General features: G+C 43.9%; 60 protein-coding genes (2 of these 60 only partly in view). 41 read left to right on the top strand and 19 right to left on the bottom strand.

The window, feature by feature from the left end; genetic code table 11:
- On the bottom strand, positions 1-919 hold the 5' portion of the coding sequence (locus tag JSY36_RS15610) for a spore germination protein (RefSeq protein ID WP_236785003.1). It extends 596 nt beyond the left edge of the window; 919 of the gene's 1,515 nt are visible here — the first part of the coding sequence; it begins with the start codon at positions 917-919; its stop codon lies beyond the left edge, outside the window.
- A gap of 150 nt (positions 920-1,069) precedes the next feature.
- Here JSY36_RS15610 and JSY36_RS15605 point away from each other — a divergent pair, with 150 nt between their 5' ends.
- Both JSY36_RS15605 and JSY36_RS15600 read left to right on the top strand, forming a co-directional pair.
- Positions 1,070-2,059 (top strand): lipoate--protein ligase, encoded by a 990-nt coding sequence (locus tag JSY36_RS15605; RefSeq protein ID WP_205167057.1) that lies wholly within the window; start codon positions 1,070-1,072, stop codon positions 2,057-2,059.
- A 210-nt stretch (positions 2,060-2,269) separates the two neighbouring features.
- Positions 2,270-3,253, top strand: coding sequence for a nuclease-related domain-containing protein (locus tag JSY36_RS15600; RefSeq protein WP_205167056.1), 984 nt, complete (start codon positions 2,270-2,272; stop codon positions 3,251-3,253).
- A gap of 250 nt (positions 3,254-3,503) precedes the next feature.
- Here JSY36_RS15600 and deoD read toward each other — a convergent pair whose 3' ends face one another.
- Positions 3,504-4,214, bottom strand: coding sequence for a purine-nucleoside phosphorylase (gene deoD / locus JSY36_RS15595; RefSeq protein ID WP_122896344.1), 711 nt, complete (start codon positions 4,212-4,214; stop codon positions 3,504-3,506).
- Positions 4,215-4,427: 213 nt separating this feature from the next.
- Between deoD and JSY36_RS20505 the strand changes: the two genes are divergently transcribed.
- Positions 4,428-5,516 (top strand): HD domain-containing phosphohydrolase, encoded by a 1,089-nt coding sequence (locus JSY36_RS20505; protein WP_205167055.1) that lies wholly within the window; start codon positions 4,428-4,430, stop codon positions 5,514-5,516.
- 113 nt (positions 5,517-5,629) lie between these two features.
- Here JSY36_RS20505 and JSY36_RS15585 read toward each other — a convergent pair whose 3' ends face one another.
- The 4 genes from JSY36_RS15585 to pssA form a co-directional block, all read right to left on the bottom strand.
- Positions 5,630-6,079, bottom strand: coding sequence for a redoxin domain-containing protein (locus JSY36_RS15585; RefSeq protein ID WP_122896346.1), 450 nt, complete (start codon positions 6,077-6,079; stop codon positions 5,630-5,632).
- Between the two features lie 154 nt (positions 6,080-6,233).
- A complete protein-coding gene (locus JSY36_RS15580) occupies positions 6,234-6,779 on the bottom strand; it encodes a peroxiredoxin (RefSeq protein ID WP_122896347.1) in 546 nt (181 codons plus the stop codon).
- Positions 6,780-6,999: 220 nt separating this feature from the next.
- The gene (locus JSY36_RS15575) at positions 7,000-9,588 is read right to left on the bottom strand and encodes a CBS domain-containing protein (protein ID WP_205167054.1); all 2,589 of its coding nucleotides are present in this window, start codon (positions 9,586-9,588) and stop codon (positions 7,000-7,002) included.
- A 245-nt stretch (positions 9,589-9,833) separates the two neighbouring features.
- Entirely contained in the window at positions 9,834-10,376 is a 543-nt protein-coding gene (gene pssA, locus JSY36_RS15570) for a CDP-diacylglycerol--serine O-phosphatidyltransferase (protein WP_122896349.1), read from the bottom strand.
- A 165-nt stretch (positions 10,377-10,541) separates the two neighbouring features.
- Here pssA and JSY36_RS15565 point away from each other — a divergent pair, with 165 nt between their 5' ends.
- A complete protein-coding gene (locus JSY36_RS15565) occupies positions 10,542-11,324 on the top strand; it encodes a phosphatidylserine decarboxylase (protein WP_205167053.1) in 783 nt (260 codons plus the stop codon).
- Between the two features lie 235 nt (positions 11,325-11,559).
- Here the strand turns inward: JSY36_RS15565 and mnhG are convergent, their stop codons facing one another.
- The 7 genes from mnhG to JSY36_RS15530 are packed head-to-tail and all read right to left on the bottom strand — an operon-like array spanning position 11,560 to position 17,314.
- Positions 11,560-11,919 (bottom strand): monovalent cation/H(+) antiporter subunit G, encoded by a 360-nt coding sequence (gene mnhG, locus JSY36_RS15560; RefSeq protein WP_205167052.1) that lies wholly within the window; start codon positions 11,917-11,919, stop codon positions 11,560-11,562.
- Positions 11,900-12,181, bottom strand: a complete 282-nt coding sequence (locus JSY36_RS15555; RefSeq protein WP_026689158.1) for a Na(+)/H(+) antiporter subunit F1 — start codon at positions 12,179-12,181, stop codon at positions 11,900-11,902. Before JSY36_RS15555 ends, mnhG begins: the two co-directional genes overlap by 20 nt.
- Positions 12,181-12,657, bottom strand: a complete 477-nt coding sequence (locus JSY36_RS15550) for a Na+/H+ antiporter subunit E (RefSeq protein WP_205167051.1) — start codon at positions 12,655-12,657, stop codon at positions 12,181-12,183. Before JSY36_RS15550 ends, JSY36_RS15555 begins: the two co-directional genes overlap by 1 nt.
- Positions 12,658-12,662: 5 nt before the next feature.
- Positions 12,663-14,144: a Na+/H+ antiporter subunit D gene (locus JSY36_RS15545; protein ID WP_122896353.1), complete on the bottom strand. Its 1,482-nt coding sequence runs from the start codon at positions 14,142-14,144 to the stop codon at positions 12,663-12,665.
- Positions 14,137-14,475, bottom strand: coding sequence for a Na(+)/H(+) antiporter subunit C (locus JSY36_RS15540; RefSeq protein ID WP_122896354.1), 339 nt, complete (start codon positions 14,473-14,475; stop codon positions 14,137-14,139). Before JSY36_RS15540 ends, JSY36_RS15545 begins: the two co-directional genes overlap by 8 nt.
- Positions 14,475-14,900: a Na(+)/H(+) antiporter subunit B gene (locus JSY36_RS15535; protein ID WP_122896355.1), complete on the bottom strand. Its 426-nt coding sequence runs from the start codon at positions 14,898-14,900 to the stop codon at positions 14,475-14,477. Before JSY36_RS15535 ends, JSY36_RS15540 begins: the two co-directional genes overlap by 1 nt.
- A complete protein-coding gene (locus JSY36_RS15530) occupies positions 14,897-17,314 on the bottom strand; it encodes a Na+/H+ antiporter subunit A (protein WP_205167050.1) in 2,418 nt (805 codons plus the stop codon). Before JSY36_RS15530 ends, JSY36_RS15535 begins: the two co-directional genes overlap by 4 nt.
- Positions 17,315-17,715: 401 nt before the next feature.
- Here JSY36_RS15530 and JSY36_RS15525 point away from each other — a divergent pair, with 401 nt between their 5' ends.
- A complete protein-coding gene (locus JSY36_RS15525) occupies positions 17,716-17,931 on the top strand; it encodes a hypothetical protein (protein WP_205167049.1) in 216 nt (71 codons plus the stop codon).
- 6 nt (positions 17,932-17,937) lie between these two features.
- Here the strand turns inward: JSY36_RS15525 and JSY36_RS15520 are convergent, their stop codons facing one another.
- On the bottom strand, positions 17,938-18,087 hold the full coding sequence (locus tag JSY36_RS15520) for a sporulation histidine kinase inhibitor Sda (RefSeq protein WP_122898458.1): 150 nt from the start codon (positions 18,085-18,087) through the stop codon (positions 17,938-17,940).
- 471 nt (positions 18,088-18,558) lie between these two features.
- Between JSY36_RS15520 and JSY36_RS15515 the strand changes: the two genes are divergently transcribed.
- The 8 genes from JSY36_RS15515 to JSY36_RS15480 are packed head-to-tail and all read left to right on the top strand — an operon-like array spanning position 18,559 to position 23,628.
- Positions 18,559-19,092 carry a YqeG family HAD IIIA-type phosphatase gene (locus JSY36_RS15515; protein WP_122896358.1) on the top strand — a complete coding sequence of 178 codons (534 nt, stop codon included), beginning with the start codon at positions 18,559-18,561 and terminating at the stop codon, positions 19,090-19,092.
- Positions 19,035-20,180, top strand: coding sequence for a ribosome biogenesis GTPase YqeH (gene yqeH, locus JSY36_RS15510; protein WP_205167048.1), 1,146 nt, complete (start codon positions 19,035-19,037; stop codon positions 20,178-20,180). Before JSY36_RS15515 ends, yqeH begins: the two co-directional genes overlap by 58 nt.
- 22 nt (positions 20,181-20,202) lie before the next feature.
- Entirely contained in the window at positions 20,203-21,051 is an 849-nt protein-coding gene (aroE, locus tag JSY36_RS15505; protein WP_122896360.1) for a shikimate dehydrogenase, read from the top strand.
- The gene (yhbY, locus tag JSY36_RS15500) at positions 21,048-21,344 is read left to right on the top strand and encodes a ribosome assembly RNA-binding protein YhbY (protein WP_122896361.1); all 297 of its coding nucleotides are present in this window, start codon (positions 21,048-21,050) and stop codon (positions 21,342-21,344) included. Before aroE ends, yhbY begins: the two co-directional genes overlap by 4 nt.
- A gap of 21 nt (positions 21,345-21,365) precedes the next feature.
- Positions 21,366-21,941, top strand: coding sequence for a nicotinate-nucleotide adenylyltransferase (locus JSY36_RS15495; protein ID WP_205167047.1), 576 nt, complete (start codon positions 21,366-21,368; stop codon positions 21,939-21,941).
- On the top strand, positions 21,934-22,515 hold the full coding sequence (gene yqeK, locus JSY36_RS15490; RefSeq protein ID WP_205167046.1) for a bis(5'-nucleosyl)-tetraphosphatase (symmetrical) YqeK: 582 nt from the start codon (positions 21,934-21,936) through the stop codon (positions 22,513-22,515). Before JSY36_RS15495 ends, yqeK begins: the two co-directional genes overlap by 8 nt.
- Positions 22,516-22,872, top strand: coding sequence for a ribosome silencing factor (gene rsfS / locus JSY36_RS15485; protein WP_205167045.1), 357 nt, complete (start codon positions 22,516-22,518; stop codon positions 22,870-22,872).
- An 18-nt stretch (positions 22,873-22,890) separates the two neighbouring features.
- Positions 22,891-23,628, top strand: a complete 738-nt coding sequence (locus JSY36_RS15480; RefSeq protein WP_205167044.1) for a class I SAM-dependent DNA methyltransferase — start codon at positions 22,891-22,893, stop codon at positions 23,626-23,628.
- Positions 23,629-23,662: 34 nt separating this feature from the next.
- On the opposite strand, the gene comER is transcribed toward JSY36_RS15480, so the two are convergent.
- Complete coding sequence (gene comER / locus JSY36_RS15475) at positions 23,663-24,535, bottom strand: late competence protein ComER (RefSeq protein WP_205167043.1); 873 nt, start codon at positions 24,533-24,535, stop codon at positions 23,663-23,665.
- A gap of 60 nt (positions 24,536-24,595) precedes the next feature.
- Here comER and JSY36_RS15470 point away from each other — a divergent pair, with 60 nt between their 5' ends.
- From JSY36_RS15470 to JSY36_RS15460, 3 genes are all read left to right on the top strand, one after another.
- Positions 24,596-25,195, top strand: a complete 600-nt coding sequence (locus JSY36_RS15470; protein ID WP_205167042.1) for a helix-hairpin-helix domain-containing protein — start codon at positions 24,596-24,598, stop codon at positions 25,193-25,195.
- A 125-nt stretch (positions 25,196-25,320) separates the two neighbouring features.
- Positions 25,321-25,890 carry a ComE operon protein 2 gene (locus tag JSY36_RS15465; RefSeq protein WP_205167041.1) on the top strand — a complete coding sequence of 190 codons (570 nt, stop codon included), beginning with the start codon at positions 25,321-25,323 and terminating at the stop codon, positions 25,888-25,890.
- Positions 25,891-25,966: 76 nt separating this feature from the next.
- Positions 25,967-28,252 carry a DNA internalization-related competence protein ComEC/Rec2 gene (locus JSY36_RS15460; protein ID WP_205167040.1) on the top strand — a complete coding sequence of 762 codons (2,286 nt, stop codon included), beginning with the start codon at positions 25,967-25,969 and terminating at the stop codon, positions 28,250-28,252.
- Positions 28,253-28,335: 83 nt separating this feature from the next.
- On the opposite strand, the gene JSY36_RS15455 is transcribed toward JSY36_RS15460, so the two are convergent.
- Positions 28,336-28,581 carry a hypothetical protein gene (locus JSY36_RS15455; protein WP_205167039.1) on the bottom strand — a complete coding sequence of 82 codons (246 nt, stop codon included), beginning with the start codon at positions 28,579-28,581 and terminating at the stop codon, positions 28,336-28,338.
- Positions 28,582-28,906: 325 nt separating this feature from the next.
- Positions 28,907-29,038, bottom strand: coding sequence for a YqzM family protein (locus tag JSY36_RS15450; RefSeq protein ID WP_026689178.1), 132 nt, complete (start codon positions 29,036-29,038; stop codon positions 28,907-28,909).
- Between the two features lie 275 nt (positions 29,039-29,313).
- Between JSY36_RS15450 and holA the strand changes: the two genes are divergently transcribed.
- Entirely contained in the window at positions 29,314-30,405 is a 1,092-nt protein-coding gene (gene holA / locus JSY36_RS15445) for a DNA polymerase III subunit delta (protein ID WP_236784990.1), read from the top strand.
- Positions 30,406-30,498: 93 nt separating this feature from the next.
- Here the strand turns inward: holA and rpsT are convergent, their stop codons facing one another.
- Positions 30,499-30,765: a 30S ribosomal protein S20 gene (gene rpsT, locus JSY36_RS15440; protein ID WP_026689180.1), complete on the bottom strand. Its 267-nt coding sequence runs from the start codon at positions 30,763-30,765 to the stop codon at positions 30,499-30,501.
- Positions 30,766-30,931: 166 nt separating this feature from the next.
- Here rpsT and gpr point away from each other — a divergent pair, with 166 nt between their 5' ends.
- The 13 genes from gpr to deoC all read left to right on the top strand — a co-directional run bounded on the left by gpr (position 30,932) and on the right by deoC (position 46,583).
- On the top strand, positions 30,932-32,059 hold the full coding sequence (gpr, locus tag JSY36_RS15435) for a GPR endopeptidase (RefSeq protein WP_122896370.1): 1,128 nt from the start codon (positions 30,932-30,934) through the stop codon (positions 32,057-32,059).
- A gap of 157 nt (positions 32,060-32,216) precedes the next feature.
- Positions 32,217-33,398, top strand: coding sequence for a stage II sporulation protein P (spoIIP, locus tag JSY36_RS15430; RefSeq protein WP_205167038.1), 1,182 nt, complete (start codon positions 32,217-32,219; stop codon positions 33,396-33,398).
- 35 nt (positions 33,399-33,433) lie between these two features.
- Positions 33,434-33,805, top strand: coding sequence for a hypothetical protein (locus JSY36_RS15425; protein WP_205167037.1), 372 nt, complete (start codon positions 33,434-33,436; stop codon positions 33,803-33,805).
- Between the two features lie 361 nt (positions 33,806-34,166).
- On the top strand, positions 34,167-35,999 hold the full coding sequence (gene lepA, locus JSY36_RS15420) for a translation elongation factor 4 (RefSeq protein ID WP_236784988.1): 1,833 nt from the start codon (positions 34,167-34,169) through the stop codon (positions 35,997-35,999).
- Between the two features lie 57 nt (positions 36,000-36,056).
- Entirely contained in the window at positions 36,057-37,205 is a 1,149-nt protein-coding gene (hemW, locus tag JSY36_RS15415; protein ID WP_205167035.1) for a radical SAM family heme chaperone HemW, read from the top strand.
- Between the two features lie 316 nt (positions 37,206-37,521).
- Positions 37,522-38,556: a heat-inducible transcriptional repressor HrcA gene (gene hrcA / locus JSY36_RS15410; RefSeq protein ID WP_122896375.1), complete on the top strand. Its 1,035-nt coding sequence runs from the start codon at positions 37,522-37,524 to the stop codon at positions 38,554-38,556.
- A gap of 135 nt (positions 38,557-38,691) precedes the next feature.
- Positions 38,692-39,276: a nucleotide exchange factor GrpE gene (gene grpE / locus JSY36_RS15405; RefSeq protein WP_205167034.1), complete on the top strand. Its 585-nt coding sequence runs from the start codon at positions 38,692-38,694 to the stop codon at positions 39,274-39,276.
- Between the two features lie 33 nt (positions 39,277-39,309).
- Positions 39,310-41,160 (top strand): molecular chaperone DnaK, encoded by a 1,851-nt coding sequence (gene dnaK, locus JSY36_RS15400; protein WP_205167033.1) that lies wholly within the window; start codon positions 39,310-39,312, stop codon positions 41,158-41,160.
- A gap of 154 nt (positions 41,161-41,314) precedes the next feature.
- The gene (dnaJ, locus tag JSY36_RS15395) at positions 41,315-42,439 is read left to right on the top strand and encodes a molecular chaperone DnaJ (protein ID WP_122896378.1); all 1,125 of its coding nucleotides are present in this window, start codon (positions 41,315-41,317) and stop codon (positions 42,437-42,439) included.
- Between the two features lie 27 nt (positions 42,440-42,466).
- Complete coding sequence (gene prmA, locus JSY36_RS15390; RefSeq protein WP_205167032.1) at positions 42,467-43,402, top strand: 50S ribosomal protein L11 methyltransferase; 936 nt, start codon at positions 42,467-42,469, stop codon at positions 43,400-43,402.
- Positions 43,403-43,419: 17 nt separating this feature from the next.
- Positions 43,420-44,172: a 16S rRNA (uracil(1498)-N(3))-methyltransferase gene (locus tag JSY36_RS15385; protein ID WP_205167093.1), complete on the top strand. Its 753-nt coding sequence runs from the start codon at positions 43,420-43,422 to the stop codon at positions 44,170-44,172.
- Positions 44,173-44,178: 6 nt separating this feature from the next.
- Positions 44,179-45,519, top strand: coding sequence for a tRNA (N(6)-L-threonylcarbamoyladenosine(37)-C(2))-methylthiotransferase MtaB (mtaB, locus tag JSY36_RS15380; RefSeq protein WP_205167031.1), 1,341 nt, complete (start codon positions 44,179-44,181; stop codon positions 45,517-45,519).
- 389 nt (positions 45,520-45,908) lie between these two features.
- The gene (gene deoC, locus JSY36_RS15375) at positions 45,909-46,583 is read left to right on the top strand and encodes a deoxyribose-phosphate aldolase (RefSeq protein ID WP_205167030.1); all 675 of its coding nucleotides are present in this window, start codon (positions 45,909-45,911) and stop codon (positions 46,581-46,583) included.
- A 236-nt stretch (positions 46,584-46,819) separates the two neighbouring features.
- Here the strand turns inward: deoC and JSY36_RS15370 are convergent, their stop codons facing one another.
- Positions 46,820-47,758: a Na/Pi symporter gene (locus JSY36_RS15370; protein ID WP_122896382.1), complete on the bottom strand. Its 939-nt coding sequence runs from the start codon at positions 47,756-47,758 to the stop codon at positions 46,820-46,822.
- A 158-nt stretch (positions 47,759-47,916) separates the two neighbouring features.
- Here JSY36_RS15370 and rpsU point away from each other — a divergent pair, with 158 nt between their 5' ends.
- The 11 genes from rpsU to JSY36_RS15315 all read left to right on the top strand — a co-directional run.
- A complete protein-coding gene (rpsU, locus tag JSY36_RS15365; protein ID WP_122896383.1) occupies positions 47,917-48,090 on the top strand; it encodes a 30S ribosomal protein S21 in 174 nt (57 codons plus the stop codon).
- Between the two features lie 18 nt (positions 48,091-48,108).
- A complete protein-coding gene (locus JSY36_RS15360; protein ID WP_205167029.1) occupies positions 48,109-48,552 on the top strand; it encodes a GatB/YqeY domain-containing protein in 444 nt (147 codons plus the stop codon).
- A gap of 302 nt (positions 48,553-48,854) precedes the next feature.
- Positions 48,855-50,186, top strand: a complete 1,332-nt coding sequence (locus tag JSY36_RS15355; RefSeq protein WP_205167092.1) for an NfeD family protein — start codon at positions 48,855-48,857, stop codon at positions 50,184-50,186.
- 43 nt (positions 50,187-50,229) lie between these two features.
- A complete protein-coding gene (gene floA, locus JSY36_RS15350) occupies positions 50,230-51,240 on the top strand; it encodes a flotillin-like protein FloA (protein ID WP_122896385.1) in 1,011 nt (336 codons plus the stop codon).
- Positions 51,241-51,278: 38 nt separating this feature from the next.
- Positions 51,279-51,872, top strand: a complete 594-nt coding sequence (locus tag JSY36_RS15345; protein ID WP_205167028.1) for a hypothetical protein — start codon at positions 51,279-51,281, stop codon at positions 51,870-51,872.
- Positions 51,873-52,299: 427 nt separating this feature from the next.
- Positions 52,300-52,584, top strand: coding sequence for a sporulation protein YqfC (yqfC, locus tag JSY36_RS15340; RefSeq protein ID WP_183163680.1), 285 nt, complete (start codon positions 52,300-52,302; stop codon positions 52,582-52,584).
- Positions 52,585-52,604: 20 nt separating this feature from the next.
- Positions 52,605-53,792 (top strand): sporulation protein YqfD, encoded by a 1,188-nt coding sequence (gene yqfD, locus JSY36_RS15335; protein ID WP_205167027.1) that lies wholly within the window; start codon positions 52,605-52,607, stop codon positions 53,790-53,792.
- Positions 53,793-53,797: 5 nt separating this feature from the next.
- The gene (locus JSY36_RS15330) at positions 53,798-54,769 is read left to right on the top strand and encodes a PhoH family protein (protein ID WP_122896389.1); all 972 of its coding nucleotides are present in this window, start codon (positions 53,798-53,800) and stop codon (positions 54,767-54,769) included.
- 61 nt (positions 54,770-54,830) lie between these two features.
- Positions 54,831-57,086, top strand: coding sequence for an HDIG domain-containing metalloprotein (locus JSY36_RS15325; RefSeq protein WP_205167026.1), 2,256 nt, complete (start codon positions 54,831-54,833; stop codon positions 57,084-57,086).
- Positions 57,079-57,552: an rRNA maturation RNase YbeY gene (gene ybeY / locus JSY36_RS15320; RefSeq protein ID WP_205167025.1), complete on the top strand. Its 474-nt coding sequence runs from the start codon at positions 57,079-57,081 to the stop codon at positions 57,550-57,552. The genes JSY36_RS15325 and ybeY overlap by 8 nt, the downstream gene beginning before the upstream one ends.
- Positions 57,536-57,671: the beginning of a diacylglycerol kinase family protein gene (locus tag JSY36_RS15315; protein WP_122896392.1), read on the top strand. It continues 257 nt past the right edge of the window; 136 of the gene's 393 nt are visible here — the first part of the coding sequence; it begins with the start codon at positions 57,536-57,538; the stop codon falls past the right edge of the window. The genes ybeY and JSY36_RS15315 overlap by 17 nt, the downstream gene beginning before the upstream one ends.

Raw genomic sequence — 57,671 nt, 5'->3', positions numbered from 1 at the left:
CACGGATAAGACGGTAAAAGTTCCCTGCCACCCACCGGCTGTTGTAATCATCCGTTGACTGGAAGAAAGAGAAAAATGTGACTGGCAGCACCAGAGCAGTAGGGTCGCCATCAGTGAGAATAATAACCCTCCCGTCAATCAGGTTTAATGCTGTACGGTCGGCCCGTTCTGTCGTAATGAACTGGGGGAATAGGGAATAAATGTTATCCTCCATATACTCTTCAATGATTCCTGTATTCATCAACTTGTCTACTTTAATCTTTTTAAGCCTTCTGTGAATTTCTTCAACTACAATAGGATCTGCCCGACCATCCATGTAGATGACAGCCGATTTTGTTTTTGAAACTTCTCCCAGGGTGGTATATTTGACCACAAGTGACGGATGACTGATTAAATTACGGACGAGCTGGAGGTTTACACTGAGATTTTCCACAAATCCGCTGTGGCTTCCCCGGATAACCTGTTCGTTATCCGGCTCTCCCACATCCCGGTGAATAACGCTCGTTGTACTTAATAAATAGCAGTAGTCGGTATTTTCAATGAGCACAAGACTTTTTCCCGACAAGATCTCGCTGATCGCATCGCTTAAATGAACGAGCCTGGCTGAATCCATATCACTGAGAGTACGGTGCAGATTCTCGTCACTCCGGATTTTTCTCAGCTTCGAATAAAAATACTCATGCATATCTTTCGTGTCTGACAGGGGCTCAAGGTACAAGAAATAAACCGTCTTGTTATGACCGGTGGTGACTTTCTTTTCCACCAGATCCTCTGTGTAATGAAGGGTACTTTTGACATAAACCCGGTTTGTATCAATCTCAAAGGACACCGGGAAGGTTGGTGTTTCCGGCGGTTCAAGAATTTTTGTGTCCGCTTTTTGTTTTTTTTGATTTTCAAAAGCCTTGAAAAATGATTTCATAAACGGCACGGGAACACCACTCCTATCTTTTGGTAATATGCTTAATGTCTCTCAATTCTGGTGGATCATACACGCCATTTCAGAATTTATGGAACGAGGAGGGAGTTGTGGTAAAATTGGAATGATACGATTTATTAGGAGGCTGTTACGATGCGATTTATCAGCAATCAAAACATTACTGATCCAAGATTAAACCTTGCGATTGAGGAATACGCCCTTAAGCACTTGGACAAAGAGCATACATATCTGTTGTTTTACGTTAACGAACCATCCATCATTATCGGCAAAAACCAGAACACGATCGAAGAAATAAATAAAGACTATGTTGAAAAGAACGGCATTCACGTCGTCCGCAGGCTTTCAGGCGGAGGGGCTGTATACCACGACCTCGGCAACCTGAACTTCAGCTTCATCACAAAAGACGACGGAGAAAGCTTTCACAACTTCCAGAAGTTCACGCAGCCGGTTGTGGATGCCCTCCAGAAAATCGGCGTTGACGCCAAACTCACTGGCCGTAACGATTTGCAGGTTGGGGAGCGTAAAATTTCAGGTAACGCCCAATATACAACAAAGGGCCGTATGTTCAGCCACGGCACGCTCCTTCTTGATTCCGAGATGGAGAACGTAGTGGATGCATTGAATGTGAATGAAGAGAAGATCCGATCTAAAGGAATCAAATCCATTCGCAGCCGTGTCGCCAACATCAATGAATTTGTGGACAAGCCATTATCCATGGAAGAATTCAAGGCATTGTTGTTACGCTATATCTTTGACGGGGCCGAGGAGATTCCTGAATATAAGCTTACAGAGGAAGACTGGAAGGGAATTGAAAAAATATCCGCTGACCGCTACAGCAACTGGGACTGGAACTACGGCCGCTCACCAAAATTTGACCTTAAACGTTCCAAGCGGTTCGCCGCAGGAACTGTTGATATCCGGTTGAATGTTAACAAAGGAACGATCACTGACTGTAAGATCTTCGGTGATTTCTTCGGCGTCGGGGAAGTCACAGACGTGGAAAAAGAATTAATCGGCTGCCGCTACGAGCGGGAAGAACTGGACAAAGCACTGGACAAGCTGCAAGTGAAGCACTATTTCGGTGCTATTACAAAGGAAGAAATTGTGGAGCTGGTTTATTAAGTATTTGTGCCCCCCTCGCATGTTGGTGCGAGGGGGTTAATCCTAATGAAAGCGTGAAAAGCCCGGTTAAAATTATAAAAAGCCCGATTAAATGTTACATTTTACCGATTAAATCGAAAAGGTCAATATTTTAAGCTAATAAGAATTAAGGAGGATTTTTAACAATATTGTCGAATCTTAACTTCGTCACAAGAAGAAAGGAGTTCTCAATTGATAGTAAAATCCCTTAAACCTCCTCAAACAGTAAGGAAACTCAAAGCCCTCTTGAATCGATTACCATTAACTCATCCCAAAAGATTTAAAATTGAAGTTGATCACGGCAGCTTTTATTCCGGCTATTTAGGCGAAAAATCTCTTTTATATTTCCTTCGTTCTTTCTCGTATCGCAAAGACCTGTACATCTTTCACAATGTCAGGCTTATACAATATGGCTATACTTTTGAAATAGATTTACTTATTATTTCCACTAAGAATATTATTCTAATTGAAATCAAAAACACACAGGGGAAGTTATCTCTAAGACGGAATCAGTTTAGCAGAGAAAAGATGAAAGAAACACTTGAGATAGAAGTATTCAAAGAGCCGGTATTACAAGTGAAAAGCCAAAAGAAGGATTTTATAAGCTGGATGCAACGACTAAATATACCATACCCCTCTAACATTGATCATTTTGTGGTCCTGACACACAAAACTGCTTTTATTGAGCCTGCGTCAGACAATAAAGAAATCTTCGAGTACGTTTTCCGCTCTGAAAACCTCCCATTTAAACTGGAAGAATCATTGAAAAAGCCTTATCATAAAGAAATTTCTAAATTTCAACTAAAAAACCTTAGTAATAAAATAATGGAAAATCAAAGTGAATCAAATTGGGATGTTTTGAAGAATTATAACGTCCATCCCAGTGAATTGAAGAAAGGGATTCGATGTCCTGGTTGCTCTATGGTTCCAATGATCAGGATAAAATCAAAGTGGTTATGCAGACGGTGCAAATACAAATCTATGTATCCTTTAGAGCAATCTTTGGAGGACTATGCTCTACTCGTAGGAAACACCATTACCACTGAACGTTTTGCTGAGTTTATGTTAATCGAGTCCTTGGATCGGGCTTATAGATACCTAAGTAAATTAGGTTTGGAGAAAACGAATGCAAAAAAGAACAGAAAGTACTCCTTAAATAGATACATTGTGAAGTAATCCTATAAAAACACCGATTAAAAAAACAAAAGCCCCGAACAAATGCACAAATATCCCGGTGAAACCATCTTTACACGAGACTCTAGCCATGGATTACAAAAAAACAGACCCCCCACCCGGAGAGCCTGCCTCTTTTACACTAAAAATCATCCCGAAGTCATCCCAAGGCCACCACAAAATCATCCCAAGGCCACCACAAAATCATCCCACAATAACCCCAAGATTCCCCTGAATTAACTGCAATGCACCCTTACTCGGCTTCAATCGCAGCAGTCAGGGCTACGTCTACCATTTCGTTGAATGTTTCCTGGCGTTCCTGGGAGCTTGTTTCTTCACCTGTGACGAGGTGGTCACTCACCGTCAGGACACTCAACGCGTTCACGCCAAACCGGGCTGCGATCGTGTAAAGTGCGGAAGATTCCATCTCTACTGCAAGAACCTGGTGATCAGCGAGCTTTTGCACCTGGTCTTTGTAATCGTTATAGAACACGTCTGAAGTAAAGACATTACCGACACGTACGTTCAGGCCGCTTGCAACGGCGCCGTCATAGGCACTTTTTAAAAGACCGAAGTCGGCTGTTGGAGCGAAGTCAATTCCCCCGAAGTAGCGCTGGTTTACACCTGAATCGGAAGAAGCACTCATGGCAAGAATGACGTCACGAACTTTGACATCTTTTTGGAATGCACCGCACGTACCGACGCGGATCAGGTTTTTAACTCCGTAGCTGTTGATCAATTCGTGAACGTAGATGGAGATGGAAGGGACACCCATTCCTGTTCCCTGAACAGAGATACGCTTTCCTTTATAGGTCCCCGTGTAACCAAGCATACCGCGGACTTCGTTGTAGCAGGTGACATTTTCAAGGAAGTTTTCTGCAATGTATTTTGCTCTCAGCGGGTCGCCCGGAAGCAGAATGGATTCTGCGATTTCGCCTTCTTTTGCACCAATATGTACACTCATAGTAATAAGCCTCCTAAAATAAAATACCAAATCATTCATAGCATATCGGAAGTAAACGGACAAAGTCAACTTTCACAAGTTTTAGAAATAAGATACAGAGGTCTATAGGACTGAAAATGTTTTTATAAGGTTACTAATACAGGTAAAAATACTTATGATATAGTAAGATAAATGTCATATTATTGAAGTTTATGTAAGAGAGGTGTAGAAGTGGTGGAAACGATACAGCTTAATGCCAGTAAAAAAACAGTTACCGGGCGTATCTTAGCCAAAGAAATCATTTCTCCTAATGGACAGTTTCTTCTCAGAAAAGGGATGGCCCTGTCGAAATGGCACCTTGAGATCCTGCTTAATCACGATATAAGAGAGATTGAGGTTGAAAAGCTCTCTTCCCCTGATCTGGTAGATCAGTTCCGTACTTTTTCCCGGGAAAAAGAAGAAGTAATGCGTCTTTATGCTGATAACGTTGCTGAAGTAAAGCGGCTGTTTGAGGCCGCGGTGACAAGAGAAACTCCGAGTGTTCAGGATTTTATGAAACCGTTTACAGGTTTGCTTCATAAAGTACTGACAAGAACAAATATCTTTCTTGAGCTATACCATATTAAAGGCCACGATGAGTATACATACCGCCACAGTATCAATGTCGGGCTTCTTGCAGCTACGATCAGCAAAATGCTCGGTCAGACTGATGAGGAGGTTCTCGAACTTGGTAAAGCCGGCTTTTTCCACGATATCGGAAAGATGCAATTATCAAAGTATCTGTTGAATAAAGAAGGTAAGCTTACTAAACGGGAGTATGAAGAAATAAAGAAGCACCCTGTTTACGGGAAAGAACTTCTTGAGAGAATAGACGGCGTCAGTTATACGATTGTTCAGGGAGCGCTCCTGCATCATGAAAGGCTTGATGGGTCCGGGTATCCCTTTGGTCTAAGAGGCGGGGAGACGCCTTTTTTTGCCCAGATATTAGCTGTGGCAGATATTTATGATGCCATTTCCTCAGACCGGGTTTACCGGGAAAAGTTTTCTCCATTCCGGGCGCTTGAAGAGCTTGTGAATGAAGTTTATAAAAACAAGCTTAATGGTCAGATCGTGTTTCCATTTGTGCAGCATGTGATTAATGGATATATGAACTGCAGGGTGTTGCTGGAAAGCGGGGAGGAGGGGACGATTGTCCACCTGCCAATCGAAGAGATAACGCGGCCTCTGATAGCGGTAGGTAAGGAATACCTGGATCTTAGAAAAAACCGCAGCCTCAAGATAAAGAATGTACAACTCGACCAACAAAATCCGGTGGAAATATAATATATGCAAAATGAAAAGAGGAACCTTCAGGTAAAGACCTGCGGGTTCCTCTTTTTATCGATACGGTGTTCAATACCAAAATCAATTTTATTTTCAAACCACATGTGGTCAGTTTATTTCTCCTCGTTACCAAGCACGCGGTTTACACGCTTGCGGAGCATCTTCATACCGCCGCCGCCGGCCTGGAAGTGGCGTAGCTTGCCTTCTGCATCGAAAACATAGTAGGCAGGCACGTATTGGTTTTCAAAAGCATCTGTAAGCTTGTGCTCGTTGTCCACGAAAATTGGCTGAGAGATGTCGTGGCTAAGTGCCATGGCTTTAATGACACTCATGTCCAAATCTTTTTCAGAACGCGGCATGTGTACAGCTACGACGTTCAGCTCGTCTTCAAATTCGTCACGGAATTCATTTACATCCGGCATTGCTTCTTTACAAAGTCCGCAGCTGACAGACCAAAAGTGGAACAGGGTTGGTTTGTCTCCTACAAGGTCTTCTTTTGTTAATTCATCGTTTAACCATTCAGTAGCACCGGTTAGCTCCGGCATTTCAGATCTTAGTTTCATTGTAAAATCACTCCTGTTTTAGCGTAGTTGTTATATGTTTATAGAAGAGGTGACCCAAAAGGCAGGTTAATGCCTTTTGGGGCATCCCCGAAGCAATGAGTGAAGCCGCTGTCTATCAGCTTTTCGCTTTTTAAGACACCCTCATTAATACGATTTACAGGGTAGCCTGTCCAGGCTTCCAGTTTGCAGGGCAGAGTCCGCCGGTTTGAAGAGCCTGAAGGACACGCAGTGTTTCGTCTACGTCCCGGCCGATGTTGTTGTGATTTACAACAGAGTACATTAGCTCTCCTTCAGGGCTGATGATGAAGAGACCGCGAAGAGCTACACCTTCATCTTCAAGAAGAACACCATAATCACGTGCAACACGATGGTTCGTATCGGCTGCAAGTGAGTGCTCCAGTTTACCGAGTCCGTTGTCGTCACGGTCTGTGTTGATCCAGGCAAGGTGAGTGTGAATAGTGTCGGTAGAAACACCGATTACCTCTGCATCCAGATCGTCGAATTCGTCCTGCCGGTCACTCAGTGAAGTAATTTCTGTCGGGCACACGAAAGTGAAGTCCATTGGATAGAAGTAAAGAACAGTCCACTTGTCGTTTTTCATATTTTCTTCGAGGGAAACTTTCCCGAAATCTTTATTTGGAAGTACTGCGTCCATTTCGAAACGAGGTGCTTGTTTTGCTACCATGCGCTTGTCAGTCATAATAAATCGCTCCTTTAATTAGAATGATTATTGTTTAATACAAATTATATTTTAACAAAAATCCGATCGTTGTCAACAAATTAATTATAATTATTTTAAATAAATAATTACACTCGTCTGGACAACTGTTTTCTATTATAACGCACCAAAAATGAGTTACAAGAAATATGCTCACCCGAACACAAACAGGTGAGCATGATTATTTTCTCAGTATATACGTTTATTTCTCAGCCGCGCTGTCTGAAAAAACATGACGGGCATATTCAAGCAGTTCTTCTTTACTGAGAGAAGGATTTTCGATTTTACTTGCTTCAAGCTGAAGAAGCCATGTTTTAAAATGGGGACCCGGTTTAAACCCTAAATCAATCAGATCAGTTCCTGAGATGGTATGGGTAACACTGTCTCTTTTTATAAGGTATTCGGTTCCCTGTTCAACGATAAAGGAGTCGTGGTGGCAAAGTGACAGACAGACAGTTATCGCCTCAAGACTAGCTTCAGAGCAGACAGCATGCCAGTCGTAGAGAGAATGGAACTTAAAATCGTATGTCTGGTAAAGGCGGTATACTTCTGAAAGGAGTTTTTCATCCTGTTTATTTTTCGCAAAACCAAGACATTCTTCGAAGGCTTCCCGGGAAAGGTCTGTCATTAGAAGAAGAACACCGAGCCAGTGCGAAGGGTGAAGCTTATCTCTGGTCAGGCGGTCTCTTATCTCATTAAAACACTGGAGACGCTTTAAGACAGTCACGGTGTCTTCATGTGTGTTCAAAAGGTGGAACAGAAGGTCAAGTTCTGATGCTCTTTTGACAAAACGGATTAGGTCTTCTTCGGTAATAACCTTTTTTACTTCATTGGCCAGTCTCGGCTTTGATACAGATGAAAGCATTTTTTTATGGGTTTTTGCGAATTCTTCGGTTTCTTTATCCATTTTAAATAAGAAACGGTTCTCAAATCTGAGAGCACGTAAAATCCTTGTAGGATCTTCGAGGAAGCTCAAATTATATAATACTCTGATCTGCCCGTTCCGGATGTCCTCATAGCCGTGGAAAAAATCAAGAAGAGTACCGAAATCGCCGGAGGATAGGGACATCGCCAGAGCGTTAATTGTAAAATCACGTCTGTAAAGGTCTTCTTTAATATTGGACAGTTCAACATTGGGAAGAGCTGCCGGGAAGTCATAGTACTCTGTCCGTGCACTTGTAAGGTCAATTTTCAGACCGTCATGATGACTCCATGTTGCCGTCTTAAAGGTTTCATGCGAGCGTATGGAACCTCCGTATTCACCTGTAAGAGCCTCGCCGAGGACAATGGCATTGCCTTCGACCACTATATCAATGTCTTCGTTTGGCCGCTCGAGGAGAAGGTCTCTTACGATGCCTCCGATCAAGTAGGCTTTCATCCCCAGCTTATCTGCCTGTTCACCAATAATTCTAACAAGGTTAAATATGTCTTTATTGAAATGGCTGGCAAGAACATCCGTAAGATCGATCTTTTTGTTCACCGTAAACTCATCAGCTGTATTATTTAAAGGTTTTGTGTTTTTATTGTGGATCGTTCTAATTACATCGGTTCTTGATACAATGCCTGCCACTTCACCGTTTTCCAGGACAGGCAGTCTTCCGACGTTTTTATCTATCATGATGGACTGGATATCAGAAACAGACGTATCAGAGGTAATGAAAACCGGATTATTGCTCATATAGCCTTTCACAGGAGCGTGGCCTAACCCGTGATGGAGTGCTTTGTCTGCATCCCTTCTTGAAATAATGCCAACAAGCTTTTCTTTATCCACGACAGGAAAACCAGTATGGCCGTACCGGAAAAGCATTTTTGACACATCTTCAACGCTTGTATCCGGAGCAACAACCCTTACCGGGCTGCTCATGATCTCTTTAGCTGTCTGGGTCGAAGAAATTAAGGAAGAAAGCTGTAATTCAAGTTCTTCAGCAAGCATCACCGGGTCGGTGTCTTTTCGCATGGCTGAGGCAGCCTTTTGATGGCCCCCCCCTCCCAAGGCTTCAATGACCGGTAAAACACTGATTCTGTCGGATGCCGCTCTGGCTGTAATAAACGTTTTATCCTCCATTTTCACAAGTGCAAAGAGGGCATCAGCACCGGTAAGTGACATCAGCTTACTCGCAATTCCTGCGAGGTTCCCCGTATAGTGATTCTGTTTATGGCAGGTAATAAGGACACTTGTCCCATCGAGCTCCTTTCGCTTGCTTTTATTCAGAAGTGTTCTGAAGAGATGCTGCTCTCCTTCACTGAGAGGCGTATCTCTGAATTTTTCTGCCACATCCAGGCTCGCCCCTGATTTCAGCATGTGGTAACCAGCCAGGAGATCTTCAGGTTTAGTCGAGTTATATGTAAAGTTTCCTGTATCTGCATATAGGCCCAGGGTAAAGAGTGTCGCTTCAAAAGCACTGACCGGTAAGCTTCTTTCCTGAATTTGTTCAAGGAGAATAGTGACACAGGCACCGTAGGGTAGGTACGTGCCGGGATATTGATGAGTACTGGCTTCGTGATGATCAAAACAGATTACATTAATATTTTCCGGTAGTTTTTTTGCAATTCTTCCTGTTCGTTCAAGTGTGGAAATGTCCACAAGAATGACGTCTGTAACTGTACCCCAGTTCACGCGGTTTTCATGGGTAAATGAAAAGGTGTCTTTATAAATAGCTAAAAAGTGTTCAACTGATTCCTGCAGTTTTTCAGGGAGAACGGTATGGGCTTCGGGGTATAGTTTGCCCGCGGCAACCATGGATGCAAGGCCGTCAAAATCAAGGTTGGTATGAGATAAAATAACTTGCATGGGAACCCCCTTTACAGATGGTATTTGAGGAAGGAGGGATAGAGCAGTCACTCCCATGAGCCTCGAATTTTTAAAAGTGAAAGTATAATCCTATTCCTTTCCATTTTACTCTTTCATTATAAAAGGCGGCAAGGCTGAAGAAATAAAAAAACAATGGCCTCAGCCGGCTGCACACCCTGAATAGAAGGGAGGGCAGAGGCTTCGTTCATTGTTTTTACAGACCGGAACGACCCGGACAGAATGTATTACATTTTACGAACACGGAAAGTACTGATCATTAAGATAGACAGTGCCAGTGTAATCCACATAAAGGCCGGCGCTGCGATCGTGTCATTCAGTAAGTGGCTGACAGTCAGAATACAGCCGGCAGCTGTAATCGGCAGCCCTACAAAGAAACCTTCCTGTTCTGTTACGTTGAATCTGGCAAGACGAATGGCACCGCAGGCAATAAAAATGATGGTAAATACCATACCAGCTGTCGAAAACTGGTATAATACAGATTGATAAACTAATAACGCAGGTGCTACGCCAAATGATATAATATCACATAATGAATCCAATTGTTTTCCCATGTCTGACTCTATATTTAACTTGCGGGCCACTTTTCCATCAAGCCGGTCAAAAATGGCAGCGAGGCAGATAAACGCAACGCTTATGCCATATTGGCCCTGAAGTACAGCCAGCATCGCAAAGCCACCGAGACCCAAGTTCAAAATCGTCAGCAGATTGGCCGTCTGACTGCGGAACTTCCGATACGTATTGTCAACAAGGTGTTGTAACAACGTCAACGACATCACCCCTTTTTTCGGTTTTATCGGTTGGCTTTCTTATATTCAGTCATTTGAAAGCGAACTCTGATTAAATATTTATTTTACCATAACTTTGACTGAGAAACTACTAATATATGTCACGATTTAAAACATATATGAATGTCGATTTTGGAGGAATCTGTTTTGAAGAAAAAAATTTACCGATCATTAATGGAATTAACGAAAAGCCCGGTACAGTCCTGGGGCATCAGAAAATTTACAACCTCAAGGGTGAGTAAGCCTCTCATCCGTTCTTTTGCGAATGTGTATAAAATTGATTTGAATGAATCAGAGAAAAAAGTAACCGAATTTGATACACTCCAGTCTCTGTTCATCAGGGAACTGAAACCCGGGATCAGGCAGGTAGCACCAGGTGATGAAACCATCGTCAGCCCGGTAGATGGTACTTTATCAGAAACCGGCCTCATTTCAGAGGATGCCACATTTACGATTAAGGGGCAGACATATGATGTAAATGAGCTCGTAGGTTTGGAAGACACGGGTAAACGGTACCTAGGTGGAAGGTATATGCTTTTTTATTTGAGTCCTACTGATTATCACCGGATCCACAGTCCCGTTGAAGGGGAAATTGTTAAAACGTGGGCATTGGGTACCCACTCATCACCAGTTAACCCACTGGGGCTTTCACTTGGGGACAGAGTGCTGGCTAAGAACTACAGACTTCTTACCGAAGTGAGTACAGAAGATGACCACCGGGTATGCGTCGTGAAAATCGGGGCATTAAATGTAAATAGTATTCACCCGGGGAAAGCGATGGCAAACGGCACCGTTTCAAAAGGAGAAGAAATGGCTTATTTCTCATTCGGTTCAAGTGTGATGCTTCTCTTTGAAAAGGGCATGGTGGAAAAAGAGATCCTCAATGGAAAAGTAAAATACGGCGAGGCCATAGCAACGATTACTAAATAAATGATTGTGATGAAGAGGGAGACTCATAAATTATGATTCTTCCTCTTTTTTATAACGTTTTTTTCCAATAGAATGCATGCTTGAATTCTGTATATTGAGTTATCTTGTTTCATCAGCAGTGGCCATAAACAGCTGATCATGAGACCCGGAATCCTTGGGGAAATGTGTCCTGAAGCAAAAAAACCGGCACTGAAGTATATGCCTTAAGCAGCTACTCCAATGCCGGAACCAAGTATTATTGACTTTTTTCCTGTTGTTTATACTTCTTTAAGTCTCTTCCAAGGTCGTCTTGAGTGCTCTGATCCCACATCTTAACTTTAACGTTATAAGCTGATTTGGCAATCATAAATCCGGCTACAGGAGCCGTCAGGAAGACGAAGAGAATAGTGAGAAGGAATTTCCCTACGAAAAGTCCCTGGACAATCAAAAAGTAAAGAAAAATCCCGATCATAATACTGATTACACCCAGAGTAGCACTCTTGGTTGCTGCATGGAGCCTGCCGTAAACATCGGGGAAGCGGATGATGCCGATCGACCCTATAACACTTAAGCCGGCACCGGTAATCAGGAAAATACTAACGATCACCTCGGTCAATGACGACACCCCCTTCAATAAATTTGGCAAAAGCTATAGAACCGACAAAGGCAAGAATGGCTATTACCAGGATAACTTCTGAATAAGCGATCGTGTTCTGAATCAGCATAATGATCCCGATAAAGCCGATCAGGTTAATACCGATTGTATCCAATGCCACCACACGGTCTGAAAGGGTTGGGCCGATAATGACCCTGATAAACAAGACGGCGATGGAAAGTGCCATTAATACGAGGCATACATTTGCAATAGTATACAGCATTAGTGGGTCACCTCCATAATCGCTTTTTCGAACGAAGAGTGAATCTCTTCAATCGCTGCTTCCTTATCCGGTACATGGATGGAATGAATGTAAAGGATCTTTCCATCCGGAGAGAAGTTCATTGACAGTGTACCGGGTGTAAGGGAGATTAACGTTGCAAGAAGGGTAACCTCCCAGTCGGTCTTCAGCTTCGTTGGAACCGCGATAATCCCCGGCTCAATATCCAGCTTCGGACTTAAAACAATTTTAATCACATCGATGTTGGACAATATCAGTTTGTAAATAAACAAGAACAAAAGCTTGAAGATCGCAATTACGCGGCTGAAGTAAAATCTGAACTTCAGGAAGCGCCTTAAGAAAAACAGAATCAGAAGACCGACGATATATCCAATTCCGAATTCTATAAGAGAGGCTTCGTTTCGTAAAAGCATCCAAATAAACGCGATTGCGATATTAATTAATATTTGAAAAGCCATTTTACCTACTCCTTAAGAACAGAATTAATATACTCTGACGGCTCCAAGAGCTGATTAGCTACTTCCATTGAAAATGCGAAAATGGGCTCTGCTCCGATACCGAGAATGATCGTCAATGCAACCAGTGGCAGAATAGGTGCCAAGAGAGGCATGATTGGTTTATTCTTATCCTTCTCCTCAAGGGATTCTTCGCCCCAGAATACATAAATGAAGATCTTCATCATGGAGAACAAAGTCAGTAATCCGACAATCAGACTGATAAATACGATAAAGTAACGCTCCTGTTCAATACCGTTCAGAATGAGGGCGAATTTACTGAAGAACCCGCTTAAAGGCGGAATCCCTGCAAGTGAGATCGCTGACACCAGGAACAGCCAGCCCAGAACAGGATAAGACTTTAAGAGCCCGCTCATCTTCTTCAAATCAGTAGTACCGGTTATCTTTTCAGTTGCTCCACAGAACAGGAACAAGGCTGATTTTACGATAATGTGGTGGGCAATATAGTAGATCGCCCCGGCAATGGCCAACTGAGAGTAAAGCCCCAGTCCGAGAGCCATGTAACCAACCTGACTGATAATGTGAAAGGACAGAATGCGTTTAAAGTCAAACTGAGCAACCGCCCCGAGAACTCCGAAGAACATCGTACCTCCGGCCAGAATTAAAATCAGGTTGTGTGTAAAGCCCGGATCGTGAACAAAGATCAATGTAAATGTACGGATGATGGCATAAATACCAACCTTCGTAAGCAGTCCTCCAAACAATGCTGCAATAGCTGAAGGCGGTCCGAAATAGGAATTTGGCAGCCAAAAGTACAGTGGAAACAAGGCTCCCTTCATTCCGAAAACGACAAGGAAGAGGACAGCTATGGCGTTTAGAACGCCTGTCTGTTCAATTTCGGCTACTCTCACAGCGATATCCGCCATATTGAGAGTGCCGGTTATTCCGTAAATATAAGCAATACCGACAATAAAGAAGATGGAAGCAAATACGTTAATGACAACGTATTTAAAAGACTCCCTCAGCTGATACTTCGTTCCCCCGTGAACAATGAGAATGTAGGAAGCAATCAGCATAACTTCAAAAAATACAAACAGGTTAAATAAGTCACCAGTCAGGAATGCACCGTGTACACCTGCAAGCAGGTACATGTAAAACGGGTAAAAATAAAATTTTTCACGTTCTTTGGAGATCGTCTGGAAGGCGAAGAATAAACAGACAACGCCAACGATGCTCGAAAGGATAACCATGAGACTTGCAAATAAGTCTGCGACAAGTACGATTCCAAACGGAGGAGCCCAGCCGCCAAGTTCAACAGTCTGGATGCCATCCACATACACAACGTACGTAATGTAAAAAGAGAAGCCTAGCATAACCAGGGCTGTTACGGCACTGATCCACCGCTGTACTGTCGGGTAGGACTTAAACAGGATGAGTATGGTCCCTATGAGGAAAGGTGCCAGAACTGGTACAAGTAATAAATTATTCATCTGCATGACCCCTTAATTTATCCAGTTTATCAGTTTCATGTGCTTTGTATGTTTTGTAACCAAGTACAAGAAGAAATGCTGTTACACCAAAACTGATTACAATAGCAGTTAGAATGAGCGCTTGTGGCAGGGGGTCCGCATAAACGCTTGCTTCTTCTCCAAGTAGAGGCGGTGCCCCTTCATTAAAGCCTGACAAAGTCAGTAAGAGAAGGTGGGCACCATGGGAAAGCATGATAATCCCGAAGATAACTCTTAACAGACTGTTTGTCAGAATGAGATACGTACTGACGGAGAAGATGATGCCGATAAGAAGAATCATGAGTAGTTCCATTATGCTTCATCCCCCGCAATCGTTAATATTGTGAGAAGTGCAACGCCAACAACAACAAGAAAAATAGCAACGGCAAAAGGTGTGGTTGTTGTAAGAGCAACTTCACCGAACGGCCAGATGTTGAAGTAATCAAAATACATCGTAAAGAACGGGTCACCGAACAGCATTGAATTCAGTCCGGTGCCAAGTCCGATAAGCAGGCCGATGGCAATGACTTTTTCAAAATCAATCGGCAGGACGGTCTGGATTTTATTCAGATCAAAACTCAAGTAGAGAAGGAGGAGTCCGCAGGCAAACATGAGACCTCCGATAAAGCCACCTCCAGGTGTATAGTGTCCTGCAAAAAACAGATACACCGAAAACGAGAGAATAATCAAGGCTACGATTCGTGTAATGGTATGAAGCATTAAGTAGTTTGTCTTCACACGTCTTCGCCTCCTTTAAAGCGCATTTTAATAAGGGCAACGACGCCAAGTGCCGCAATCCCGAGAACGAGCACTTCCAAAATGGTATCCAGAGCCCGGAAGTCATCGAGGATCATATTAACCATGTTTTTCCCGCCGGTAAGTTCGTACGTGTTTTCGATAAAGTACTCAGAGATACTTTCAAATTGTGCTGTGTCTGACAGTGCCAGAGTACTGATCCCGATAAGAGACACAATCAAACCGACAGAAATGGAGATCACAAGATTAAGCCATCTGAAACGAGGCTTGAAATCCTCTTTTTTGAGCTCCGGCAGGAAATAGAAACAGAGCAGTAAAAGAACAACCATCACAGTTTCTACAAGAAGCTGTGTAAGAGCAAGGTCGGGTGCCCTGAATACTACAAACAACAGAGCAACGAGGAATCCGACTACACCGAGAACGATAATCGCTGACACCCGGTGGTGAATAAACGGAAGGCTCAGGGATACAATGGCTGTCAGAGCCACGATAATGGCTGCAAACACCGGAATGGAAGCCATGCTGTCAGGATCCACTGCAAACGTAAAGGCATCAAACCAGTACATCGTTACAGTAAGTGCCCCAACCATAAACACGATCATATATGCAAAGTAATCGCGTAAAAGGCCTGTCATCTGAACATTTGTAACTCCCTGGGCACCGGTAATCAGACCGTCCAGCCCCCGGTCATAAACCTGGTTAAACGGATCTCTCTCACGCAGGAAGAAATACGTTTCCTGCCATCTGCCAAGGTTCATGTAAATCAATGAACCAAACACGATAACACCGAGAGTCATAAACAACTCTGTATTCAGTCCGTGCCAGTGATACAGGTTCACATCAAACTGGAAGCCCGGGAGGATTGAGTTCATCACCGGCTCAATCAGAGTATAGGAAACAATATTAGGAAACAGCCCGATAATCACTACGAGTGAGATTAAAATGATTGGAGAGATAAGCATTCCGATTGGTGCTTCGTGTGCTTCTTTCTCCAGTTTTTCCGGCTGATAGTTACCGAAGAATGTTTTAAACAGCATTATCAGACAGTACAGGAATGTAAAAATACTCGCGATCCAGGCAAACACCGGAAAAATCAGACCGAATGTCTGCATGTTGAATACTTCAAGCCCTGTCGCATCAAGAACTCCTGTAAAGAACATTTCTTTACTGAGGAACCCGTTGAACGGCGGGAGTCCTGCCATAGATGCGAGTCCGATCAGACTGATTGTGAATGTAATCGGCATAAGCGCCATCAGTCCCCCGAGCTTACGGATATCCCGCGTCCCGGTTTCATGATCAATAATTCCGACAGCCATAAACAGACCGCCTTTAAATGTTGCGTGATTAATTAAGTGGAAGACAGCAGCCATGGTGGCAACAGTATAAACCTGACCTTCCTCTGCAACATCAAAGTACAGAGCTGCTGACCCAAGCCCCAAGAGTGACATAATCAAACCGAGCTGACTGATTGTTGAAAAGGCGAGTATCCCTTTCAAGTCCTTTTGCCGTACAGCAGAAATTGATCCCCAGGTTAGTGTAATGAGCCCGGCAAGGGATACGACCCAGAACCAGATGCTTGTCCCGCCGAATACAGGTGTAAATCTGGCCACAAGATAAATTCCCGCTTTAACCATCGTTGCTGAGTGCAGGTAAGCACTGACTGGTGTTGGTGCTTCCATTGCATCAGGCAGCCAGATGTGAAACGGAAATTGAGCAGATTTTGTAAACGCACCAAGAAGGACAAGGAGAACAGTTGGTACGAGTAATGGACTTTCAATAACAACCTGGCTTTGCTCAATGATTCCCTGAATACTGAAAGTTCCGGTAATCACGTACAAAAGTGAGAAACCGGCAAGCATTGCAAAACCACCCGTTACTGTAATAAGCATGGATTTCTGAGCTCCGTAACGGGATTTCTCTTTATGGAACCAGTAAGCGATCAGTAAAGATGATGCTAAGCTTGTAAGCTCCCAGAAGACGTAAATGACAATGAGGTTGTCAGATAAAACAACACCGAGCATTGCCCCCATAAACATAAGAAGATAAACATAAAAGTTGTTTAAAGGCTCGTCTTTTTTATTTGCAATGTAGAAAATGGAATAAAGAACAACCAGTGCCCCGATCCCTGTAATAAGCAGGGCGAACAGGAGACTGAGTCCATCGAGATAAATGGTGAAATTTATACCGAGTGACGGTACCCAGGGTACAGTTTCCATTATCGGTTCGAATCCGAGACCTGGTCCGGCAGAAACAAACTGGATCAGGTACAAAAACAGGAGAACCGGTAATGGAAGGATGAACCACCCTGTATGTACGTTTCGGAACCATTTATAAAGAAAAGGAATAAATAGAGCTAAAATAAATGGTGACAAAACAAGTAAATGCAATAATGACAAGTGAGTTACCTCCTCTATTTCTTTGTTAGGGCTTGTATTTTTTGCTCTGTCCTCAAACGTAAGTAAGATTATAATATAAAACCAGTTGCCTTGCATCCTTCGTATACCCGGACTTTTTGTGAATTTTCCTGATTCTTAAATAGGAAGAAACACATCTTTCAAGGCGAATATTTTTTCTTTTTTGAAACTTTCGGAAACGACAAAACGTGCTTTGCTTTCAGGTTATTTTGCGCTAAACAGCCGGTGTGTATTAGCCATGGTAGGAAAATTCGACTTCTTTTTTACCGGATTCCCTTTTTTGAAAGAGTCTTAAACCTGTCAAACCTAAGAGTGACTTGGTTTTAGAGTATAAAAGGGCAAAAAAAATACCACCCTAATAAGTAGAATAGGAGTGGTGATTTGTGAAGAAGAAAGTCGGTTTTTCACTAGGAATCTTTACAATTTTATGTTTAGCCATAGTACCGTTTCACCTGGAAGCAACCAAAACAATTGTGGATCGCCAAGCCCACCTGTACGACAGGGATACAATTGAAGGCTACCAGCTTGATGAGGAGCGCCTGCATGAATTAAAGTTTCATCCGAGAGAATATATCAGAATTCAGCGACGGTCTGAATAGAAACGCTTAATGTAATTTCTTTAGGTGCGCAGATCGATCTGCAATCGATCTGCGCTCAAGCTCCTGAGTAATAAGAAATATGAAATCATCGTTTAATTCAAGTTCACACGCCTTTTGGTATGTTTCCAGCAATAAATCATCATTGAGATGTCGCATTGCCCCATGCCGCCTCATGGCAGCTTCACCTCCTCAATTCTTTGACTACTCCTCAATTTTAGTCTGTTCCGGGTTCACTGAACTGCAGCAGTTTTAACTGACCGGTGAGTATTCCCGTGTAAAAACCGGTATACTCGTTTATTTGTTTTGATATTATCAGAAAACTTTCTGTGGAACAACCGTTCGTGTTATCCACATCAAGGGGTGGATAACTTGTGGATATCCTGTTTATAACAATGTAAATATGTGACTGCAGAACGTTGGAAAATGTGAATAGGTTTTTCCACAGTCTTTCGATTATGGGAAAAAATGTCGAAAAGTATTTGTTCTTTTTTTATTTTTATTGATTTCTTGTGTTATTCGACATTAAATCTTTCTAAACATTGAAATATAGCTCAGAATAAGGGTATTATGAAGGGTAGCGAAAATATGAGGTGTGCAGACACACAAATATGATATGGAGGGCTTTCATTGTTCAAGCGATTCGTACCTGATCAATACGTACCTTCGATTTTTGAGATTTCCGTGAGTGAATTGAAAGAACGAGGGATTAAGGGAATTATAACTGACCTGGATAATACGCTTGTCGAGTGGGACAGGCCTGATGCAACAGAAGAATTAATAGCATGGTTCAAAGATGTGAAAGCGCAGGGCATTGATATTGTAGTTGTCTCAAACAACACAGAAAAACGTGTCAGGCACTTTTCCGATCCCCACGAACTCACGTTTATTCATAGTGCAAAAAAACCAATGACCCGTGCGTTTAAAACGGCCTGTAACATTATGAATATTGAAAAACATGAAGCGGTTGTAGTTGGAGACCAGTTGCTTACAGACATACTGGGGGGGAACAGAGGAGGCTTCCATACGATCCTCGTGGTACCAGTTGCCCAGACAGATGGTGTAATTACCAGGTTTAACCGCCGTATGGAACGATTAGTATTTCAATGGATGAAACGAAAGGGGCTTATCGAGTGGGAGAAAGACAAGAAAACCAACCAGTAATCTGTGCAGGGTGCGGGGTGAAGATTCAAACAACCGATAAAAGGGAGTTGGGTTATACACCGCCCCAGGCGCTTGAAAAAGATGTTGTCATCTGTCAGAGGTGCTTCAGGCTTAAGCACTATAATGAAGTACAGGATGTATCACTGAACGATGATGACTTCTTAAGAATCCTTACAGAACTGGGATCGAAGGATGCGTTGATTGTTAAAGTCACAGACATTTTTGATTTCCACGGCAGCTGGCTGCCGGGACTTCACCGTTTTGTAAATAACAACCCGGTCCTGTTAGTGGGAAACAAATCAGACGTACTTCCAAAATCGATTAAGCACAGCAAAATTGTACAGTGGATGAAACATGCTGCAAAAGAAAATGGCCTAAAGCCAGTGGATGTCCACCTTATGAGCGCAGTAAAAGGGGACGGCGTTATGGAAACGGCTGACCTCATTGAGAAGTACCGTAAAGGCCGGGACGTGTATATTGTCGGATGTACAAACGTGGGGAAATCCACTTTTATCAACAGGTTAATAAAAGAGTTCGGAGGGGACGAGGAATTCCTGATTACAACTTCAAATGTTCCGGGAACCACACTGGACATGATTGACATTCCTCTTGATGACGGTTCCTCTCTTTATGATACACCGGGGATTATTAATCATCACCAGATGGCCCACCTTGTAGATAAAGAAGAACTTAAAATCATTACACCTCGTAAGGAAATTAAAACGAAGGTGTATCAGCTTAAGGAAGGTCAGACATTGTTCTTTGGCGGTCTTTCCCGTCTCGATTTTTTCAAAGGTGACCCGCAGTCATTTGTTGTACACATGTCCAACGAACTGAATATTCACCGGACAAAAACGGAAAAAGCGGATGAATTGTATAAAAATCACCTCGGTTCATTATTAACCCCTCCGGGAGAGGGAAGTAAAGAGAATTTTCCCCCTCTTGAAAAGCATGAATTTAAACTTCCTTATGAGAAAACAGATATTGTATTCTCAGGCCTTGGATGGGTAACCGTTCACGGAAAAGGTACGATTGTCCGGGCCTATGTGCCAAAAGGCGTCCAAACAGGGACCCGCCCATCTTTTTAATGATTTTCAAGGAGTCGATACTATGAACTTAAGAATGGGTGTGTTTGGCCACCCTATCGGGCATTCCATGTCACCTGCCATGCACAATGCCGCTTTGGCTGAAGTTGGTCTCCAAGGCAGTTATGGGGCGTATGACATTCACCCCGAGGATCTTGAAGAAGCTGTGAGGAGTCTTAGGGAAGACCAATTCAGGGGTGTAAACGTTACGCTGCCTCATAAAGTAAATGTAATGCCTTTTTTGGATGAAATTTCGAGTGACGCCAGGACGATTGGGGCAGTTAATACGATCGTTCAGGAAAATGGAAGGCTCATTGGATACAATACAGATGGTCAGGGCTATCTTGACTCTCTGCTGACAGAGTCCGGAGAAGAACTAAAGAATAAAAAGGTATTGATCATCGGTGCAGGGGGAGCTGCCAGGGCTGTTGCGGTTTCACTTTTAAAATACGGAGTTCAGGTTCTGGCGATCACGAACAGAACCATGAGCAAGGCAAAAGAAATTGCACGTATTTGTGAGCCTGTAGGTCCGGTATCTGTTTTACCTTCAACAATTGCACAGGCAAACCTTACAGGTTTTGATGTGATCATTAACACCACTTCCATAGGGATGGCACCGGATATTGACCGGATGCCTTTTTCCCTTGAAACATTAAAGCGCGATTCGATCGTTTCGGATCTTATTTATACGCCATTGAAGACAAGATGGCTTCAAGTGGCGGAAAACAAAGGGGCCAAGACCATTAATGGTCTTGGGATGTTTATTAACCAGGGAGCTATTGCTTTTGAGTTATGGACAGGCAGGAAAGCTCCCCGTGAAAAAATGAAACAAACGGTATTAGACGCACTGAAAAAGCAGGAGGCACCAAAATGAAAACACTAACAGGAAAACAAAAACGATTTTTAAGGTCAAAAGCGCACCACTTGAAACCGATTTTTCAAGTCGGCAAAAGCGGAGTTAACGATAATTTAATCATCCAGGTATCTGAGGCACTGGAGGCCCGTGAGCTGATTAAAGTAAGTATCCTCCAAAACTGTGATGAAGATAAGAATGAGGTTGCAAAAGCGCTAGGCAAAGGTGCAAAAGCGCATGTCGTACAAGTAATTGGAAGTACGATTGTATTGTATAAAGAGTCTCAGAATCAAAAAACAATTGAACTTCCTTAGTACAACCCGGGAGTGATTGATATGGATAAAAGAATCGGTCTGATGGGAGGTACTTTTGATCCTCCTCATATCGGTCATGCTATACTTGCGGAAACGGCACGGATTTCGCTTAAGCTTGATGAAGTGTGGTGGCTGCCGAATCAGGTTCCCCCGCACAAAGAAAAGAAAAGTGTGACATCAGACGAAGAGCGGATTAACATGGTCGAAATGATCTGTGAAAAGCACGGCCCTTTTGTCTGCAACCTTATTGAATTCGAACGTAAAGGTCCTTCCTATACTGCAGATACGCTAAAGCTTCTGAAGGACCAGCATCCGACCCATGATTTTTACTTTATTATTGGCGGAGACAGCGTGGATGCTCTCCATACATGGAGGGATATTGAAACGATCGGGGAGCTTGTCACCTTTGCCTGGATGAAACGGCCGGGTTACCGGGGTGAGCCGCAAATTGATGTGCCGATGACTTTTATAGAAGGCCTCTCTCTTGACATATCATCTACAGCCATTAGGCAAGCTGTAAAAGCCGGGACGTTAAACTCATTTTTATTAACTGAAAATGTGGCATCATATATTAAGGAGAACAATTTATATGAATGAACAACGTGCATTTGAGGCTGTAAAAAAACAGCTCAAGCCGGCAAGGTATGAGCATACGTTAAGAGTTGTCGAAACGGCAGAGGAACTGGCGGGGAAATACCATGCCCGGTTGGAGAAAGTCCGTCTCGCAGCTATTTTGCATGATTATGCTAAATACCGCCCAGCAGGTGAAATGAAGGAAGTCATCAGATCCGCGGACTGGCTTTCGGATGAGTGGTGCAGCTATGGTGAAGCCATTCTTCATGCTCCTGCCGGGGCAGCCCTTGTCCGTTCAGAGCTTGGCATAACAGACGAGGACGTCATTCGTGCGATTGTTTACCATACCACAGGGCGGGCAGGGATGACGCTGATTGAGAAAATAGTCTTTTTAGCAGACTATATTGAACCGGGCAGAAAATTTCCCGGTATCGAAAGTGTCCGGCAGGCGGCAGACGATTCGCTGGATAGAGGCTGTTTACTCGCCCTGGCCAATACGATTGGTTTTTTAACGAGTAAAAAACAGCCGGTCTTTCCGGACACTTTCCACGCTTATAACGAATTAGTAAAGCTGACAATGAGAGGATTGAAATCATAAATGAACGCAAAAGAATTATTGGATATAGTGGTTAATGCCGCAGACGATAAAAGAGCCGAGGACATTATTGCACTCGACATGGAGGGCGTTTCCCTCATTGCGGATTACTTTGTCATTTGTCATGGTAATTCCCCAAAGCAGGTTGAGGCGATCGCACATGAAGTGAAGGCCAAAGCTCAGGAAGCAGAGATAGATGTAAAAAGGCTTGAAGGAACGGATGAAGCGCGCTGGATCCTTATTGATCTGAATGATGTCATTGTCCACGTATTTCATAAAGAAGACCGCAATTACTACAACCTTGAAAAGCTTTGGGCTGATGCGAAGTACGTCAATATTGATGCTGTTTTAAAGCCTTAAGGCGGGAAAGGACAGGTTATGACTTACCAGCATTTTGCCTATATTTACGACCAGCTTATGTCTGATGCTCCCTACGATGAGTGGATGACTTTTGCGAAGGATAGAATTCCGGAAGGTTCAGCGATTCTCGATGTCGCTTGCGGTACGGCGACATTTACGCTAAAAATGGCTTCTGAGGGTTACAAGATGACAGGGGTGGATCTGTCAGAGGAGATGCTGTCTGTCGCAAAACAAAAAGCGGACGCTGCAGAGGAGAACATTACGTTTATTAAACAGAATATGCAGAAGCTGACGGGGTTTCACGAGATGGACGCCGTAACCGTTTTTTGTGATGGGATGAACTACCTTATGGATGAGGAAGAAATCCGCTCAGCATTTTTATCGATCCATGAAGTACTGAAAGAAGATGGTATCCTTCTGTTTGATGTACATTCATCATATAAGATGGAATCAGCTTTTGATCATCAGGTGTATGCAGAAAACGACGACGACGCCTCGTATATCTGGTTTGCTTCCCCTGGTGAATATGAAAACAGTGTCATTCATGATTTGACGTTTTTTATAAAAAAACATGATGGCTCATATGATCGAGTCGATGAATCCCATACACAGCGGACATTTGATTCATCTGTCTATGCTTCTCTTTTGGACGAATGCGGATTTGATATTGTTGAAATCTCATCCGAGTTTGGAAGCAAGGCTCCTATTCATCAGACTGACCGGATTTTTTTTCACGTAAAAAAAAGAAGGAAATAAGCGTTTGGTGTCGAATTAACAAAGGAGCAAAGGGTCACGAACCCTTTTGCTCCTTTTCCAGCTGTTTTTGTATAAAATACTTATCTTCATCAAACTTCTCATGAGTCTTTACGAATAATTTATGAAACATATCTCCCGTTTCTTCGTTTAATACCTTCAATCCTTCTCCTGTTACACCACCGGGAACAGTTACCCTTTTTTGTAATGTTGAAAGTGTGAATAATTTCTCCTGAAGCAGAGCCCCGTACCCGATAAGCATATTCTCGGCAATATAGGTCGCTTCTTCTTTTGTAATGGTTGTTTCTGCAACTGCCGCTTCAATGAGCTTTTCTACTAAAAAGCTGATAAAAGCAGGACCGCAGCTTGCAATATCAGAAGATACCCGCGTAATGGACTCGTCGATCTCCAACGGGGATGAAAAGCAGGATAAAAACTCTCTTAATGATTTCTTCTGGTCTTCCTGTGAAGACGTTCCATAAGTGATCAGTGATGGTCCGCATCCTGCGCGGTTTACAATGCTTGGAATGAATCGCACTGTCTGGCAGTTTACGATCCCTTCAAGCTGATCAAGAGAGAGAGGACTGGTGATTGAAATCAATGTTTTTTCAGGCGTGAGATAATCTTTATATTCTTTTAAAATTGGTATCATCTGCAAAGGCTTGACGCATAAGAATATCCAGTCACACTTCTTTATCAGCGATGGTAAACTGGCTGAAACTGTGATGCCTTTATACTCCTCTGCGATGGCGCAGGCTTTCTCAATCGTGCGATTATGAATGGTCATTTGAGTGGGTAACGCTGCTTTTGATTCCAAGATTGCTTCAATGAGAATGCGCCCCATGCTGCCGGTTCCGATAAACCCAATTTTCCTCAATCGAAGCCCCTCCCTTTCACCCGTATTTTCCATTCATTGTATGACCCTTCAATGTTAATTATGAACATTACTTAGGAACGGCCAGGTGATAATATGACGGTTTTGCAAAAGTACAGACAATACCTTCCTTATGCGGTTGGAGGACTTGCCGTATTTATTTTTATTCTTTATCACGCTATTCCTCAGGAGTCACAGACAGCCCTGTCAGAAGATAAAGAGCTGGAGTTCACTTCTCATGAGACAGAAGAAAATGAAATCGTAATTACAGCAGAAGTGTATGTAGATGTAAAAGGTGCTGTATTCAAACCGGGGGTATATATGCTGGAAGAAGGAATGCGGGTAAAGGATGCTTTGTTGAAAGCCGGGGGCGTGCGGCCGGAGGCGGATCAAAACCGTGTGAATCTTGCTTTAATGCTTCAGGATGAAATGGTCATTTACGTCCCTGAAGAAGGTGAGGAAGGACAGGGGGATTTTGGAGGTTCCGCGTCTCAGGAAAGCGATCAGGTGAATCTTAATACAGCTGATCTAAGTGAGCTTGAATCTCTGCCGGGGATCGGACCTTCCAAAGCCCACGCTATTATTGCCCACAGGGAAGATCATGGTTCGTTTCAAAACGTAGAAGATCTGACCAATGTAACAGGAATTGGAGAAAAGACGCTTGAAAATCTGAAACCTTATCTCAGAGTAAATTAGAAAGTAAAAACTTGAAAAGAACCGTATGCATGTTCAACAGTTTAAAAAGGCGATTGACGCATACGGGAGCTCTTGTCTACACTTAATAAAGGATTAATCATCATTTAATTTAGGAGGGACTCACGATGGATAGGATATCCTGGCATCAATATTTCATGGCTCAAAGCCATTTACTTGCCCTCAGGTCTACTTGCACCCGTCTTATGGTTGGAGCAACAATCGTCCGGGACAAGCGGATTATTGCAGGGGGTTACAACGGCTCTATATCCGGAGGAAAGCACTGTGCTGATGAAGGCTGTTACGTTATCGATAATCACTGTGTGCGCACGATACATGCAGAAATGAACGCTTTACTTCAATGTTCCAAATTCGGCGTTCCAACTTCCGGAGCCGAGATTTACGTGACCCATTTTCCTTGCCTGAACTGCTGTAAAGCGATCATACAGGCTGGAATTGTCAAAGTATACTATGCAAAAGCATATAAGAACCACCCGTATGCCGAAGAACTTTTTGAGCAGGCAGGGGTAAATGTTGAACAGGTGGAACTGGAAGAAATGATTCTTGATACTCAAAATCACGAAAAGCTCGCCTTTACTGCAGACTTACTCGGCATGCTCGAGTCCTCAGGCTTGGAAGAAGAAAAAATAAAGGAATTAAGAGAGAAAGCAAACGAACTGTACACTTCCTCAAGCTGATACCTCTACTGCCTCCGGTCCGGCCGGAGGCACCTTTTATCCCCTTAAAGCTACTTATATGAAAGCAGGTTCCCCAATGACAAATAAAAGTTATCTCTTTGCTTTTTCGGTCTTAACGGCCGTTCTGTGGTCTCTAGAAGGAGCGGGCTTCTGGACGGTTACACAGACCGTTTTTTTCACGCTGCTTCTATATCTTCATAAAGTAACCCTTAAAATGGCGTTCATTTTCGTTTTCGTTATTGTATGCGTGTTTTTATGGTGTGAGATTACTGCTTCTCCTGTGTCATCATTAAACGGCAACAGTGAGGTGCTGGAAGGAAAAGTGGTGACCGATCCTGTTCTGATAAGGGATCAGTACCGTTTTCAATTGAAAACGATCTCGGGGGAAAGGGTGATGGTCTATGTGGAGACACCTGTACCGGGTCTTCATCATGGTAGCGCCTGTGCAATGAAAGGAACGTATAAAAAGCCTGGTCCGGTTTATCATACCTATGGATTTGATTACGCTCTTTATTTAGAAAGACAGGGTGTTTTCTGGATATTTTATACAGACACTTCCGATCAAATCGTATGTGAAGCAAGAACAAGTGTTAAACAGAGCCTGCTTCACTACCGAAATAAAGGGATAGAAGGGATAAGGGAGTTGGGGGTGAAGAAGGGGGACCCTCATACAGCAGCCGTAATGCAGGCTCTCGTGTTCGGTGAGCGTGGAGACCTGCCGGAAGATCATCGTGCTGCCTATCAGGTGATCGGAGTGAGCCACCTACTTGCTGTATCCGGTCTTCATGTGGGCCTTGTCGTTTTAATGATACTCTTCCTTTTGAAGCGCTCAGGCTTCACGAAGGAGACTGCGACAAACACTGTATTTATCCTGTTGCCTGTCTATATTATTATTGCAGGAGGAGCCCCTTCGGTAGTCAGGGCTTCGCTTATGGTCATGTTTGCAATTGCCGCCTTAAAGATGTCCGGAAAGGTGAAGCCTTCAGACAGTATCGTCGGTGTGTTTATCGTTCTTCTCTTGTTTGACCCCTCGTACATTTACCATCTGGGTTTTCAGTTATCATTTCTTACAAGTTTTGTTTTGATAACTTCAGGAAAGATTCTTGAACAGGGAGAGACGGGAATCTCGATCCTGTTTCGTGTGACTCTCCTTGCCCAGGTGGTATCTCTCCCGATTATCCTCAATCAATTTTACGAATTTTCCCTGTTGAGCCTCCCGTTTAACCTCCTGTTCATTCCATTCATATCCATTTTTGTTTTACCTGTTTCTATTGCTGCTGTACTCTTTTTGCCGGTATTTCCTTTATTGTCTGAACTGTTGTTTAATGTTATTTCTAATCCTCTGGGGTGGCTTCATAATCTTTTGTTCTTTCTAAATGATCTTACCCTTTTCCGCTTACATACCGGCAAGATTTCTTCTGAATTTATGGCGGTTCTGATGGCCGTTACTGTGCTTCTCTTTCGTGCGTGGGAAAGACGGGCTTTAAGTCAGCTTATTCTTCTCACATTGTGTTTTTGCGGGCTGATAGGGTTTAAGATGCTGGCTCCTTATTATACTAAATACGGGACTGTGACGATGCTTGATGTGGGACAGGGAGATGCAATCCTTATTGAACTCCCAAGAAGAGAGAAGGTGTATTTAATTGATACTGGAGGGGTTGTTACGTGGGGAGATGAGAAGGAATTTCAGGGGCCGGGTCAAAGGGTCATTCTTCCCCACCTTGCTGCAAAAGGGATTACACAAATCGATAAGCTGATCCTTACACACGGTCATACCGACCATATTGGGGAAACGTGTGTTCTTTCCCATAACATTAAGATAAATCGGGTGCTGTATCCTTCCGGTGAAATGCTCTCGGATTTGGAAAAGGAAGTGCAAGCCTGTCTTCATTATAAAGGGATTCCCATTGTTGAAGCGAAAGAGGGGCTGTGGTGGGAGGCTGGGGAAAATCGCTTTAGGGTGATTTCTCCTTCCGGCTCAGAAGCATCAGAAAATAATCGTTCCATTGTCCTGCTGGCACGAATGGGTAAGGCGGATTGGTTATTTACAGGAGATATTGAAGAAGAAGCGGAGAGTCGGATAGTAAGAGACTATCCGGGCCTTAAAGCGGATGTCCTTAAAGTCCCTCACCATGGAAGCTCGAGCTCGTCAACTTCTGAATTTGTGGAGCTGGTCAACCCGGCAATCGGGATAATTCCGGTAGGACGAAACAACAGATTTCAACACCCTGGCAGTGAAGTAGTTGAACGCTTCAGGGAGATGGGGACTGACATCTACCGTACGGACATTCACGGGGATGTTACCATCAGGTTTCACCAGTCAGGCGGTGGGGTTAAAGTGATCACCGTTGTTACTGAATGAAAGAAATGCAGTTGACGCAAAGGTCATTGCTTTTTGCAAACTAAAGCCGGCATGCCCCTATGACATCTGGGGCATGCCGGCTGCTATATTTTATCGAAAATAAAACGTTGTTTCGTATGAATTGTTGCTCTTCGTACTTCCTTCAGAGTACAGAAAAAAAAGCTGAAGACTACGTGCTCTTCGCTTTGAATGGCGGTGCCGGCAAGCCTTGAAATAAGTACCCCTGCTTTTTCCTCTGCCAGCAGCGCTACACAGCTTTCTGTGTCGATGCAACTCGAAGCTGGTTCCTGATGTATACGCTCGTCACTGCCACAGTACTTCAGCTTCATTTCCTTCTTCAGCAAAAGCAACATTTTTTTTGATAAACAGACATTAATGCTAATTTATTCCTGCCATGACGTATGAAAATAAACATGGGGGTTTTTAACAAGGTCATCTTTATCCTCATGTTCTCAACGCATTAGGCGGAGCTGGACGGAATACGCGAGACAGGCGAGACCCCGCAAGGGCAAAGCCCTGAGGAGGCTCGGATCAAGTCCGTGGAAAGGGAGGGTATTCCGTTTAACGAAACTAAATTTCAATTCTTTTTAAAGGTAGCTAAATAAAAACACAACGCTTTAAAGGCGTTGTGCGCAGGTTGTTTATATGTAGTTCTTACCAGATCAGGTCAATCGCCTGGGCAATGACGAAAATGATCGCAAAAAATAAAAAGGACACGACAAATGCGACACCGCTGTCAATCGCATCATTTCGTTTTGTTTGCACATTCTTTTCAAACTCATTCATCTGAATCCCTCCCGTTTCAAGTCTTAGTATACGTTACCAGGTTGAAAAAATCCAGAAAAAAATCCGGAAAAAAGCTTATTCATAAGTGGTACTTTCCTAATTTATTGTAAAGAGTTGTCACCTATATCACCATCAAGCATAGGATATCATAATTAACACGGAAATGAAAAGGGATTATCGTCACTGTTCTTCATCCGCGGGGAAGCGTAGTGGCGTTTATCATAAATGAGGCTGTCTGGCGGGTAGTTGCTACCTGCTCAGGGAGCCTCTCTTCAATGTTTTCTCGTCTTACCGGGTATGGTAAAATGGAGCGTATGAGTATGAGAGGGGCGGTAAATGTGTCGTATTTTGACATGATGAAGCATATAAAACGCGAGGAGCTGAGTGGTCTTTACTTGTTGTATGGAAGTGAATCCTTCATGGTCTCTGACACACTGCAGAAGCTTACCGGATCAGCTTTAAGTGAAGAAGAGATTGAATTTAACCTCTCACAGTTTGATATGAAGGATACTCCTGTGGAGCTTGCCATTGAAGAAGCGTATACGTTTCCTTTTATGGGTTCAAAGCGCGTGGTTATCTTAAAAGAAGCCTATTTTTTTACCGGTATGAAAGTTACGGCAAAAGCAGAGCACGACTTGAAGAAGCTTGAAGCCTACATACAAAATCCTGCACCTGAAACGGTGTTTATCGCAGTTGTACCTTCGGAAAAACTTGATGAACGCAAAAAAATAACTAAGCTCTTTAAAAAGCACGGAAGAGTGATGGAAGGCAAGCCTTTTGAGGAAAAGGAACTTTTCTCCTGGCTGGATGAAAAAGCAAAAGAGCAAAATGTCACGATTGACCGTGAAGCAAAAGGGCAGTTGCTCATGCTCACTGCTTCCAACCTGATGCTGATCAGTTCTGAGCTGAGAAAGATGGCCATTTATACAGGGGAAGGAAATACGATTACAAAAGAAGTTGTGGATGAACTTGTTGCACGATCACTTGAGCAGAACATCTTCGCTCTTGTGGACGGGGTAGTGAAGCAGAACCTTGACGGGGCTTGGAGGATCTTTGATGATTTGCTTAAGCAGAAGGAAGAACCGATCAAAATTTTGAGCCTGCTTGCAAGACAGTTCCGGATTCTTTATCAAGTGAAGCAGTTATCCGAGCAAGGGTATTCCCAAAAACAGATGGCTTCACAGCTTAAACTTCATCCGTATGCGGTCAAACTCGCTGCGGGTCAGGCACAGCGTTTTGAAGACAGGCACCTCCTTACAATCCTTGATCAGCTTGCGGAGACAGATTTTAAAATTAAAACAGGGCAGCTGGATAAAAAACTTGCTGTGGAATTGTTTTTGGCAAAACAAAAGCAGCCGGCATACTAAAAAACCCGGAGGAAATCCTCCGGGTTTTTTAGTGGAAAATAAAATGGCATCCTGCAGGTGTGAGGGTGCCAGATTATCGTTTCAGTTCCATTATTACGCTTGTACACCGTTAAGTTGTCTTTGCAGACGGGACTTTTGACGGTTAGCTGCATTTTTATGGATAAGACCTTTATCAGAAGCTTTATCTAACTTTTTGGTTGCCACCAAGAATGATTTTTTTGCAGCTTCTACATCTTTAGCTTCAACTTGTTTTTCAAATGATTTCACAGATGTACGTAGATCAGATTTGAATGCAGCGTTTTGCGCACGACGCTTTTCGTTCGTTTTACCGCGCTTAATAGCAGATTTAATATTTGCCATGCCTTTCACCTCCTTGATGCAACCGTATCACGTTTTTAATCGTTTTCGGTTTGTGTGCAACACTAAGGATTGTACCAAATGGTTTTTTAAAAATCAACATAAGAATGAAAGGAAGACAGATTGTTTATGCTAAACATATCCAAATTTGTGAGTAGAGGTGACTGACATGAAAGAACAAGAACTTGACTTAAGCCAATATACAGTAAGGACGGACCTTGCAGTGGAGGCTCACGAAATCGTCCGTGAAGAAGAGCAGGGTGGTCAGCCTGACCAGGAAAGCCAGCAGCAAATCGAAGGGGTCATTATTAAAGAGCGTGAGGAACAAGGAATTTCCATTACTCGTGTAGACATCGATGAGTCCGGTGCTGAACGCATGGGGAAAAAACCAGGAAAATACTTAACTCTTCAGGTCCAGGGCATCCGTGCAAAAGACAGTGAGCTCCAGGATAAGGTGGAGGAAGTTTTCGCACAGGAATTCAGTCATTTCCTTGAGGAACTTGGTATTGACAGAGACGCGAGCTGTCTCGTTGTGGGGCTGGGTAACTGGAATGTGACTCCTGATGCCCTCGGACCTCTTGTTGTTGAGAATTTGTTGATCACAAAGCATTTATTCGAACTTCAGCCTGAGCAGGTCGAAGATGGTTTCAGACCCGTAAGTGCGATCACTCCAGGGGTTATGGGGTTAACGGGAATTGAAACAAGTGACATCATTTACGGAGTCATTGAAAAATCAAAGCCTGATTTTGTAATCGCGGTGGACGCTCTTGCTTCGAGGTCGATCGAACGTGTGAATACGACGATTCAAATTTCTGATTCAGGGATTCACCCGGGATCGGGTGTAGGAAATAAGCGAAAAGCCATCTCAAAGGAAGCTCTCGGAATCCCCGTCATCGCCGTTGGTATTCCTACTGTTGTGGATGCTGTTTCCATTACAAGTGACACCATTGATTATGTATTGAAGCACTTTGGACGTGAAGTCAGGGAAAAAGACGACCCGAAGCGTTCTCTCGCTCCGGCAGGAATGTCTTTTGGTGAGAAGCGTGTCCTTACAGATGACGATCTTCCCGGTGAACAAGAACGCCAGCAGTATATGGGCATCGTAGGAACGCTTGAAGAGCACGAAAAGCGTAAACTGATCCAGGAAGTACTCGCTCCTCTCGGCCACAACCTGATGGTCACACCAAAGGAAGTAGACGAGTTTATCGAAGACATGGGTAACGTTCTTGCTTTAGGGTTGAACGCAGCCCTTCACGGGGGAGTTAACCAGGGCAACGTTGGCGCATATACGAAGTAATAGAGGCTTTGCGAAAAAGAGGATCTCAAGCGGTTATCGAGGCTGTCCCAAAAGGTTAAAACCGACCTTTTGGGGCAGCCTCTTTTTGTGCTGGTTCTACTTGGAGCCTGTCCTGCATACGTTAGGGTAAGAGCTCGGACAGGAAAGGGTGGTTTCATTGAGAAAACGTCCATACAGACGGCCGAACTCAGCGTCGTGGAATCGGACAAGCACATTAAGACAGTATTTTTTCACCTCGGTTACCGGGGTTTTATCCATTTTTATTGTAACAGCCATTATCACTGCATTCGGGCCGGGATACAGCCTGACCTCAGCATCGTTAAAAGGGTTCAGTGAACACCTTTCAGACGAAGTACTTATTCATTTGATGGGAACGGAAAACACGTACTTTACCCAGGAACTACCGGAAGAGAGTAAGCCGCCGCAGGTAACATCGCTTGTTTTTGAACTTGCGACAAGTATTGATCCGAATGACCCGAGAAGCCTTCTGGGAAGAGAGCTTCCGGGGATTAATTTCTTTGGGGGTGATATCCTTGTAGCCGGGCAGGGATCGGACTTTACGAACCTTCCGATGGAATCATCGCCTCCTCCGGAAGTGATAGCCAAGGAGCGGGAAGCTGCCACAGAGCGTCTGGAAGAAATGGATCAGATGCGTGAAGCCATTGCCGAACTTACAGCTGGCAATGAACCGCCTAAGACGGTTCATATTATGCATTCCCACAACCGTGAATCGTTTCTGCCGGAGCTGAAGGGAGAAGACAACGCCAATGGCGCGTTTCACGACAGTGTAAATATTACTCTTGCAGGTGAAAGGCTGGGTCAGGAACTGGCGAAACGGGGGATTGGATCGGAAGTTGATACTTCAGACGTTTACACGAAGCTTGGAGATAGAGGCTGGCAGTACAGCAGGTCTTATGATATGTCCCGTGAAATACTGGAGAGCGCTATGGCAGAAAATGAAGAACTTGAATTCTTCTTTGATCTTCACCGTGACAGTATGCCAAGAGATGTTACTACCGTTAAGATCAACGGAATTGAATACGCAAAAACCGTTTTTGTTGTCGGTACAAAGCATAATAATTATGAGAAGAACCGGGACCTTGCCGAAAAGTTGCACGCAAAATTGGAAGAGGCGTTTCCAGGTTTAAGCCGGGGGGTTTATTCACCACTGTCAGTGGGGGCGAATGGAATTTACAATCAGGATCTTTCTGAGAATGCGCTTGTCGTTGAATTTGGCGGAGTGGATAATTCACTTGATGAAGTGTACCGCTCAGTTGAAGCATTTGCTGAGATTTTCGCAGAGTATTATTTTGAGCAGGATGGGACAGAAGAAGAATAATTGCGTTTATCAATTAGTTGAGGAGGAGAAAAGGAATGGGACCGTTTTTACTTAGGTGCTTTTTTATCACCACCGTATTTTTTGGAGGATTTGTATTCGGAATCGTTTACGTGAATCATTTAAGCGGATCATTCGGGACCCTGGAGCCCTCTTCTCTTCAGCTTTCTGCAGCAGAAGAACCTCAGCTGGTTCAGATAGAGGACGGCGATCATCTCGTCATCTATGAAGAAGATGACGAAGGGATAAAAGAAGAGCTGGTAACAACTGCGGATGTCTACCGGGAACTGGCTGAAAAGCAGAGCGGATCAAAAGAGAGAGGATCAGTCAACCTGTTCTCAGAAGTAGGTCTCAGACTTGCGGATACATTTGAGGCTATTTTCAAAGGAATATATGGCGGGTTAGGATAGAGGAACGCTGCTTATGGCAGCGTTTTTTGCTGATCAAAAAGGAATGATCCCTATGAAATGATCAAAAACCCCGATTAACAGCTCCTCGCGGGCAATCCTCCCAATTGACAGACCACTCAGTATAAAAAAATCTTTCTTTCTGGACAAACCAGACACCTCTTTAAATTGTACACGCATATAATACAGGGGATTGTCTGGATTGAATTTATGTTTGTGACTGCTGTTCTTTATTGCTATAATAAACGTTAGTCTGATTATAGTATGGATAAATGTGGCTTTATACAGCTCATATCATGAATAAAACAGGAATACGAACAAGTGACAAGCCATTTTTCTTTATTTTAGTAGGAGTGAAGACGTGATGAACAACGAACAACGCATTCAGCGTAGAGAAAAAATCCGTAATTTCTCGATTATTGCTCATATCGACCACGGAAAGTCTACGCTTGCTGACCGAATTCTTGAAAAAACGAGTGCCCTTACCCAGCGCGAAATGAAGGATCAGATGCTCGATGCCATGGACCTTGAGCGGGAACGGGGAATTACAATTAAATTAAATGCCGTTCAATTGAAATATAAAGCCAACGATGGTGAGGAATATATCTTTCACTTGATCGATACACCGGGACACGTCGATTTTACATATGAAGTTTCCCGAAGTCTTGCAGCCTGTGAAGGAGCTCTTCTTATCGTTGATGCAGCCCAGGGGATTGAAGCTCAGACCCTGGCAAACGTATACCTGGCCCTTGATAACGATTTGGAGATAATTCCTGTAGTTAACAAGATTGACCTTCCGAGTGCGGAACCTGAGCGGGTCATGCAGGAAGTGGAAGACATTATCGGACTTCCAAAAGATGATGCAATTATGGCTTCAGCCAAGAATGGCATTGGTATTGATGAGATTCTTGAAGCAATCGTTGATAAAGTACCGGCGCCACCGGGAGATCCGGCAGCTCCGCTTAAAGCGATGATTTTTGACAGTCTCTACGACCCATACCGGGGAATTATTGTATATATCCGTATCGTTGAAGGTACCGTTAAGCCTGGAGATAAAATCCGGATGATGGCAACGGAAAAAGAATTCGAAGTACAGGAGCTTGGTGTATTTACTCCGAAACCAACTGTACAGGATGAACTTACTGTAGGAGACGTAGGCTACCTCGTTGCCTCTATTAAGAACGTGAGCGACAGCCGTGTGGGGGATACGGTTACACATGCAGACCGCCCCGCTTCTGAAATGCTCCCTGGTTACCGAAAGCTGAATCCGATGGTATTCTGCGGTCTTTATCCGGTTGATTCGAATGACTACAATGATTTACGAGAAGCTCTTGAAAAACTTGAGCTTAACGATGCTTCTCTTCAATATGAAGCAGAAACATCCCAGGCCCTTGGTTTTGGTTTCCGCTGTGGTTTCCTTGGTCTTCTTCATATGGAGATTATTCAGGAGCGTATTGAGCGGGAATTTAACATCGATCTTATTACAACAGCACCAAGTGTTATCTATAAAGTCCACACGACAGACGGAGAGCTTAAGGAAATTGATAACCCGTCCAAAATGCCGGATGCGCAGAAAGTGGATCACGTTGAAGAGCCATACGTTAAAGCCGAAGTGATGGTGCCAAACGACTATGTCGGAGCGGTAATGGAACTTTGTCAGAAAAAACGCGGGGACTATCAGGACATGAAGTACCTTGATGAAAACCGTGTTGTGATTACGTATGAGATTCCCCTATCTGAAATTGTGTATGATTTCTTTGATACATTGAAGTCCAGTACAAAAGGATATGCATCCTTTGATTATGAATTGATCGGGTATAAAGAGAGCCGTCTTGTGAAGATGGATATTCTTCTTAACGGCGAGCAGATCGATGCCTTGTCGGTCATCGTCCACCGTGACAGTGCATACCAGCGCGGAAAAGTGATTGTAGAAAAATTAAAATCGCTTATCCCGAGACAGCAGTTTGAGGTTCCGATTCAGGCAAGTATCGGTCAGAAGATTATTGCCCGGTCAACCATTAAAGCGATGCGTAAAAACGTACTGGCTAAATGTTACGGCGGGGATATTTCCCGTAAGCGTAAGCTTCTTGAGAAGCAAAAAGAAGGTAAACGCCGTATGAAGAGCGTAGGAAATGTTGAAGTGCCGCAGGAAGCATTTATGAGTGTACTCAGCATGGACGAAAGTGATAAGAAGTAATAATCAAAAACCGCAGGGGATGCCTGCGGTTTTTACTGTAAAAGCGGGGTGGGACCATTGAAACCAAAAGCGGTATATGTTCATGTGCCATTTTGTGAACAGATCTGTCATTACTGTGATTTTAATAAGTTTTTCCTGAAAAACCAGCCTGTAACGGAGTATCTGATGGATTGTGACACAGAGATGGAGCGGACTGTGGAAACGTTCCCTTATGATATTATCCAGAGCGTTTACGTAGGAGGAGGCACACCGACCTCTCTGTCCACAAATCAATTACAGACATTACTCCGGTCTGTCAGGACGCATTTTAACATTAAGGAACCTGAGTCTATCGAATTTACGGTTGAAGTGAATCCGGGGAGTGCTGATGAAGAGAAGCTGACCATGATGCGCCGGGAAGGGGCAAACAGGTTAAGCATCGGAGTGCAGACGTTTGATGAAGGCCTTCTTGAAAAAATCGGACGGGATCATAAACCTGATGATGTTCAGGAGACAATTGACAGAAGCCGGAGAGCAGGCTTTGAAAACATTTCGATCGATCTGATGTTCGGCCTGCCGGGACAGACCATTGAACAGTTTGAGGAAACACTCGAACGGGCGTTGGCATTGAATATCGAACACGTAAGTGCTTATTCTCTCAAAGTAGAGGCAAAAACCGTTTTTTATCAGTTGATGAAAAAAGGAAAGCTGCCACTTCCGACTGAGGACACGGAGGCGGATATGTATGAACGATTGATTGAGAAGCTTACTGGTGGCGGTTTTACTATGTACGAAATCAGTAACTTCGCAAAACCCGGCAGGGAGAGCAGACACAACCTTACCTATTGGGAAAATGAACAGTATTACGGCATTGGTGCAGGAGCCCACAGCTACATTAACGGGGTAAGAAGGCGGAATCATGGCCCGCTTTCGAAATATATGAACGCAATTCAAGAAGGGCAACTGCCTTATTTGGAAGAGCACACTGTCCCCGTTAAGGAACAAATGGAAGAAGAAATGTTTATGGGGCTCAGAAAACGGATAGGTGTTTCTATGGCCCGGTTTGAGGAAAAGTACGGATGCACGATGGAAAGTGTGTTTGGAGGGACGATTGACCAGCTGAAAAAAAGAGAGCTGGTCACAATCAATCAAGGCAGAATTCAGCTCACTGAGAAAGGCCGTTTTTTAGGAAATGAAGTATTTGAACAATTCCTGCTGCAAAGGTAATCCCTCTATAGCCAAAGTGGTGTTAAAGGGCAGCGCTGTGGTTTTGTTTGCAGCGAAGGCGCGACCCTCCGGGAAATACATGATATAAGGACAAAGCTCTGAGGAGGCTCGGCGCGAGTCCACGGAAAAGGGAGCGTGTTCCGTTCAACGGAGCTGCTGAAATACAAGAAAGCATTTTGTGCCCCCCAACCAGATTTTTCAGGTTAGCACAGCTAAAAGTACCTGCTTTTATCTTGACAACAAGAAATGAAGTTTGGTACTTTATATTATAGATTTAGCACTCGGTGGATGGGAGTGCTAACAGGGAGGGTTGTTCATGCTCACAGAGAGACAATTGCTTATTTTAAAGGCGATTATTGATGATTATGTATGTCATGCAGAACCGGTGGGGTCCCGCAGTGTTTCTAAACGGGAGGATATGAACTTCAGCCCTGCTACAATCCGGAATGAAATGGCCGACCTGGAGGAGCTTGGTTTTCTTGAAAAGCCGCACAGTTCTGCAGGACGGATTCCCTCTCAAAAAGGATACCGGTATTTTGTGGATCACATGCTGTCGCCGACAATGCTTACTAAGAATGAAGTGGCAGACATCCGTTTAATGTACGAAGAGCAGTTTGTTGAAGTTGAAAAACTGATTCAGCAAAGTGCTAAAATCCTGTCAAGTCTGACGAGTTATACTTCTATTGTTCTTGGTCCTGAATTGTTTGAGTCAACCCTTAAGCAGATTCAGCTTGTACCCATTTCAAAGGAGAGTGCTGTTGCGATAATCGTGACGGACACGGGGCATGTAGAAAATCAGACCGTCTCCATTCCCGCTGGTTTTGATGTGCGGGAGATCGAAAAGATCGTAAATATTTTAAATGAACGCCTCAAGGGTGTTCCTTTGATTCACCTAAGGCACAAGCTCACAACAGAAATCAGAGATGTCCTTGCAAAATATGTGGATCAATACGACCATTCAATGGAAATGCTCAATCAGATGTTCAGGCAGTCCAATAATGAAAAAGTCTTTTATGCGGGTAAAACCAACATTCTTACCCAGCCTGAGTTTAATGATGTTAGCAGGGTGCGTGATCTCTTTAACATCTTTGAAGAAGATCAGCTTGTTTCCAGGCTGTTCCGTGCAGAACAGCACGGAATCAAGATTAAGATTGGTGAAGAAAACGAGTTTGCTCCTTTTGATGATTGCTCAATCATTACGGCTACGTATTCGATTGACGGAAAACATCTTGGTACAGTTGGTGTGCTGGGGCCTACGAGAATGGAATACCAGCGTGTTGTAGGTGTGCTTGATTTCTTTTCAAAAGATTTGACACAAGTCCTTACAAAACGGTATCAAAACAACAATTAACGGAAATATTGACAAATGTATGAATCGGTATTATTCTCGCATATTGGAAGAGTAAAATAGTCTCTTTCGCTGGTCTTATGCTGGTGAAAGGGGCTGTTCCATGAATAGAAGTAGTTTGTTAGGGAGGTGAACGTAGTGGAACAAGAAAAGAAGGCACGTACAATTGAAGAGGAAGAAATCAAACAGGCAGAAAGCGGAGATGAAGCCGAAGCACAAGACGAAGTGATTGAAGAGGCAGAAGCCGAGCTTGTTGATGAAGACACGGAAGAGGCTGATCAGGTAAAAGAGCTGGAAGTAAAAGTTGAAGAGCTCAATCAGCGCCTCATTCGTAATCAAGCCGATTATGATAACTTCCGCCGCCGCACACGAAAAGAAAAAGAGGCGGATGCAAAATATAGAGCGCAATCCCTTGCTGAAAAGCTGATCCCGGCTCTTGATAACTTTGAAAGAGCAATGATGGTTCAAGTAGATTCAGAAGACGGAAAGAGCCTGCTCCAGGGGATGGAAATGGTTTACCGCCAAATGAAAGAAGCTCTTGAATCTGAAGGTATTGCTGCAATTGAAACAGTAGGTACGCCTTTTGATCCTCATTACCACCAGGCTGTAGCCCAGGCGGCGACTGATGAATATGACTCAAATGTTGTTGTTGAGGAAATGCAAAAAGGGTATATGCTTAAAGACCGTGTCATCAGACCGGCAATGGTAAAAGTAAATGCGTAGGACTACATACGTTTAATAATAGGAGGAATAACAATGAGTAAAGTAATTGGTATTGACTTAGGTACAACAAACTCTTGTGTTGCTGTAATGGAAGGTGGAGAAGCAACGGTCATCCCGAACGCAGAAGGAAGCCGTACAACACCCTCTGTTGTTTCTTTTAAAGACGGCGAGCGTCAAGTTGGTGAAGTAGCAAAGCGCCAGATGATTACGAACCCGAACACTATCGTTTCCATCAAGCGTCACATGGGAACGGACTATAAAGTAGAAGCAGAAGGAAAAGAGTATTCTCCACAGGAAATTTCTGCCATCATTCTTCAAAAGCTTAAAGAAGATGCAGAAGCTTACCTTGGTGAAAAAGTAACAAAAGCGGTTATCACAGTACCTGCTTACTTTAACGATTCCCAGCGTCAGGCTACAAAGGATGCAGGTAAAATTGCAGGTCTTGAAGTTGAGCGTATCGTAAACGAGCCAACAGCAGCTGCACTTGCCTACGGTTTTGAAAAAGAAGAAGACCAGACGATTCTTGTATATGACCTTGGTGGCGGAACGTTTGACGTTTCCATCCTTGAGCTTGGTGACGGATTTTTTGAAGTGCGTGCAACATCCGGTGACAACAAACTTGGCGGGGACGACTTTGACCAGGTTATCATCGACTACCTTGTAGCTGAATTCAAAAAAGACAATGGTATCGATCTTGCTCAGGACAAAATGGCTCTTCAACGCTTGAAAGATGCAGCTGAAAAAGCGAAGAAAGATCTTTCCGGTGTATCCCAGACCCAGATCTCACTTCCATTTATTACAGCTGATGCATCAGGTCCTAAGCACTTGGAGCTTACTCTTTCCCGTGCGAAGTTTGAAGACATGAGTTCCGACCTTGTGGAAAGAACAATGGGACCTACCCGCCAGGCGATGAACGATGCTGGTCTTTCTCCAAATGAAATCGACAAGATTGTTCTTGTAGGTGGATCTACTCGTATCCCGGCTGTTCAGGAAGCAATCAAAAAAGTAACAGGGAAAGATTCACACAAAGGTGTAAACCCTGATGAAGTAGTAGCTCTTGGTGCTGCAGTTCAGGCAGGAGTTCTGACTGGTGACGTAAAAGACGTTGTTCTTCTTGACGTAACACCACTTTCTCTTGGAATTGAAACAATGGGCGGTGTGTTTACGAAGCTGATCGACCGTAACACGACGATTCCAACAAGCAAATCGCAGACATTCTCAACAGCTGCTGACAACCAGCCATCTGTTGATATCCATGTCCTTCAGGGTGAGCGTGAGATGGCAGCTGACAACAAAACACTCGGTCGTTTCCAGCTTAACGATATCCCGCCGGCACCTCGTGGTGTACCTCAAATCGAAGTATCCTTCGATATTGATGCGAACGGTATCGTAAACGTACGTGCGAAAGACCTTGGAACAAATAAAGAGCAGTCGATCACGATCACGTCTTCTTCAGGCCTTGATGAGAATGAAATCGAGCGGATGGTCAAAGAAGCGGAAGAAAATGCTGAAGCGGACAAGAAGCGCCGTGAAGAAGTAGATCTACGAAACGAAGCGGATCAGCTTGTCTTTACTACAGACAAAACGATCAAAGAACTTGGTGAGAGCGTAGAGCAAGAAGATAAGGACAAAGCGGAAGCTGCAAAAGAAAAAGTACAAGAAGCTCTTAAAGGCGACGACATCGAAGCAATCCGTACTGCAAAAGACGAGTTGCAGGAAGTTGTTCAACAACTTTCCACAAAGATGTATGAGCAAGCAGCACAGCAAGCTCAGGCTCAGCAAGAAGCTGAAGGCCAAGGCGGTGCTGAAGATTCAAAGCAAGACGACGACAACGTTGTTGATGCTGAATACGAAGAAGTGAACAACGAAGATAAAAAGCAGTAATGTCACCCGCGTGTTGAAACGAAGTCAAAGTCAAGGGCTCCTTGACTTTGACTTTTTACACGTAATGGGATTTTTTCAACCTGAAGCGTGTTGCAGTAATACCCTGGTGAATGATAAGATAATCGTTATGGATTAGCAGTCGGGAGTGGATACGATGAGCAAAAAAGACTTTTATGATGTACTCGGTGTATCTCAGGATGCATCTGATGCAGATATAAAAAAGGCGTACCGGAAGCTTGCACGTCAATATCATCCGGACGTAAACAAAGAAGCAAACGCAGAAGATAAATTCAAGGAAGTAAAAGAAGCGTATGACACATTAAGTGACTCACAAAAACGTGCGCATTACGATCGATTTGGTCATACGGATCCGAATCAGTTCGGAGGCGGAGGAGCCGGTGCAGGAGACTTTGGTGGCTTTGGTGACATCTTTGACATGTTCTTTGGTGGCGGTGGCAGACGTGATCCGAATGCTCCACGTCAAGGATCTGACCTTCAGTATACGATGACTCTTGAGTTTAAAGAAGCCGTTTTTGGAAAAGAAATGGACATTGAGATCCCACGTGAAGAAACGTGTGATACGTGTCATGGTTCAGGGGCGAAACCGGGAACAAAACCGGAAACGTGTAAGCACTGTGGTGGAGCAGGGCAACTTAACGTGGAGCAAAACACGCCATTCGGTCGTGTCGTTAACCGGCGAGTATGTAACCACTGTAGCGGTACCGGACAGATGATCAAAGACAAGTGCCGTACGTGCGGTGGTCAAGGAAAAGTGAAGAAACGCAAAAAGATTCACATTAAAATTCCTGCAGGTGTTGATACAGGACAGCAGATCCGTGTAGCCGGTCAAGGAGAGCCCGGTGTGAATGGCGGACCTGCCGGTGACTTGTTCGTGGTGTTCAACGTAAGACCTCACGAGTTCTTCAAGCGCGATGGCGATGATCTTTATTGCGAAATGCCATTAACCTTTGTTCAAGCAGCTTTAGGAGACGAGATTGAAGTACCAACGCTAAAAGGGAAAGTGAAGCTTAAAATCCCTGCAGGCACACAAACCGGTACGGATTTCCGTCTAAAAGGAAAAGGTGTAGCGAACGTACGAGGAGCCGGTCAAGGCGACCAGCATATTCGCGTTCGTGTTATTACTCCGAAAAACTTGAATGACAGTCAAAAAGACATTTTGCGACAGTTTGCGGAAGAAAGCGGAACGGAAGTACCTGATGAACAAAACGACAACTTCTTTGCAAAAGCGAAGCGTGCCTTTAAAAACTTTGGCGAGTAAATCATCCTTTGGGGAGCTGGTAGAATAATGAAATGGTCAGAAATTAGCATTCATACAACACAAGAAGCGGTAGAACCTGTGAGTAACATTATGCACGAAGCAGGGGCCAGCGGCGTTGTCTTGGAAGACCCGGGTGACCTTACCCGTGAATGGGACACAACGTACGGTGAAGTCTACCAGCTTTCCCCTGATGATTACCCGACTGAAGGCGTCATTTTAAAAGCTTATTTACCCGTAAACAGCTTTCTTGGTGAAACGGTCGAAGAAATTAAAGAAGCGATCAATAACCTTATCGTTCATGATATTGACTTGGGTCAAAACACCGTAACGGTGAGTGAAGTAAACGAAGAAGAGTGGGCGACCGCGTGGAAAAAGTATTATAAGCCCGTGAAAGTGTCCGGCAGGATCACCATCATACCTACATGGGAAGAGTACGAAAGAGTGTCTGATGAAGAACTCATTATCGAACTTGACCCGGGTATGGCATTTGGAACAGGGACTCACCCGACAACGGTTCTATGTATTCAAGCTTTGGAAAAGTATATGAACGAAGGGGACCGTGTGTTGGATGTTGGAACAGGTTCTGGCGTACTCAGCATTGCTTGTGCCAAATTGGGAGCCAAAGAGGTTTTAGCATTGGACTTGGATGAAGTAGCGGTCAACTCGGCCCGCATTAACACGAAGCTAAACAAAGTCCAGGACGTTGTAACCGTCAAGAAGGGCAATTTGCTCGAAGGTGTTGACGAAAAGCCGGATATAATTGTAGCTAACATTCTGGCAGAAGTGATTGTCCGTATGACCGATGACGCTTTTGAACAGTTGCAGCCCGGGGGTACTTTAATTACCTCCGGAATCATTAAAGGAAAAAAAGAGTTGGTTAAAGACAGCCTGATCAACAGCGGTTTTACCATCACAGAAACAATCGAAATGGAAGACTGGCTGTCGATCGTGGCTAAAAAGTAAGGGTAAAGGTGATGAATGTGCAGCGGTATTTTCTGGATGATACGCAATTTGAGGACAAATATGTTATTATAGCGGGTGATGACTCAAAGCATATCCAAAAAGTCATGAGGATGAATGAGGGAGACCAGATCATCTGCTGCAACAAGGCAGGTGACTGTTATTTGTCGAGGATTGAAGAGATTGAACCCGAAAAGGTAAGAGCATCTCTTCAGAAAGAAGAAGAGCGTATGTGCGAAATACCGGTGCACGTTACAATTGCCTGTGGTCTGACAAAATCAGACAAGCTCGAATGGGTTATTCAGAAAGGTACCGAGATGGGGGCATATGCCTGCATACCATTTGAGGCTGAGCGTTCTGTTGTAAAGCTCGATGGAAAGAAAGCAGCGAAGAAACATGAACGCTGGAACAAAATTTCCAAGGAAGCTGCAGAACAGTCACATCGGAAGCGGGTCCCGGAAGTTCATGAACTCGCTGCTTTTAAGCGGTTGTTATCCGAGATTGATAAGTACGACCACGTTTTGGTTGCTTATGAAGAAGAAGCCAGAAACGATGAGAAAAGCCGCTTGGTTAATACGCTTTCCAAGGCTGATGAAGGAGATACGATCCTTTTGATCTTTGGCCCGGAAGGCGGTTTTTCTGATCGGGAAATTGATGAGTTAGTCAGAGCAGGTGCAGGTACTTGTGCCCTGGGCCCGCGTATTTTACGAGCTGAAACAGCGCCATTATATGCTCTCTCAGCGATTTCTTACCATATTGAATTTTTGAGGTGAAGATGAATGCCTGCAGTAGCTTTTCATACATTAGGCTGTAAAGTAAATCATTATGAAACGGAAGCCATCTGGCAGTTATTTAAGTCCGAAGGCTATGAGAAAACGGATTTTGATCAAACCGCAGATGTCTATGTAATCAATACATGTACGGTAACCAATACTGGTGATAAAAAAAGCCGTCAGGTTATCCGCAGAGCAATTCGTAAAAACCCGGAGGCGGTTATTTGTGTTACTGGCTGTTACGCTCAAACATCCCCTGCGGAAATTATGGCAATCCCGGGTGTTGATATTGTTGTCGGAACACAGGACCGTCACAAAATGATTCCATACATTGAGCAGTTCCGTAAAGAGCGGGAACCGATTAACGGTGTAGGAAACATTATGAAAACCCGTGTTTATGAAGAACTCGATGTACCTGCATTTACTGACCGCACCCGTGCATCTCTGAAGATTCAAGAGGGTTGCAATAACTTCTGCACATTCTGCATCATACCATGGGCTCGTGGTCTGCTTCGTTCCAGAAAGCCTGAGGATGTCCTCACACAGGCGCGTCAGCTTGTAGATGCAGGCTATAAAGAGATTGTCCTTACAGGCATTCATACAGGAGGATATGGCGAAGATTTCAAAGATTACAGTTTAGCAGACTTGCTGCTTGAACTGGAAAGAGTTGAAGGTCTCAAGCGAATCCGTATTTCATCAATTGAAGCCAGCCAGATTACAGACCGGGTGATTGACGTTATTGACCAGTCCGAAAAAATTGTCCGTCATCTTCACGTACCTCTTCAGTCCGGCTCTGACACTGTGCTTAAACGTATGCGCCGGAAGTATACGAATGAGTTTTTTGCTGAGAGGGTCGGCCGTCTTCATAAAGCACTGCCGGGTCTTGCAGTTACAACCGATGTCATTGTCGGGTTTCCTGGTGAAACAGACGAAGAGTACCAGGAAACCTATGACTTTATCCGCGACCTGAAGTTTTCCGAGCTTCATGTATTCCCATATTCGAAGCGTACAGGCACACCTGCTGCCCGCATGGAAGACCAAGTCGATGATAATGTGAAAAATGACAGGGTTCACCGGTTAATCGAACTTTCCAATCAACTTGCTAAAGAATATGCGACTGCATTTGAAGACGACGTTCTAGAGATGATTCCAGAAGAAAAAGCAAGTGAAGGAGACCTTCTTGTAGGGTACACTGATAACTACATGAAAGTGAAAGTTCAGGGTGATGAAAACCTGATCGGTGAGATTGTGAAAGTGAAAATTACGAAAGCGGGTTACCCTTATAACGAAGGGCAATTTGTCCGTGTTGTAGATGAGACGAAAAAGGCTGCTGCTGCAGGTGACTGAATGTAATGAGGCTGTTCTTTAAGGAGTGTGATCCTTAGAGAACAGCCGTTTTTTGTTCGGAAGGAAAGGATGAATTTATGATAAACTGCGAGGTTTGATATTAAATGATTCAGAATTCGACATAAAACAAAAAGTTCATACGCCCTCCTTCAACAGCCTCTTTTCCCATATGCTGTGTTAAATACGCTGATGAGGCTCTTGAACCGCCCGTGCAAAGTGCAATGAGCGCAAATCAGCCCGTGAGTATAACAGAGCCTTTATATAAACAAGTAAGCGCTTCATGAATGAGTTTTCTTCTCTCGTCAAAAAATAGTAAACATGCTATGATTGTGAATGGACATTTATGTTGTACGTACGTCTATAAAAAATGGAAAGAGAGTGTGAAACAAATGAGTCAACAGCTTGCATCACTAATCGACCATACTTTATTAAAGCCAGAAGCCACGAAGGAGCAGATTGTAAAGCTTTCTGAAGAGGCTAAGGAATACAAGTTTGCTTCTGTATGTGTAAATCCAACCTGGGTCTCCACAGCATATGAAGTTCTTAAAGAAACACCAGAAGTTAAAGTCTGTACCGTTATCGGTTTCCCTCTGGGTGCATCCACTCCGGAAACAAAAGCGTTTGAAACAAAAGACGCGATTGACAAAGGTGCAACGGAAGTGGATATGGTTATTAACGTAGGTGCATTGAAAACAGGGGACTTTGACCTTGTGAAGCGTGACGTACAAGCCGTTGCAGATGCAGCAAAAGGAAAAGCGTTAACAAAGGTAATCATTGAAACCGCTTTGCTTACTGATGATGAGAAAGTAAAGGCATGTGAAATTTCAGTTGAAGCTGGAGCTGATTTTGTTAAAACGTCAACTGGATTCTCCACTGGTGGAGCTACGGTTGAGGATATCGCTCTTATGAGAAAAACGGTTGGTCCTGACATTGGCGTGAAAGCTTCAGGAGGAGTCCGTGACACACAAGCCACCCTGGCAATGGTCGAAGCAGGTGCTACCCGAATTGGAGCAAGTGCCGGAATTGCGATTGTTAAAGGTGAAAAATCTGATTCTGACTATTAATTTTATGTAAGGCCCGGCTTTCCATTGAGGATGCCGGGCTTTTTTTGGATTGGGTGGCGGCTGCGATGAGGGTTATGCAGACATTTCATTGATTTATGGAGAACTATCCGGATTTAATGCAGACTTTCCGGCTGTTTATGAAGAATTTCTGACTATTTATGGAGAGTTGAAAATTTAAAGAGAATTAGACACAATTCGACCTTTTGGTCGTCAACCAGTCAATCATCTTCCTCAATTTAGATTCTCATATCCTTCACCCTGTGAACCCATAACAGAAAGCCCGCAAACCGGTCTGTAAAGGGTAGGATAACGGCTGAGGAAATAACATTAAAGACGGTTGCAGCGTGGGCCAGCTGTACTGCAGGAGATTCTGCTGTGTACATAATCAGATCTGAAAACAAGTGAATAAAAGGGAAGAAGAGAAGAGCTCCAATTACATTAATCCAGATATGGGCATACGCAGTTAACCGGGATTCGAGACTGCCGCCGATACTGGCAAGCCAGGCTGTCACACAAGTGCCGATATTTGCCCCGAGCATTATGGCAATGCCTGTCGGGAGTGATAAGATGTTTTCATTCATAAATGACATGGTAATTGCCGAAACTGCCGAGCTGGATTGAATAATACCGCTCATAACAACACCGAGCATGAGGGCTATTGTTCCTTTCTCATCAGTGGAAATGAGCCAGTCATGAACAGATGCAAGAGAAGACAGTGGGTAGGCAAGGGTTTCAAAACCATGCATGGCAACAAAAATACTGCCGAGCCCAAAGGAAAAACACCCGAGACAAAATAAAACCTGGTTTTTTGTCATTAAAAGAGGCAGTCCGATAATGAGAAGGGGAATTATCAGCCAGTTTATATCAAGTGCAACAATTTCGAGTGTCAGGCATGTACCGATATTTGCTCCCAGCATAATCCCGATGGAATGGCGAAAAGAAATGACGCGGGTCGCCACAAGACCGACTGTCATTATCATCACTGCCGAGCTGCTTTGAAGGAGGCCGGTTACAACGGTCCCGATTATCAGACCTTTGTAAGGCTTGTCGATAAAGGATATAAGCAACTCAGACATCCGTCTTCTCTGAAGATTGAAAAGGCCCTGCCTCATCACAGTCATTCCAAATAGAAACAGGGAGATATAGATTGCAAATAATGAAAACAATTCTTTCATGGACAACACCTCAGTTTATGTTTATGGGTGAATGAGACAACCATGACAAGGAATTATTAGCGGATAAATGTTGACCAGGCGGAGCCATTCGTATATAATCATGAAAGACATGCAATTCAAGTGTGTCGTGATTGGTTGTTTGGAGGGAGGGAAACAGAATGGCAGAAACAAAAGTACGTAAAAATGAATCTATCGATGCTGCCCTTCGTCGCTTCAAGAAAACGATGTCTAAAGAGGGTACATTAGCAGAGGTTCGTAAACGTAAACACTATGAAAAACCGAGCATCAAGAAAAAGAAGAAATCAGAAGCAGCTCGTAAGCGTAAGTTCTAAGGAGAGGGTGTTTTTTTCTTGGATCTTCAAAAGCAATTAAATGAAGACATGAAGCAAGCGATGAAGAACAAAGAGAAGCAACGTCTCGTGGTCATTCGTTCCGTAAAGTCAGCTTTGCAAAACGAACAGATCAAACAGGGGAAAGAACTTACTGAAGATGAAGCACTCACCGTTCTGGGTCGTGAGATGAAACAACGAAAAGAATCCCTCCAAGAGTTTGAAAAAGCCAATCGTGATGATTTGGTTGCAAAAATCAAGGCGGAAATGGAAGTACTTGAAACCTATTTACCTGAACAACTTTCAGATGAAGAGCTCCAAAAGATTGTTGATGAAACTATCGTTCAAGTAGGAGCCTCAAGCAAATCAGATATGGGTAAAGTAATGGGAGCCATTATGCCAAAAGTCAAAGGAAAAGCCGATGGGAATCAAGTGAATCGTCTCGTGGTTAAATCCTTGTCATAATAAAACAAGCAAGAGGATGTGCCTGAAAAAGGCCATCCTCTTTTTGTGAATTGCTGTGTTATTGAACTCTTAACAATGTTGACTGCAGCGAATGCAGGACGCTCCTGCGGGACCAGGTAGCAGGTTTAGACACAGGAGTGCAGAGGCGGGCGCTGAAAAATTCAAAGTCCGAAAATATTATGAACAGGAATAAATATTATGAAAAAGTATGAAACTTTCTTATAATGGTATTCGTATACACTAGTACCGCGCTTTCCATCACGATACTTACATAATTGAAAGGGGGGGATGGACGGATGGTGATGAAATCTGTACGGATTTCAATCTATTCAATCTTTTTGCTCACTGCCTTTTTGCTTCTCTTGTTTCCGCCCGCGGCACAAAGTGACGGGGAAGGGAAGCTTGTTTACTATATTCCTGTTGAACAGACAGTAGAGCGTGGTCTTCTTGCTTTTATGGAACGTTCTTTTGAAGCTGCCGCTGAAGAAGGAGCAGACCATATTGTTCTTGAGGTGGACACACCGGGGGGCTTTGTGGATGCTGCCGGGCGTATAGCCAGCTTAATGAACAATACTGATATCCCCATAACAGCCTTTGTTGTCAATGAAGCTCTTAGTGCAGGAGCTTACATTTCTTTAATTGCAGACAACATCGTCATGATGCCGGGAACGGATATGGGGTCGGCAGCTGTAATCGACGGAGCGGGAAATGCCGCAGAGGAAAAATCGCAATCAGTGTGGCTTGCCAGGATGCAGGATGCTGCTGAGAAAAATGACCGTGACCCGAAGTATGCATTGGCGATGGCTGACAATTCGATTGCCCTGCCTGAATACAGGGCTGGTGAAGGTGAGCTTTTAACGTTTAACGCCAGGGAAGCTTTGGAAGCAGGTTATGCTGAAGCAATTGCAAACAACCGGGAGGAACTTCTTGAGTTCCTGGAACTCGAAGGTGCTATTGAAAGAGAGATGGAAGTGAGCTTTGCTGAACAGATTGCCCGCATTGTTACTCACCCGATTGTTGTTCCGATTTTGCTTTCCGTAGGCAGCCTGGGTCTTGTTCTTGAACTGTATTCACCTGGATTTGGTATCCCCGGCCTTATGGGTATAGGCGCATTGCTTCTCTATTTCTTTGGTCATACAGTGGCAGGTTTTGCCGGGTGGGAAACCTATATTTTATTTGGAATAGGTATTGTCCTTGTAGTCATCGAGATATTAGTCCCCGGTTTCGGTATCTTCGGGATTTTGGGGATAGGGGCCATTGTTGCAAGTCTTGTACTCGGATCCTACAGTACGGCGAACATAATGGTGTCTATCCTGATCGCAGCAGTGGTTACTATCGTAGCTGTCATCCTCTTATTTAAATATGCGGGCTACCGGGGACCGATGAAAAGAGTCATTCTGTCAGATTCTACGAACACAGAAAAAGGGTACATTTCAAACGTAACAAGAAATGAACTTCTAGGGGTCACAGGAGAAGCTCTGACCGTTTTGCGACCTTCAGGAACGGCTCTTATTGAAGATGAACGACTTGACGTGGTTTCTGAAGGAGGCTATATTGAACAAGGAAGGAAAGTAAAGGTAATCTCAACTGCCGGTTCAAGAATTGTTGTACGGGAAGTAAGTGACAACGGGTAATTGGATAGCTTTTGGATTATGTAAAAACGAGGAGGAAAAACACATGGCAACAGATCAATTAATGATCCTGATAGGATTAGGAGCAGTTATTATTTTCTTTGTGGTACTATTCACTTTTGTACCTGTTATGCTCTGGATTTCTGCATGGGCAGCCGGCGTAAAGCTTGGCATTTGGCAACTGGTAGGAATGCGACTGCGTCGCGTAATTCCACACCGCGTTGTTAACCCATTGATTAAGGCTGTAAAAGCCGGACTTGATTTGAACACAAACAAACTTGAAGGTCACTACCTTGCAGGTGGTAACGTAGACCGCGTGGTGAATGCTTTGATCGCTGCACAGCGTGCGAACATTGAACTAAGCTTCGAACGTGCTGCTGCTATTGACCTTGCCGGCCGTGACGTACTTGAAGCCGTGCAAATGAGTGTAAACCCTAAGGTTATTGAAACACCATTCATTGCCGGTGTAGCAATGGACGGGATTGAAGTGAAAGCGAAAGCACGTATCACGGTTCGTGCGAACATTGACCGTCTTGTCGGGGGTGCCGGTGAAGATACGGTAATCGCCCGTGTCGGTGAAGGTATCGTATCTACAATCGGTTCTTCCGAGAGTCACAAAAAAGTTCTTGAGAATCCTGACCTGATTTCTCAGACTGTCCTTAAAAAAGGATTGGACTCCGGTACAGCATTTGAAATCTTATCGATCGATATTGCTGATATTGATATCGGTAAAAACATTGGTGCAGGACTGCAGACAGATCAAGCGGAAGCAGATAAGAAGATTGCTCAGGCAAAAGCCGAAGAACGTCGTGCCATGGCTGTTGCGCAAGAACAAGAGATGAAGGCCCGGGTAGAAGAAATGCGCGCGAAAGTTGTGGAAGCAGAAGCAGAAGTGCCACTTGCCATGTCTGAAGCGCTTCGTTCGGGAAATCTCGGCGTAATGGACTACATGAACTTCAACAACGTTAAAGCCGATACAGATATGAGAGATTCCATCGGGAAGGCTACGGATGATGGAGAAGAGGGCGACAAGACAAAACGACCAACAGATCGCTAATGGTCTTTGTACCGCTTTCATGAAGGGAGCGCTGAATAATGGAAGGGTTAATTAATCTGCTGCTCAACAACCCTCTGTTGTTATTGTTCGCGATCTTTGGTCTGATCAGTCTCCTTGGAGGAGCAGGTGCTGCTAAAAAAGGTGATCAAAACCAAAGGCAACGACCGCAACAAAGACAACAGGGCGGTCAGCCGGCAAAAGAAGAACGGGAAGTCGATTGGAAACAAATCTTCGGAGTGGAAGAAGAAGAGCAATACGACCGAAAACAGCCTCGAGCTGAGTCTGAAACATATCGGTCTCCAAGGTCCCTGAATGAATCAGAACCTAAGCCAGGTCAACATGCTGTGGATCAGCAAGGCCGTAAAGAGCTTGCTCAAACCAACGATGCTCTTAACGATCGATATGAAGAAATGAAACGAAGAAAACAGGAGGCGAAACGGAGATCAGGTAAGATTGATGATGATTCTCCGATTTTCCAAAAAGACATCACTAGGAAAGATAAAGTCGAATTGGATTTCAGTTCGATTTCAAGAGAAGATGCAGTCAAAGGTGTCGTCTGGTCAGAGATTCTCGGACCGCCGCGATCGCGAAATCCGAGACGCCAAAACGGATACGGAAGAAGACGAGGATAATACCTCGTCTTCTTTTTTTTATGTACTTACAATCCTCCAACAATCATTTCTTAAGAACAAGGCTGTGTTAAAGATCATTGTTGATTTATTAAAAATATTGATTGGAGCGAACGCACGACACTCCTGCGGGAGAAATAAACGTTTATATCATGAATGAGGTTTCGAATTACTCGGACGCAGAAAGCTGTGAAGCATACCTGGCAGAGGAAGAAGCAGGGGTACATCATATGCATGCAACAAGGCTTGTCGGCGCTCCCGCGGAAAGGGAGTGCGATAAGCGTAAATCAACATCTGAGTTTAACAAAGCCAATAACAAAAAGCCCTCATGTCGATTAGAAAGCGAATACCTTCCCAAAGACGAAAATTCCTTAAACAAGTGATACCTTACTCTTTTTTTACATAGATATGAGTGGAAAGGGGGTTCATCATGAAAAAGATGAGACGATGGGTCAAACAGTGGATGACAGAGAGAATGGAATTGCCTGCTGATGTCATGATGGACCTTCCCCGTATTACTATGGTCGGTCACCTTCACATTTACATAGAGAATCATCGGGGTGTTCTCCGTTTTTCAAAGGAGGAAATGCGTCTTCGTCTTGATGATGGCCAATTGCTTATCCGGGGGCAGGGGTTTGTGATTAAAAACATTCTCCCGGAAGAAATCCTTTTGGAAGGCAGAATTCTAAGCGTTCAGTATGTGTTTGAAACCTAGACGGGCAGGTGGGTGTTGATATGAAAAATATGTGGATAAACACATTTTCAGGCTACGTTCGTGTCAAGGTTGAAGGGACGTATCCGGAGTTGTTCATCAATCGCTGTAACGATAATAAAATCATGATCTGGGATATCAGACAAGCTGGTGAAAAGACCTATGTCTGTTCTGTTTTGCTTGATGACGTGAAGCGTTTACGGAAGGTTTCGAAAGAATCAGGGTGTAAGATCCGCTTTTTGGAACGAAAAGGAGCTCCGTTCTTTATCCGGAAGATGGTTATTAGAAATGGATTTGTAACGGGTACGGCAATTTTTGTAGCGCTTTTGTTTTTACTGGCTAATATGGTGTGGAATATCGAAATTGACGGTGCTTCGCCTGCAATGGAGCATGACATCAGGCAAAAGGTGGACGAACTCGGTATTCAGAGGGGGAAGCTCCAGTTCAGACTTCCTCCACCTGAAGTAATTCAGGAGGAAATCAGTGATGAGATACCGGATGCAACCTGGATCGGTGTTACGATCAGAGGTACCACCTATCACTTTCAGGTAGTGGAAAAGGAACTTGCGGAAAAAGAGCCGGCAGAGGCGCCTGGTCACCTTGTAGCTTCAAGGAAAGCGGTAATTCACCATATGTTTGTTGAACAGGGAAGCGCTGTAGTCGAAGCAAACCAGGTTGTTAAAAAAGGGGACTTGCTTGTTACAGGTCTTATAGGCAGGGAAGGAAAGGAACAGCGGGTAGCGGCAAAAGGAGAGGTGTTCGGTGAAGTTTGGTATAAAGCACATGTGACTGTCCCGCTGGAGCAGACGTTTCATGCTGTCACAGGTAATTATGATACACATCACTATATTAATTTCGGCAGGTTTCAGATGCCTGTGTGGGGTTTTGGAGATTCTGAATTTGAAGCCATTACAGAAGAGGAGTTCACCCGTTCGTTTTCACCATTTGGCTATACCCTTCCGTTTCAGTACAAAAGAGTAACGAATCGTGAAACAGAAACGGTGAATCAAGTACTGGCGTATGAAGAAGCACTCGAAACCGCAAAGGACAAATCGCGAATTGAGGTAATGGAACGGTTTAGTGAGAAAGCCGAAATTATGGGAGAAAAAGTTTTGCACGAAGAAGAGCAGAATGGTAAAGTTAAGGTAACCATACACTATCGAATAATCGATAACATATCCAGAAAACAACCGATCATCCAAGGAGATTGAGACTATTGACAGATATCAGACAAACGATTGATTTACAGGTACAGGACGGGAATGAAGTTCAAGGATTATTCGGTCCGAATGACCGTCACCTGACCCGTTTGGAAGAAAAACTGAATGTTACAATATTAACAAGAGGCGAGCAGGTGACTGTAGTTGGTACAGAAGACACGGTCCTGCTCGTCCAAAATGTATTGCAGATGCTTTTGGATCTGATCAGGAAAGGAACAACACTTCAGGAACGTGATGTTGTTTATGCAGCCCAGCTTGCCCAAAGGGGGCAACTGGATAAGCTTTCAGATTTATTTGATGAAAAAATCACCGTCAATGCAAAGGGCAAACCGATCCTCGCTAAAACAATTGGACAAAGGCATTATGTAAGTTCTATAAGAAAACGCGACATCGTATTCGGAATCGGTCCTGCAGGAACAGGGAAAACGTACCTGGCTGTTGTCATGGCTGTTCATGCGCTGAAAGAAGGGCACGTGAAAAGGATTGTGCTCACAAGACCGGCTGTAGAAGCAGGGGAAAACCTCGGTTTTCTGCCTGGAGACTTAAAAGAAAAGGTAGATCCTTATCTGAGACCGCTTTACGATGCTCTTCATGATGTGCTGGGGCAGGAACAGACAGTCCGTTTACTGGAGCGGGGAACTATTGAAATTGCACCTCTTGCCTACATGAGAGGCCGGACTCTTGATGACTCCTTTGTCATCCTTGACGAAGCCCAGAATACAACAAAAGAACAAATTAAAATGTTTTTAACCAGGCTCGGCTTTGGCTCAAAGATGGTCATAACCGGGGATTTATCTCAAATCGACCTGCCCAGGGGGAAGGTTTCCGGCTTAAAAGTAGCCGCGGGAATTCTATCAAAAGTAAACGGAATTGATTTTCATTACCTTGAAGCTTCTGATGTGGTCCGCCATACACTTGTTCAGCGAATTATTGATGCGTATGATTCGGGAGAAAAAACTGAGGAGTAATCTTTAGGTAAAGACAGTCCAGCCTTTCACAGGGGATCGTCAGGAATATGAGGTGAAAAGAGTGGGGAAACGTTCATCACCCATAGATCAGCAGAAATGGTGGCAAAAACTTAAGGAGCACCGCTACATCAGGCATAGTTTATTTGTATTACTCGGGTTCCTTTTATATGCCGCTATGGTATCAAATGTTATACCTGAAACGTTAAATATAAGCCCGGGAACGATGTCAGACCAGGACATTCGTTCCCCGGTTACTGTTGAAGACAGGGATGAGACAGAGCAGAAGAAACAAGAAGCTGCTGAATCAGTCGACAGCGTTTATTCAATTGAAAGCAGATATGCTCAAAATCGTGTAGAAAAAATAAATGAAATTTTCCTTCTTGCAAAACAGGTACTTGATACACAGGAAGAAAGAATACAGGCCTATGAAGCTTTTGAAGATAATGAGGATGCCGGACCTTCAGGTGCAGAGGGTGATCTGGAAGACGAAGAGAGGGAAATCCCCCCCGAGCCCCTGACTGAAGAGGAGAAGCTTGAAAACCTCCGGGCATTAATGTCTTCAAGGACAAGTCAGGAGCTGAGTGACCAGACACTGACTGCTCTGCTCAACTCTGATGAGGAGCAGCTGGATCAGGCTGAGCAGATTATTACCAATACGATCTACGATGTTATGGACGACGAGATCCGCATGGATGAACTTGATGTGGCGAGAGACCAGGCTGAGAGAAGGGTCTCTATCTCCATTGCCGACCAGGATCTGTACGAGGGCATGGTAGAGCTTGTCCGGTTTGGAGTGACAGCAAATTACCTTTATGATCAGGCTGCTACAGAAGAAGCGAGACAGCTTGCTGTCGAGACTGTTGAACCGGTTATGATTCGTGAAGGACAGCTTCTTGTGGCCCAGGGCCAGCTTGTCACAAGCGAAGTCTACCATCAGCTGGCTCTCGCGGGTCTGCTGGATGATCATACCAATATCTATCCTTACATAGGACTTGCCATCCTTGTCTTAATTATGACGGGTATGATCGGGTATTTTTTAAGCGATGCGAAAACGTCTCTCAGAACGAATAATACCCATTTACTTATGTATGTCCTTATTTTTGGCCTTACTCTTGTAGTGATGAAGGTTGTGAGTTTTACACACCTGATTGAACTGCCGGGAATCAGTCTGATAGCCCCGGTAGCTATGGGTACGATGCTTATGACGATTCTTCTTCATCCGAGGGTGGCCTTGTTTTCAAGTATGATGTTTGCTGTGACAGCAAGTATTATCTTCAATAATGAAACTACGAGTGTTGTAAATTTCACACACGGAATTTATGTATTTTTCAGCTGTGTAGCCGGAACCTTTTTTCTTAGCCAGTCACACAGAATGGCCCGGATCCTGCAGGCGGGATTGTTTGTCGCAGGACTTAATATTCTAATTGTCATTGCTATTCTTATGCTGAGAAACGCTCAGTTCTCATTATGGGAAGCCGGGCTGAGCGGAGCATTTGCAGCTGGGGCGGGGTTTTTGGCTGCAGTTCTTACGATCGGTCTTATCCCGTTTTTCGAAGCTGGATTTGGTATTTTGTCTACAATGAAGCTTATCGAACTTTCAAGTCCCAACCACCCGCTCCTCAGGAAAATCCTCCTTGAAGCACCGGGGACTTATCATCACAGTGTTATTGTAGCTAATTTGGCTGAAGCGGGGTGCGAGTCCGTTGGGGCAAATGGGTTGCTGGCAAGAGTCGGGTCTTATTACCATGATCTTGGTAAAACAAGGCGTCCGCACTTTTTTATTGAAAATCAGATGAAAATGGATAACCCACATGATAAAATTTCTCCTCAACTGAGTAAAACCATCATTACAGCACACCCGTATGATGGGGCTGCAATGCTCAGGGAGCACCGGATGCCAAAGGAAATAATCGATATTGCAGAACAGCATCACGGGACAACGCTGTTAAAATACTTTTATTTTAAAGCGAAACAGGACGATGAATCGAGCGTAACTGAAGAAGAATTCAGGTACCCCGGACCGAGAGCACAGACCCGGGAATCAGCAATTGTCGGGATTGCCGATTCGGTAGAAGCGGCAGTCAGGTCCATGTCCAAACCGACACCGGAGAAGATTGAATCCCTGGTAAATAAAATTATTGCAGACAGGCTTGAAGACGGGCAGTTCAACGAGTGTGACCTGACCCTCAAAGAGCTGAATACTGTTGCTACTTCCATTTGTGAAACGCTTCAGGGGACTTTCCATTCCCGGATTGAATATCCCGATGAAATTACGGAGAAGAATGTGGATAAAGAGAAGGTGAAAAAACATGGATAAAGAAATTGTGTTAGTGGATGAAACAGAAGAGCTTTCAGACGTACACGTTAAACTTGTACGCAGCGTCCTGGAAACAGCTTACGATGTTAAAGAAGTCAATCACGAAGCAGAAGTCAGTGTTACGTTTGTGACTGATGAAAAAATTCATGAATTGAACCGTGATTACAGAGGTATTGACCGCCCTACCGACGTTTTGTCGTTTGCTTTAAACGAAGGAGAAGACGAATTTCCTCTTTTTGAAGAGGGTGAGGTAGTTCCTGATCTTTTGGGTGACATCGTTATTTCCGTTCAGAAGGCACGGGAGCAGGCGGAGGAATACGGTCACACTTTTGAGCGTGAGCTTGGTTTTCTGGCAGTTCATGGCTTTCTTCATCTCATCGGCTATGACCACCAGACAGAGGAAGAGGAACAGGAAATGTTTAAACTTCAAGAGGAGATTCTGAAGCAGCATGACCTCAAAAAATAAACAGGCTTTTGTATCCTGGTCCAGGCTGATAAAGAGTTTTCGTTATGCATCTGAGGGTATTAAACATACATGGGCTAATGAACAAAACTTCCGAATTCACTCTATACTTGCCGGGATCG

The sequence above is a fragment of the Alteribacter salitolerans genome (assembly GCF_016901055.1).
GTDB classification, from domain to species: domain Bacteria; phylum Bacillota; class Bacilli; order Bacillales; family Salisediminibacteriaceae; genus Alteribacter; species Alteribacter keqinensis.
Note: the sequence above shows the minus strand (reverse complement) of the source record. Positions and strands in the feature narration are given on the sequence as shown.

What these genes read in the sequence shown, in the direction of transcription:
- JSY36_RS15465 (WP_205167041.1), top strand. Translation starts at nt 25,321, where the DNA reads ATGGATAGGATATCCTGGCATCAATATTTCATGGCTCAAAGCCATTTA.
- JSY36_RS15555 (WP_026689158.1), bottom strand. Translation starts at nt 12,181, where the DNA reads ATGCTGTATACTATTGCAAATGTATGCCTCGTATTAATGGCACTTTCC.
- comER (WP_205167043.1), bottom strand. Translation starts at nt 24,535, where the DNA reads ATGGAAAATACGGGTGAAAGGGAGGGGCTTCGATTGAGGAAAATTGGG.
- lepA (WP_236784988.1), top strand. Translation starts at nt 34,167, where the DNA reads ATGAACAACGAACAACGCATTCAGCGTAGAGAAAAAATCCGTAATTTC.
- JSY36_RS15450 (WP_026689178.1), bottom strand. Translation starts at nt 29,038, where the DNA reads ATGAATGAGTTTGAAAAGAATGTGCAAACAAAACGAAATGATGCGATT.
- yhbY (WP_122896361.1), top strand. Translation starts at nt 21,048, where the DNA reads ATGAAAACACTAACAGGAAAACAAAAACGATTTTTAAGGTCAAAAGCG.
- yqeK (WP_205167046.1), top strand. Translation starts at nt 21,934, where the DNA reads ATGAATGAACAACGTGCATTTGAGGCTGTAAAAAAACAGCTCAAGCCG.
- JSY36_RS15425 (WP_205167037.1), top strand. Translation starts at nt 33,434, where the DNA reads ATGGGACCGTTTTTACTTAGGTGCTTTTTTATCACCACCGTATTTTTT.
- JSY36_RS15355 (WP_205167092.1), top strand. Translation starts at nt 48,855, where the DNA reads ATGAAATCTGTACGGATTTCAATCTATTCAATCTTTTTGCTCACTGCC.
- JSY36_RS15455 (WP_205167039.1), bottom strand. Translation starts at nt 28,581, where the DNA reads ATGAAGCTGAAGTACTGTGGCAGTGACGAGCGTATACATCAGGAACCA.
- aroE (WP_122896360.1), top strand. Translation starts at nt 20,203, where the DNA reads ATGAACTTAAGAATGGGTGTGTTTGGCCACCCTATCGGGCATTCCATG.
- JSY36_RS15550 (WP_205167051.1), bottom strand. Translation starts at nt 12,657, where the DNA reads ATGGCTTTTCAAATATTAATTAATATCGCAATCGCGTTTATTTGGATG.
- yqfC (WP_183163680.1), top strand. Translation starts at nt 52,300, where the DNA reads ATGAAAAAGATGAGACGATGGGTCAAACAGTGGATGACAGAGAGAATG.
- JSY36_RS15470 (WP_205167042.1), top strand. Translation starts at nt 24,596, where the DNA reads ATGACGGTTTTGCAAAAGTACAGACAATACCTTCCTTATGCGGTTGGA.
- JSY36_RS15495 (WP_205167047.1), top strand. Translation starts at nt 21,366, where the DNA reads ATGGATAAAAGAATCGGTCTGATGGGAGGTACTTTTGATCCTCCTCAT.
- rpsT (WP_026689180.1), bottom strand. Translation starts at nt 30,765, where the DNA reads ATGGCAAATATTAAATCTGCTATTAAGCGCGGTAAAACGAACGAAAAG.
- holA (WP_236784990.1), top strand. Translation starts at nt 29,314, where the DNA reads ATGTTTTCTCGTCTTACCGGGTATGGTAAAATGGAGCGTATGAGTATG.
- JSY36_RS15585 (WP_122896346.1), bottom strand. Translation starts at nt 6,079, where the DNA reads ATGAAACTAAGATCTGAAATGCCGGAGCTAACCGGTGCTACTGAATGG.
- ybeY (WP_205167025.1), top strand. Translation starts at nt 57,079, where the DNA reads ATGGATAAAGAAATTGTGTTAGTGGATGAAACAGAAGAGCTTTCAGAC.
- rsfS (WP_205167045.1), top strand. Translation starts at nt 22,516, where the DNA reads ATGAACGCAAAAGAATTATTGGATATAGTGGTTAATGCCGCAGACGAT.
- floA (WP_122896385.1), top strand. Translation starts at nt 50,230, where the DNA reads ATGGCAACAGATCAATTAATGATCCTGATAGGATTAGGAGCAGTTATT.
- gpr (WP_122896370.1), top strand. Translation starts at nt 30,932, where the DNA reads ATGAAAGAACAAGAACTTGACTTAAGCCAATATACAGTAAGGACGGAC.
- deoD (WP_122896344.1), bottom strand. Translation starts at nt 4,214, where the DNA reads ATGAGTGTACATATTGGTGCAAAAGAAGGCGAAATCGCAGAATCCATT.
- yqfD (WP_205167027.1), top strand. Translation starts at nt 52,605, where the DNA reads ATGAAAAATATGTGGATAAACACATTTTCAGGCTACGTTCGTGTCAAG.
- mtaB (WP_205167031.1), top strand. Translation starts at nt 44,179, where the DNA reads ATGCCTGCAGTAGCTTTTCATACATTAGGCTGTAAAGTAAATCATTAT.
- JSY36_RS15345 (WP_205167028.1), top strand. Translation starts at nt 51,279, where the DNA reads ATGGAAGGGTTAATTAATCTGCTGCTCAACAACCCTCTGTTGTTATTG.
- JSY36_RS15480 (WP_205167044.1), top strand. Translation starts at nt 22,891, where the DNA reads ATGACTTACCAGCATTTTGCCTATATTTACGACCAGCTTATGTCTGAT.
- dnaK (WP_205167033.1), top strand. Translation starts at nt 39,310, where the DNA reads ATGAGTAAAGTAATTGGTATTGACTTAGGTACAACAAACTCTTGTGTT.
- JSY36_RS15460 (WP_205167040.1), top strand. Translation starts at nt 25,967, where the DNA reads ATGACAAATAAAAGTTATCTCTTTGCTTTTTCGGTCTTAACGGCCGTT.
- dnaJ (WP_122896378.1), top strand. Translation starts at nt 41,315, where the DNA reads ATGAGCAAAAAAGACTTTTATGATGTACTCGGTGTATCTCAGGATGCA.
- JSY36_RS15540 (WP_122896354.1), bottom strand. Translation starts at nt 14,475, where the DNA reads ATGGAACTACTCATGATTCTTCTTATCGGCATCATCTTCTCCGTCAGT.
- rpsU (WP_122896383.1), top strand. Translation starts at nt 47,917, where the DNA reads ATGGCAGAAACAAAAGTACGTAAAAATGAATCTATCGATGCTGCCCTT.
- JSY36_RS15520 (WP_122898458.1), bottom strand. Translation starts at nt 18,087, where the DNA reads ATGCGACATCTCAATGATGATTTATTGCTGGAAACATACCAAAAGGCG.
- prmA (WP_205167032.1), top strand. Translation starts at nt 42,467, where the DNA reads ATGAAATGGTCAGAAATTAGCATTCATACAACACAAGAAGCGGTAGAA.
- JSY36_RS15580 (WP_122896347.1), bottom strand. Translation starts at nt 6,779, where the DNA reads ATGACTGACAAGCGCATGGTAGCAAAACAAGCACCTCGTTTCGAAATG.
- JSY36_RS15545 (WP_122896353.1), bottom strand. Translation starts at nt 14,144, where the DNA reads ATGAATAATTTATTACTTGTACCAGTTCTGGCACCTTTCCTCATAGGG.
- JSY36_RS15605 (WP_205167057.1), top strand. Translation starts at nt 1,070, where the DNA reads ATGCGATTTATCAGCAATCAAAACATTACTGATCCAAGATTAAACCTT.
- deoC (WP_205167030.1), top strand. Translation starts at nt 45,909, where the DNA reads ATGAGTCAACAGCTTGCATCACTAATCGACCATACTTTATTAAAGCCA.
- yqeH (WP_205167048.1), top strand. Translation starts at nt 19,035, where the DNA reads ATGGATGAAACGAAAGGGGCTTATCGAGTGGGAGAAAGACAAGAAAAC.
- JSY36_RS15370 (WP_122896382.1), bottom strand. Translation starts at nt 47,758, where the DNA reads ATGAAAGAATTGTTTTCATTATTTGCAATCTATATCTCCCTGTTTCTA.
- hrcA (WP_122896375.1), top strand. Translation starts at nt 37,522, where the DNA reads ATGCTCACAGAGAGACAATTGCTTATTTTAAAGGCGATTATTGATGAT.
- JSY36_RS15575 (WP_205167054.1), bottom strand. Translation starts at nt 9,588, where the DNA reads ATGCAAGTTATTTTATCTCATACCAACCTTGATTTTGACGGCCTTGCA.